The following is a 54,861-nucleotide window of genomic DNA, read 5'->3' on the forward strand; positions in this document are numbered from 1 at the left end:
CCGCCCGCGCAGGCCGACGGCCACCCAGCCATCCCGTGCCGGCGCGCGGCGCACGACAACCGGCCAGCCGGTTGCCAGCACTTCGCCCGCCCAGGCCGGAGCGTCCTCCGGCAGATGCTCGGCGCCCATGCCCCAGAGCAGGTCATGGGCGCGGAAAAGGTCAGGAGCGGGCCGGTCCCGGCGCGAGCCCCGCTGTGAGCTATCGACGATGGCCATGGCCCGCTCCTGAGTTCTCACCACTGCTCGCGCAGCAGTTCGCGCACGCGGCTGGAGGCCGCGCGGTTGGCTGCGCCGAGGCGGCCGCGCAGGTCGCGCGGGTCGCCGGCGATATCGTCCAGGGCGCGGCACAGGCTGGCTTGCACCTGGGCCACGTCCGCTTCGCCGGGCGCGTCTATGGACGGCACTTCGAGGCTGTCCCACAGCAGGCCGAGCGAGGCGTAGCTGTCGATGTCGTAGGCCATCGGCGGCACCGTGGCGGCCAGGCGTTCCAGTTCCTCGACGCTGCGCAGGGTGATGCGCGCGGCGGCGGCCTTGCCCATGGCGTGGACCATCACCCCCGCATCACGCAACGCGATCAGCCGGTTGGCCTGGTAGCCATGGGCGAGGAAGGCGCCGGACATGGCCTTGCCCACCAGCAGGCCGATCACCGGGTGGCCGGCGAGGCGCGCGCGGGCATAGGCGTCCACCGCAGCGGCCAGAGCCTGGTGGATGCCCAGGGCTTCCTCGCGGCGGCCGTAGGCCTGGCTGGGCACGTCGACGATGGCGACCAGGGCGCGCTTACGCGGCGCATCGCGGTCGGCCTCGATGGCCTCGTCCACCGCCGCTGCCAGGCGCCAGCCTTCGAGCAGGCCGACCTCGCCGTTGCGGGCGCGGGGGAAGGGATTCTGCGCATCGGCAATCACCGCCAGGTAGCGCAGCGGCTGGCCGTCCAGCTCGGCGTCGGCCACCCGCAGCGAGGCGCCGTCCTGCGCCCGCGCGGGCTGTTCGCCGGCCAGCGCCTGGAACCAGGCCAGGCCGCGGGAAGAAGGTGCTTGGCTCATTGCGCGTCTCCTTGGTTCAGGCCGGCGTAGAGGTGGCGCACGCCGGCGGCATCGATCTGCTCGCTCGTATCGAGGCTTTCCAGGCGCGCCAGGAAGTCCCGCGCGCGGCGGCTGCGCGGGTGCGCCGGCAGGCCCTTGGCGAAGTAGTCGCGCACCGCCTGATGCAGGGTCCCCAGGTCATCGGCCAGGCAGGCATCGGCCAGGCCGCTGGCGGTGCGTTGCTCGCCGCCGGTGAGGCTCCAGATGAACGGACGGTCGCGGGAGTCGTATTCCTCGATGCCGGCTTCCTGCTCGATCACCTGCGGGCCGTTGAGCCCCAGGCGCGCCTCGCGGGTGACCAGCACGTAGCTGCACAGCCCGGCGGCGATGGACATGCCGCCAAAGCAGCCGACCGGGCCTGCGACCAGCGCCACCACCGGCTGGTACTGCTGCAGGTCGACGATGGCCGCCTGGATTTCGGCGATGGCCGCCAGCCCCAGGTTGGCCTCCTGCAAGCGCACGCCGCCGGTTTCCAGCAACAGCAGCGCGCGGGTGGGGATGCCCTGGCGGTTGTCCTCGGCGGCCAGTTCCAGGGCGCCGGCGATCTTCGCGCCGCTGACCTCGCCCATGCTGCCGCCCTGGAAGGCGCCTTCGATGGCGGCCACCACCGCCGGCTGGCCATCCAGGGTGCCGCGGGCGATGACCACGCCGTCGTCGGCCTGGGGCACGATGCCCTGCCCTTCCAGCCAGGGCGACTGCACGCGGGCGAAGGGGTCGATGAGTTCGCGGAAGCTGCCGGCGTCCAGCAGTTCGCGGGCGCGCTGGCGGGCGGAGAGTTCGGTGAAGCTGCGCAGGGCCAGCAGCTGGGCGACGTCACTCATGGCCGGCCTCCTCCAGCGCCTGTTCCAGGCGCAGGCGCACCACCCCGGGGGTGGCGCCGAAGTCGTGGATGCAGATCTGCGCGGCCGGCGCCGGCACGGCGGCGAACAGCCGCTCGAAGAGTTGCTGCCAGCGCGGCGCGCTGCCGTTCACCGAGGTCACCACCTCGATCTTCAGGGCGCCGGCCGGGGCCGGTTGCAGCAGCACCTCCAGGTCGCCGGAACCGACGCAGCCCACCAGGGCACGGCCACGCACCGACGAAGTGGCGGGGTATTCGAAGGACAGGGTTTCCATGGTCAGAGGCTCCCGGCCCACCCGCCGAGCGCGGCGGGCAGGCGATCCAGAAAGAGACAGGCGGCGAGCAGGTCGGCGGCGCCGCCGGGGGATGCGTTGAGCGCCAACAGCGCACGGTCCAGCTCGCGCAGCGCGCGGCGCCCGGCCAGGCTGGCGCTGCCGCCGGCATCGAGCACCACCCGCGCGCCACCCTGCATGGCTTGCAGGCCGGCGCTGCCGGCGCGGTGCAGCACGCAGGTGTCGTCGAGCACGGCCATGATCGCCAGCAGCGCGTCGAGCCGAGCGTTCTGCTCGCCGCTGCCGGCCGCGCGACTGCGCCGCAGTTGCGGCAGGCCGTGCAGCACCACGCGGGGGAAGCCCAGCTGGGCTTCCTCGCGGGCGCCGCCGACGCCGTAGCGCTGGCGCACCCTGGCGCCATGGCTGGGCAATTGCGGCTGGGCGCGGTCGGCGAGCACGGCGATGCGCCCGGCGCGGGCGGCCACCGCTTCGGCCGCCAGCCGCGAAGTGTCGAGCGCGGCGGCGGCGCTCAGCAGGCCCAGGGCCCAGATGGCGCCGCGATGGGTATTCACCCCCGCCGTGGTGCGCAGCATGTCCGCCTCGCCTTCGCGGCCAAGGCGACCGAGGGTTTCGCGCAGCGGCAGGCCGATTTCGCCATGGGCTTGCGCGGCCTCGGCCATGGCCTGGAAGCACGGCCACAGGCTCAGCGCCGAGGCCTGCATCAGGCCCAGGTGCAGGTCGCTGTGGGCGCCGCTGCCGCGACGGTCCACCAGCGCCGGCTTGGGCGACAGCTCGGCTTCGTCGATCAGCGCGTCCACCGCCAGGTCGGCCAGACGCTCGCCCAGGCCGACGCGGGGTTCGAGTTCGTAGGCTTGGGCCATCACCAGCTCCTGAAGCGCGCCGGCGGCTCGTACAGGCCCCCGGACCAGTCGACCAGTTCGGCGATGCTCTTGGCCGCAAGCAGTTCGCGGCTGGCGTCGGCGCGGCGGATGCCCAGATCCTCGGGCAGCGCGATCAGCCCTTCGCGGCGCATGCGCTCGGTGTCCTGCGGGTCGTGGCGCAGGCCGATGGGGCTGATGCCGGCCACCGCGGCGATCATCGCCCGGCGCTCCTCCAGCGAGCGCGCCTTGTACAGGTAGGCGATGCCTTCCTCGGTGAGCACGTGGGTGACGTCGTCGCCGTAGATCATCACCGGCGCCAGCGGCATGTTCGCCTTGCGCGCCACGTCCACCGCGTCCAGCTGCTCGACGAAGGTGGGTTTGCCGCCGTCCTGGAAGGTCTCGACCATCTGCACCACCAGCTTCTTGCCGCGTTCCAGCAGGGCCTCGGGCTCGGGCCGCATGTCCAGCCAGGCCGGGGTGGAATGCCGCCGGCCGCGCGGGTCGTGGCCCATGTTCGGGGCGCCGCCGAAGCCGGCCAGGCGGCCGCGGGTGACGGTGGAGGAATGGCCGTCGCCGTCCACCTGCAGGGTGGCGCCGATGAACAGGTCCACCGCGTACTGCCCGGCCAGCTGGCAGAACATGCGGTTGGAGCGCAGCGAGCCGTCGCGGCCGGTGAAGAACACGTCCGGGCGCTGGGCGATGTAGCGCTCCATGCCCAGCTCGGTGCCGAAGCAGTGCACGCTTTCCACCCAGCCGCTCTCGATGGCCGGAATCAGCGTCGGGTGCGGGTTGAGCGTCCAGTGCCGGCAGATCCTGCCCTTCAGCCCCAGGGACTCGCCGTAGGTCGGCAGGATCAGCTCGATGGCCGCGGTGTTGAAGCCGATGCCGTGGTTCAGCGACTGCACGTTGTGCCGCTCGTAGATGCCGCGGATCGCCATCATCGCCATCAGCACGTGCACCGGCTTGATGTGGCGCGGGTCGCGGGTGAACAGCGGCTCGATGTAGAACGGCCGGTCGGCCTCGACCACGAAGTCGATCCAGCTGGCCGGGATGTCCACCCGCGGCAGGTCGCGCGGATCGTCGACGATGCGGTTGACCTGGGCGATGACGATGCCGTCGCTGAAGGCGGTGGGCTCCACCAGCGCCGGGGTGTCCTCGGTGCTGGGGCCGGTGTAGAGGTTGCCTTCGCGGTCGGCGATGAAGCCGGCCACCAGGGCGACGTTGGGAATCAGGTCCACCACCAGGCGCGAGTACAACTCGATGTAGGTGTGGATGGCGCCGATCTCCAGCAACCCGTCCTCCAGCAGCTGGCCGATGCGCAGGCTCTGCGGGCCGGAGAAGGAGAAGTCGAGCTTGCGCGCGATGCCCAGCTCGAACAGGTCCAGGTGCTCGGGGCGGCCGACGCTGGGCATGATCATGTGCAGGTCGTGGACCTTGCCCGGGTCCACCCGGGCCAGGCTGCGCGAGAGGAAGTCGGCCTGCTTCTGGTTGTTGCCCTCCAGCACCACACGGTCGCCCGGGGCGATCAGCGCCTCCAGGGCGCGCACCAGGTGCTCGCGCGGCAGCACCGCGCCGTCGGCCAGGTGGCGCACCCGTTCGAGGCGTCGCGCTTTCTCGGCGCGCCGCCGCGACCACTGGGGCGGGGGGGATGTCTGGATCATCGGAACCTCCACGAACGCTGCTGTCGTGGACGCACCTTAGGGACCCGCCGCCCGCTGCATCAATCAAGCGCGGCGCACGATCGTTAACCTGAGCGTAACGTTTGACCCAGCCTGCCAGCGGTTCCGCGCCATGGAACCGCTGTGCATTGCCGCGCCGGCCCCGTCCGGATTCTGCTGGAAAGGCGACGGCGGCCCCGCAGCCGCCCCGGTACCTGCCTACAACAACCACAACCAGGAATCCGCGCCGTGCACACCCAAGCTCACCACCGCAAACCTTCCCCGTTCCTCCTCGCCGTCCTGCTGGCCGCCCCCTTCGCGGCCCAGGCCGAGGGCTTCCCCGGCATCGGCCGCATCGCCTCGGGCTTCGGCTACTACAACATCGACAAGGGTTTCGACGACAAGGCCAGGGTCTACGGGACCCTCGACGTCTTCAGCGACTACCACGACTCCGACCACCACTCCGGCTGGCGCCTGGAAGGCGGCGGCGCCTGGACCAACAAGCTGGGCCTGTACCTGCGCAAGGCGCTGGACGAGGACACCGTGCTGGAGGCCGACGTCGAGGAAGGCTTCAACCTCAACGGCCAGGCCCTGGACCAGCACTGGAAGCAGGTCGGCGCGCTGCGCCTGGCGCTGGTGGCGCTGCGCACGCGCAACTACGGCAAGCTGGAGTTCGGCAAGACCTACAACATGAGCACGCCGACCTATGCCGACCCCTTCCTCGCCGTGTATGGCTCGCCCTACACCTTCCTCACCCTGCCGCCGCGCGGCAAGGGCGCCTACTACCTGGACGTGCGGCCCAAGCACACCCTCGCCTACACCACGCCGAGCTACCACGGCTTCAGCCTCGGCAGCGCCATGAGCTTCGGCTTCGACGACGCCGCCAGTTCCGGGCGCACGGTGCGCGGCAAGGGCGTGAGCCTGCAGTACCGCGACAGCCGGCTGATCCTGCTCGGCTCCTACAATGACTACCTGAGCGACCCGTGGGACGACGGCGGGCGCAGCCGGCAGACGCACAACGTGTTCAAGAGCGCCTCGGCCTTCTACGACTTCGGCCCCTTCTCCTCCAACCTCACCTGGCAGCGCCAGGACGTGGACTACCACGGCACTCCGAGCATGACCGCCTGGACCCTCGGCTTCATGCTGCCGGTGGGCGAGCGCGACCTGGCGCGGCTGGTGGCCACCCGGCGCAACGTCGACAGCGGCGAGCAGGACGCCACCGGGGTGATGCTCGGCTACGACCACTTCCTGCGCCCGAACCTGGCGCTGTATGGCCGCGTGGCGCTGATCGACAACCAGCGCCAGGCCGCCGTGAGCTATGCCGGCATCCCCGTGGAGCAGGCCGGCGACGACCCGTCCAGCGTGGCCATCGGCATCTACTACCACTTCTGAGCGCGCGCGGTTCCACAGGGTGGAACCAACGCGCATTGCCCCGTCACGGCGCCCGCGCTTTGCTGGTAGCCATCCGAGCCGGCGACCCCGCCGCCGGCAACCGCCAACAAGACCGGACTCCAGTCCGGCTACCCCGGGAGAGCCCCACATGCCCCGCCACGCTCACATCCTCGCCTGGCTGAACGACAGCGCCGACGAACTCAAGGCCCTGCGCCAGGACATCCACGCCCACCCCGAACTGGGCTTCGAAGAACGCCGCACCGCTGACCTGGTGGCCGACCTGCTCGGCCAGTGGGGCTACGAGGTGCACCGCGACGTCGGCCGCACCGGCGTGGTCGGCGTGCTGCGCAACGGCGACTCGCCGCGGCGCCTGGGCCTGCGCGCCGACATGGACGCGCTGCCCATCGAGGAGGCCACCGGCCTGCCCTACAGCAGTTGCCACCACGGGCGCATGCACGCCTGCGGCCACGATGGCCATACCACGATGCTGCTCGGCGCGGCGCGCTACCTGGCCGCCACGCGCAACTTCCAGGGCAGCCTGACGCTGATCTTCCAGCCCGCCGAGGAAGGCCAGGGCGGCGCCCTGGCCATGCTGGAGGACGACCTGCTGCAGCGTTTCCCCTGCGACGCGCTGTTCGGCATGCACAACATGCCGGGGCTGGAAGCCGGCCACCTGTGCTTCCGCAGCGGGCCGATGATGGCCTCCCAGGACCTGCTGGAAGTGCGCATCGAAGGCGTCGGCGGCCACGGCTCGATGCCGCACCTGAGCGTCGACCCGCTGGTGGCGGCGGCGAGCGTGGTGATGGCATTGCAGACAGTGGTGGGGCGCAACGTCGACCCGCAGCAGGCCGCGGTGGTCACCGTGGGCGCGCTGCAGGCCGGCGAGGCGGCCAACGTCATCCCGCAGCAGGCATTGCTGCGCCTGAGCCTGCGCGCGCTCGACGCCAAGGTGCGCGAGCAGGTGCTGGAGCGGGTGCAGGCGATCATCCACAGCCAGGCGCAGAGCTACGGTTGCACGGCGCAGGTCGAGCACCGCCCAGCCTACCCGGTGCTGGTCAACACGGCGGCGGAAACCGCCTTCGCCCGCGAGGTCGGCATCGAACTGGTGGGCGCCGACGAAGTGCGCGAGGCGCCCACGGTGATGGGCAGCGAGGACTTCGGCTGGATGCTCCAGCGCTGCCCCGGCAGCTACCTGTTCATCGGCAACGGCGCCGGGGCGATGGTGCACAACCCGGCCTACGACTTCAACGACGCCATCCTGGTGCGCGGCGCCGCCTACTGGGCGGCGCTGGCCGAGCGCTGGCTGCGCTCCTGAGCGCCTTACCGAGCTGCCCTCCCCCTTTCTGGAGCACCCCGTGATGCAGACCTCCTCCCGCGCCGTGTCGCGCAACCACCAGGTGGCGGCCGCCGTGATCGGCAACGCCCTCGAGTGGTACGACTTCATCGTCTATGGCTTCCTCTCCAGCCTGATCGCCCGGCTGTTCTTCCCCGCCGAGAGCGCCTACGCCTCGCTGCTGATGGCCCTGGCCACCTTCGGCGTGGGCTTCTTCATGCGCCCGGTGGGCGGCGTGCTGCTGGGCATGTACGCCGACCGCAAGGGCCGCAAGGCGGCCATGCAGCTGATCATCGCGCTGATGACCCTGGCCATCGCGCTGATCGCCTTCGCCCCCGACTACGCCGCCATCGGCGTCGGCGCGCCGGCACTGATCGTCATCGCGCGCATGCTCCAGGGCTTCGCCACCGGCGGCGAATACGCCAGCGCCACGGCCTTCCTGGTGGAATCGGCGCCGGCCAACCGCCGCGGCCTGTACGGCGCCTGGCAGCTGTTCGGCCAGTGCCTGGCGGTGTTCGCCGGCGCCGGCATGGGCGCGCTGGTCACCCACAACCTGTCGCCCGAGGCGCTGGACGCCTGGGGCTGGCGCGTGCCCTTCCTGCTCGGCCTGCTGATCGGCCCGGTGGGCCTGTGGATGCGCCGGCACATGGAAGAGACCGAGGACTTCGTCCGCGCCAGCAGCCAGGAAAAACCCGTGGGCCTGCGCCAGGTGCTGCGCGAGCACCGCCGCGCGGTGCTGGTGACCATGGGCTCGACCATCAACGGCACCGTGGCCTTCTACGTGGTGCTGGTGAACATGCCGACCTTCGCCCACACCCAACTGGGCCTGCCGCTGGACCAGGTGTTCATGGTGCAGATGCTGGCGGTGGCGCTGATGACCGTGATCATCCCCGTCGCCGGCGCCCTCTCCGACCGCTACGGCCGGCGCCCGGTGCTGTTCGCCGGCATGCTCGGCTTCACCCTGCTGATCTACCCGCTGTTCGCCTGGGTGGCCGGCGCGCCGAGCATCGGCAACCTGCTGGCGATGCAGCTGGTGCTGTGCAGCCTGATCGGCATCAGCTACGGCCCGGCGCCCACCGCCGTGGCCGAGCAGTTCCCCACCCGCGTGCGCTCCACCGGCCTGGCCCTGGCCTACAACGTGGCGGTGATGCTGTTCGGCGGCTTCGCCCCGTTCATCGTCGCCTGGCTGACAAAGGTCGGCGGCACCCCGGTGGCGCCGGCCTGGTACGTGCTGGCGGCCTCGCTGATCGGCCTGTTCGCCCTGGCCTTCCTCCGCGAAGGCGCGCCCGAGGCCCTGGCCCGGCGCCGCGCCCGCGCCACCCTTTCCGCCACTGCCCGGAGCCTGTGAATGACCGCCATGACCGCGCCCCACGCCACCCCGCTGCAGCAGGACATCGTCGCCCTCGACGCGCTGCCGCTGTCGGAGGCGATCCGCAACCGCCAGCTCAGTTGCCGCGAGGTGATGCGGGCCTACCTGGAACAGATCGAACGCTACAACCCGCGGGTCAATGCGCTGGTCTCGCTGCGCCCTGAAGACGAACTGCTGCGCGAGGCCGACGAACACGACCGCCTGCTCGCCCAGGGCCGCTGGCTCGGCTGGCTGCACGGCATGCCCCAGGCGCCGAAGGACCTGGCGGCCTGCGCCGGGCTGGTCACCAGCATGGGCTCGCCGCTGTTCGCCAGGCAGGTGACCGGGCACGACGCCTACGTGGTGGAGCGCGCGCGCAAGGCCGGGGCGATCTTCATCGGGCGCAGCAACGTGCCCGAGTTCGGCCTGGGCTCGCACACCTACAACGCCGTGTTCGGCATCACCGGCAACGCCTACGAGCCGCGCCTGACGGCCGGCGGCAGCAGCGGCGGCGCTGCGGTGGCCCTGGCCCTGCGCATGCTGCCGGTGGCCGACGGCAGCGACATGATGGGCTCGCTGCGCAACCCGGCGGCGTTCAACAACGTCTACGGCCTGCGCCCGTCCCAGGGCCGCGTGCCCTTCGGCCCGTCCAATGAACTGTTCGTCCAGCAACTGGCCAGCGAAGGGCCCATGGGCCGCAGCGTGGCCGACGTCGCCGCGCTGCTGCGCACCCAGGCCGGCCATGCGCCCGGCGCGCCGCTTTCGCTGCGCGGCAGCGACGACCTCGCCGGACCGCTGGAACGCGACTTCCGCGGCGCGCGCATCGGCTGGCTGGGCGACTTCGACGGCTACCTGCCCACCGAGCCGGGCCTGCTCGCGCTGTGCGAGGCGGGCCTGGCGGAGTTCCGCGCCCTGGGCGCCGAGGTCGAGCCGTGCCGCCCGGACTACGACCTGGCGCGCCTGTGGCGCTGCTGGCTGGTGCACCGCCAGTGGCTGGTGGCCGGCAGCCTGGCCCAGGCCTATGCCGAGCCGGCGTTGCGCCGGCAACTCAAGCCGGAGGCGATCTGGGAAGTGGAGTCGGGCCTGGGCCTGGGCGCCGCCGACGTCTACCAGGCCTCGCTGGACCGCAGCGACTGGTACCGCGCCCTGCAGAAGCTGTTCGAGCGTTACGACTACCTGCTCCTGCCCAGTGCCCAGGTGTTCCCTTTCGATGCACAACTGGCATGGCCGGATGCCATCGCCGGCCGCCCGATGGACACCTACCACCGCTGGATGGAAGTGGTGATCGGCGCCACCCTCGCCGGGCTGCCGGCGATGAACGTGCCGGTGGGCTTCAACCCCGCCGGGCTGCCCATGGGCGTGCAGATCCTCGGCCCGGCGCAGGCGGACCTGGCCGTGCTGCAACTGGCCCACGCCCATGAACAACGGACGCGCTGGGTCGCCCGGCGGCCGCCGGCGCTGCTCGATGAACGCTGAGGCGCGGGGCCCGCTCGGGCATGGCACGCATCCTGCCTCCCCATTGCCGACGGCATTGGGTACATGGGGAACGGCGATGCAGGGGAAAGAGGAAGGCAGCACGGTGCGCTCGGTGGAGCGCGCCCTGGCGATCGTCGAACTGCTCGGCGAGCACGGCTCCCTGGGGCTGGAGGAACTGCACTACCTCACCGCCCTGCCCAAGGCCACCGTCTCGCGCCTGCTGCACACCCTGCAGGAGCAGGGCTGGCTGTACCGCGGCCTGTGCGACCGGCGCTACCGCCTGAGCTCGCGGCGGCTGTTCGGCGACGCCAGCGAGCGCCAGAGCCGGCGCCTGGTGGAGGAAGCCGCGCCGCTGCTCAAGGCGCTGAGCGAGCGCACCGGGCTGGTGGCCGACCTGTCGTTCTTCGACGGCGCCGACCTGCGGGTGATGGAAAGCTCGGTGCCCGAGCGCCTGCGCAAGCGCTACCCGAGCAATCGCATGATCGTCGGGCTCAAGGCCAGCCTGTTCCACTCGGCCATGGGCCAGGCCTGCCTGGCGGCGCTGGACGAGCAGCACGTGCGCACCCTGGCCGAACGCCACGCGCTGCAAGGCGAGGAACTGCTGCAGTTGCACGAGCGCGCGCACCATCGCGGCTTCGGCGAACGCACCGAGGGCCACTGGGAATACTCGGTGCGCCTGCCCTTCCTGATCCGCGCCATCGCCCTGCCGGTGCGCGCCGGCGAACGCCTGCTGGGCAGCGTCGCGCTGCACTGGCCGCAGGACCAGGGCAGCGTCGAGCAGGTGCGCCGCCAGTACCTGGGCAGCCTCGGCGACACCATCGAGCAGCTGCAGCGCAGCCTCGCCTGAGGCGCGCTCAGGGCGCGCCGAACATCGCCGTCCAGTAGATGCCGGCGTCGCTCTTCGGGTCCACCGCGTAGGCCGCGCCCAGCTCGCGGTACTGCGGGCTCATCAGGTTGGCGCAGTGCCCGGGGCTGGCCAGCCAGGCCTGCACCACGGCGTTCGCGGTGCCCTGCCCAGCGGCGATATTCTCGCCCACGGCGCCGGCGCTGTAGCCGCCCAGCTCGGCGCGGTCGCCGGGGGTGCGGCCGTCGCGGTCCAGGTGGGAGAAGTAGTTGCCGTTGGCCATGGAGCGGCTGTGCTCCTCGGCCACGCTGCCCAGCACGGCATTCCAGCCCAGCGGCGCGGCCTTGGCGAAGGCCTGCCCGCCGCACTGGCGCGCCTGGCCCCGCGCGGCATTGACCGCCTGCAACAGCTTCTGCCCCTCGGCCTGCCAGTCGCCCAGCTTGCCCTGCAACAGCGGCCGCGCCAGCACCACGCGCCAGTCGTTGCCCTGGCGGCTGACGCCGACCTCGATGAACTGCGGGTCGAGCAGCACCTGGCAGAAACTCTCCTGCAACGCCGCCATGGCCGCCTGCTCGTCCTTCGGCCCGCTGAGGCTGAGCATGCGCGCGCTGCTCATCGGGTAGCCGGTGGCCTTGAGCGCCGACTGCCAGTCGGGAACCCCCGGCGCCAGCACCAGGCGCGCATCCTGCCCCAGCGGCGGCAGCGCCTCGCTGGCCCGGCCGGCGCAGGCCTGCGGCTGGCTGCGGTAGAGGTTGATGGCTTCGAGCAGCGGCTCGGCCGCCACGGCATGGCTGGCGCCGGCCAGCAGCGCCAGGGACGGCAGGAGGCATCGCAGAACGGACGGCAAGACGCGCATGAAAGGCTCCCTTGGTGGACTGCCGGACATGATGCGCGATCCGGCGGGATTTCGCTGCCCCCTGGTGCGGGGTCGAAGTTGACAGTGCGCGCCGGGTTATCTGCCGATTGCATAACCTGGAGCAACTCCCGGCGCCGATTCGTGAGCTAGAAACACAAATCAATTGCCGCGGGGCCGGTTTTTCCGCTTCCGCAGCCTGGCTATCCTGCCGGCCACTCACAGCTTTCGGAGCCTTTCCATGCAAAACATCCTCCTGCTCAATGGCGGCAAGCAGTTCGCCCATTCCAACGGCCAATACAACGCCACCCTGCACGAAGCGGCCCTGGCCCACCTCGACCACGCCGGCTTCGACGTGAAGCAAACCTTCATCGACGGCGGCTACGACATCGACGAAGAGGTGCAGAAATTCCTCTGGGCCGACGTGGTGATCTACCAGATGCCCGGCTGGTGGATGGGCGCGCCCTGGACCGTGAAGAAGTACGTCGACGAGGTGTTCACCGCCGGCCACGGCAGCCTCTACGCCAACGACGGCCGCACCCGCTCCGACGCCTCGCAGAAGTACGGCAGCGGCGGCCTGATCCATGGCAAGCGCTACATGCTCTCGCTGACCTGGAACGCCCCGCAGCAGGCCTTCGACGACCCCAGCGACTTCTTCGAGGGCAAGGGCGTGGATGCGGTCTACTTCCCCTTCCACAAGGCCAACCAGTTCCTCGGCATGCAGGCGCTGCCGACCTTCCTGTGTGTGGATGTGATGAAGCGGCCGAACATCGAGGCGGATGTGGAACGCTATCGCAAGCATCTGGACGAGGTGTTCGGCAGGCAGTGAGGTTCGGCGTCGCCCCGTAGGAGCGGACTCCGTCCGCGATAGCCGGAACCACCGGCGCGATTCGCGGATGAGATCCGCTCCTACGCTGCCCCACCCACGCCATTCCCCCTGTAGGAGCGCGCCCTGCGCGCGAATCGCGGGCAGGGCCCGCTCCTACAGTTCCGGGGAAGCACGGGCGTAGGAGCGGACCTTGTCCGCGATGGCGGGATGAGCGCCGGCACTGCCAGCGGAATCGCGGATAAATCCGCTACGCCACCGGCACCAAGGCCCCGTAGGATGGTGTTGAGCGAAGCGATACCCATCGCCAGGGTCCGATGGGTATCGCAGGCTCAACCCATCCTACGAAAAGCGCCCCGGTGCGCTGGGCAAGACAGTTGCTCCTACAGCTCCAGGGAAGCACGGACGTAGGCGGACTTTGTCCGCGATTGGATCCACCGGCCACGCCGGACGCCCCGGGGGGCACGGACAGCCCCCTCTCCCTCAGGGAGAGGGTTGGGGTGAGGGCGCCCCGACGGAAACCCTCCGCACCGTACCGGCAAATGCGCTAGTCTCTGCCTCCCTCCCCTCTGCCTTTCAGGAGCATCACCATGGCCCGCGCTTCCGCCCGTCACATCCTGGTTTCCAGCGAAGCCAAGTGCAATGAACTCAAGGCCGCCATCGAAGGTGGCGCCGACTTCGCCGCCCTGGCCCGCGAGCATTCCACCTGCCCGTCCGGCCGCAGCGGCGGCGACCTGGGTTCCTTCCGCCCGGGCCAGATGGTCCGCGAGTTCGACCAGGTGGTGTTCAGCGCGCCGCTGAATCAGGTCCAGGGCCCGGTGAAGACCCAGTTCGGCTACCACCTGGTGGAAGTCACCAGCCGCGAAGACTGATCCCTCCACGCCGGGCGCGCCTCAGGGCAACAGCGCCCGGCTGCCTTGCCGGGCCACGCCCGGCTTCCGCACTCCGCGGCGCGCGGCGATGGCGCGCAGCAGCAGATAGCAGCCAGCCGCCAGCAGCAGCGAATCCAGCGCCGGCACCCAGGTCAGGGTGAACGGCCAGAGCACCTGCAATGCCGCCGCCCCTACCCCGCAGGCCCAGGCGCCGAAGGCTTCCGGCCGCCAGCGGCGAGGGCTGCGCACGGCGCCCCGCAGGTTCAGGTAGTAGTTGCACAGGTAGACCCCGCCCACCGGCGGCAGGGCCACGGCCAGCAGCGCCAGGTAATGCTGCAGGGCGTCGCCCAGGCCGGCCAGCCCCAATGTCGCGCCGACCAGCCCGGTGAACAGCGCCAGGCGCCGGCGCTGCACCTGCGGCGCCACGCTGGCGCACACCAGGGTCGCCGCGTAGAGGTTGTAGGCGTTGGTCGACCAGGCCGAGAGCAGGATGATCAGCATCGCCGGCAGGCCCAGGCCGAGGGCGAGCATGATCGCCACCAGTTGCCGCTCCCCGGTGGCCAGGCTGGGCAGCCCGGCCAGCGCCAGCACCAGCGGGAAGCCCAGGCCGAAGGCGCAGAACACCGCCGCCAGCGCGCGGCCGGGCGACAGGGCGTGGCGGCAGATGTCCGGCAGCAGGATGCAGCCGATGACCACGCCGCCCACCACCAGCGACATGCCCTGCAGCACCGAGTAATCCCCGGCGCCACCGCCCGCGGGCGGCATGCCGTGGCCTTTCAGCGCCACCCAGCAGGCCCACAGCACCAGGCCCAGCTTCAGCGGCGTGGCCAGTTGCGACAGCCGGTCCAGGGCGCGGAAGCCGACCAGGTTGGTGAGCAGCATCAGCAGGCAGCCGACCAGGCTCCAGCCCTGCGCCGGCACCCCTGCCAGGAAAGCCGGCGCGGCCGCCGCCATGGCCTGGCCGAACAGGCCGGCGACCACGCCGAACCAGCCCAGCAGCGCCAGCGACAGCACCAGGTTGACGCAGCGCCCGCCCACGGCGCCGAAGGCGTCGAGGATCAGCATGTAGGTGCTCAGCCGCGAGCGCGCCCCGGCGTAGGCGGCGGGCAGCGCCAGCAGCAGGAGCACCGCGCCGCCGCCCAGGCAGGCCAGCAGCGCCTGCTGCCGGCCCAGGGCGTGGGCCAGTTCGGCGCCGGTGACGAAGCACGGCAGGGCGATCAGCGCGCCCATCAGGATCAGGCCGAGGCGCCAGGCGCCCAGGCCTTCGCCGTGTGGCAAAGCGCAGGTGGCAGGGTCGCCGTCGGGTTGCGCGCCAGGTAGGTCGTTCATGCCGGCGCCCTCCCCTGGTCATCGGCCAGGAAGGAACGCCACGGCGAGTCCAGGCCGAAGCGCGCCGGGCCCACCACCGCCAGCGCCGCCTCGCTGAGCAGGCACGGCGGCGCGGCGTAGGCCAGCAGGCGCACGCGCATGCCGTAGCGCAGGTTCTCGGCGGTCAGCGGTTCGGCGCTCTCGCTGTCCAGCAGGCACAGCAGGTCGGGCACCACCGCCAGCACGCGCTCGCCCTGGCGGGCGCGGAGGAACTCGTTCTGGATGTCGATGACCACCGCTTCGCCGCTGCCGCTGGCCGGCTCCAGCAGCACCTGGCCCCAGTGGAAGCCGTCGCGGGTCTCGTGGCGCACGTCGGCGACCTTGCCGTCGAACAGCTCGCGGGCACGGCGCCCCGGCTCCAGGCCGTCGAGGAAGCGCACCAGCCCGGCCACCGGGTCGGCGCTGCCGGCGCGCGCCTCGCGGATGTGGCGGCCGATGCGCAGGGCCTGGGTGATGCTGCCCGCTACCGCGAAGCGCTTCGCCTGGGCCCCGCTCAGCGGATAGAGCACGCCGTACAGGCTGCCGCCCAGGCTCGCGGCCAGGGCCCGGACCATGTGTTCCAGGCTCGGGTTGTCGACCGCGCTCAGGCGCGCCAGGTTGCCCAGGTCGTCGCTGAACAGGGCCGGCGAAGCGCTGCAGCCGTGGATGCCGAAGGTGGTCATGTCGATGTGCGGGAAGGCCCGGCCGATGCCGTCGGCGTCCACCAGCGGCAGGCCGCTGAGGGCCGCGGCGGCCAGCGGCAGCATGGCGTTGGCGCCACCAACCTCGGCGCAGATCAGCGCGTCTATCGGCCGCGCGTAAAACGCCTCGGCCTGCTGCAGCAGGTGCCGCAGGGCGGCCTCGCTGAGCAGGTGTTCGACCAGCACGGTGGGCGCGCCTATCCCGGCGACGCTGACCACGAAGGCCTCGTCGGCGAGCTCGGCCAGCGGCAGCAGGCGCGGCTGCAGGCCACGCTGCAGTTGGCGACGCAGGAACAGCTCGCCGACATGGGGGTCGCCCCCGCCGCCGGTGCCCAGCAGCACGGCGCCGCGCGCCAGGTCCTGGCTGGAAATGGTATCGAAGCAAGGCATGCTCGGGTCCTCTTGGGGGTTCAGTGGACGGCGGCCAGGGCCAGGTCGCCGACGGCGCGGACCTGCACGCGGGTGGCGCCGGCGCGCAGGTGCGTCATGGGCAGTTCGTTCAGTTCCACGACGCCGACGCTGGCGGGCTCGGCGCCAGCCTGAACGGCGGCGTCGATGGCCTCCTGGCGGGCCTGGCGCAGCACGCTTTCGCGGTTGCCCGGGTGCATCTGGAACAAGCGGTCGACACGCCCGCTGACCTGGGCGATGGCCGCGCCGATGGCGTTGGCCACCTCCGCGCGGGCCGGGCGCAGCACCTGCGCGGCGCCCTGCAGGTGCATGGGCAGGAGGATGCTGCCGCCACCCACCAGCACCACCGGCAAGGGCGCGCTGCTGGTGCGCATGCGTTCCAGGGCGTGCTCCAGTGTCCCGCGGATGGCGGCCATGGCCTGCTCCACCTGGGCCGGTTCGAGATCGGCGAGGCGCCGCGGGTCGCCGATGCCCTGCAGGCCGTGGGCGGCCACGGCGATGTCGGTCGCGCACAGCGCGTCGCCGCCGAACACCCTGGCCCGCTGGCGCAAGCGCAGGCCCAGGGACTCGGGGCCGAGCACCGGCCGGCCACCTTCCAGACGCACCAGGGTGCCGCCGCCGAGGGCGACGGACAGGGTGTCGGGCATGCGCAGGTTGCAACGCACCCCGCCCAGTTCCAGGGGGCCGGCGGTCTGCCGTGGGAAGCCCTGGACCAGCGCGCCGATGTCGCTGGTGGTGCCGCCGATGTCCAGCACCAGGGCGTCCTCCACACCGGTGAGAAAGGCCGCGCCGCGCAGGCTGTTGGTCGGCCCCGCGGCGCAGGTGAGGATCGGGAAGCGCGTGGCCATCGATGGGGTGATCAGTGTGCCGTCGTTCTGGCTGATGAACAGCGGCGCGTTCAGTTGCAGGCGGCGGAAGGCCCGCATCAGGTCGCCGACCACCCGCTGCGCCAGCGGCTGCAGGCTGGCGTTGACGATGGCCGCGTTCTCCCGTTCCAGCAGGCCGATGCCGCCGACATCCGAGGACAGCGTCAGATGCACCGCGTCACCCAGGACCTTCCGCAGCACCGCCGCCGCTTCCTGCTCGATGTCCGGGCGCAGCGGGGCGAAGGTGGTGGACAGCACCAGCGCCTCGGCGCCGCGCTGGCGGATCGATGCGCCGATCCGTTCGAGCTGGCGCACATCCAGCGCGCTGTAGGTGCGGCCGTTGAACAGCGCGCCGCCGTCGGCCAGGAAGACCTGCCCATCGATCGCCTCGCACAGCTCCGCCGGCCAGCCCAGCAGCGGCGGCACGCCGTCGCCGCGCGGCAGGGCCAGGCGTACCACCGCGACCCGCGCCAGGTGCCGGCGTTCGAGGAAGGCGTTGAGCAGCTGGGTGGTGCCCAGCATCACCGCGGCCACCGCCGCCGGTTCCACCGCCGCCTCGCGCAGCAGTTCGTCGACCGCCGCCGCCACGCCGTCGCCGACCGCCGCGGTGGTGGGGCGCTTCAGGGCGCAGAGCACTTCGCGGCCGCGCATCAGCACGGCGTCGGTATTGGTGCCGCCGACATCGATGCCGATGCGCAGCGCAGGGGTGTCCTTGCGGACCATGGGCTCTCTCCTCAAAGCGAACGTGACCAGACGACGTAGGCGGTATTGGCCGCCAGCGAATTGCGCGTGCTCAGCGGCGCCAGCGCCTTGAACTTCAGCGAGCCGGCGGCGCGCGGCAGGTCGTAGGCCAGCACCGGCCCCAGCGCGGTGGCGCGGTAGCGCCGGCCGTCCGGCTCGACGCGCGCGCCGTGCTGGCGGTCGTCGTCGAGCTGGCGCGCGTGGTAGCCGGCCAGGCCCAGCTGCCAGCGGCCGATGCGCTGGCCGACGGCGAAGTTGAGGTTGGCCACGGTGCCGCTTTCGTAGTCGGTGGCGCGGTTCCGGGAGGCGACGTTGACGAAGGCGTGCAGGCTCAGCTCCAGGCCCTCGCCCAGGGCGTTCGGCCCGCCGAGGTAGGTGAGCGCGGCGTTGGGCACGAAGAAGTAGACGTTGCGCCCGGAGGTGTAGAGGTCCGAGGTGTTGTAGCGGCCGCTGGGGAACACCATCGAGTACGCCAGCTTGAGCGTCGCCCCGGTGGGCCGCTGGCCGGGGGCGGCGTCGCCCAGGTAGCGGCTCCACATCAGCAGGTCCGCGTAGAGGTCGCCGAAGCCCTGGTAGTGCTGGGCCTCGCCGTTCAGCTCCATGCGCCCGCCGTTGACGCTGCCCTGCAGGCTGGAGGCCAGGGTGCCGCCGAAGACCTGCCCGGGGTAGACGTAGAGCAGGCCCAGGGCGGCCACCTGGGACGCCATGCGGCCTTCCAGCGCCGGGTCGCGCCCGCCGTCGTTGCCATGGAAGCGGTCGCCGCTGGCGTAGCCGAGCACCAGCCCGCCGTACAGACCGGAGGTGGCCGGCAGCAGCGCCGCCCCCAGGTCGGTGCCGCCCACCGGCCCGCCGTAGCTGGCCCCCTCGGCGGCGAATGCGCAGGCCAGGGGCAGCGCCGCCTGGCCGAGGAGTACCGCGGTCGTTCTTCGAAGATTCATTGCACGCCTCCTGCGCCCTGCCGGCTGAGCCGTCGCGGCTCACGGCCTGGCGAAGCCTGCGGCCTCGTGGGCCGCGGATTGTTGTTGTCATGGGCTGGCCGCGCGGCGCAGTGCCGCCGCTGCCTGCCGGGCGCAGTATGCGAAGACTCGGACGGCGCGAGCCGTCCCGGGATGAGGGAAGGTGGCGGGTAAATCGGGGGAGCGCTGCCCCCCGTCGCTACGGCGCTGGCGGGAGTGGCCTGGATGGCGTCCTGGCGTTCGGCCGCGCGGGATATGCGGACGCAGCCCACGGAGAAACCTGGGGGAAGCAGCCGATCCCCCGGCGAAGAATCGAGGCCGCGCCCCGGTTTCCGTTCCGGCAGGCCGGAACGGCGCCCTGGCTCAGGGCAGGATGGCCCGGCGCCGCGCCACGGCCAGCGCCTCCCGGCGCCGGTGCACGCCCAGCTTGGCGTAGACCGATTTCAGGTGCTGCTTGACCGTCTCCGGGGAAATCCCCAGTTCGCGGGCGATGACCTTGGTGGTGCGGCCGCCGGCCAGGCCCATCAGCGCATCCAGTTCGCGCCGGGTGAACAGGGCCTGGGCATCCAGGCGCGCGCGGAAGTGCCTTTCCCAGAGTTCGATGCAGCGCGCGATCAACTGCGCCTGGGCGTGGCCCTGGCGCCTCGACATCTCGCGCAGGTGGGTGATCACCTCGGCGCCCGCCTCGATGAAGCTCTGCACCGCGCCGCCCTGGCCGAGCAATTCCAGCGCCTCGTCGAGCACCGCCGTGGGCTGGCCGGGCAGTTCGCCGGCCAGCAGCGCGTGGGCCTTGAGCGCCAGGGCGCGGCCGACGCAGGAGCGGTTGCGCCGCTCGCGGGCCAGGCGCTCGAAGGCCTCCGCCGTCAGCAGCGCCGCCGCCATCTGCCCCTGGGCGGCCTGCAGCCAGTAGTGGGCCTGGGCGATGGCGACCAGCTCGGCCCAGAACAGCGGGCGCCCGTCCAGGATCTCCTGCCAGAGCTTCGCCAGGTTGATCTCCAGCGCCAGTTCCAGGCCGGCCTCCACCTCGCCCTGGCGCAGGCGCAGCTCCACGAGGGTCGCGGCCACCGCGCGGCGCAGCGGGTACTCCAGGGCCCGCCCGGCCCAGGCCGCCTCCAGGCTGGCCATGGCCTGGGCGCTGTCGCCGAGGAAGTAGGCCGCCCGCGCCGCGCCGATCAGGCCGCGCTCCCAGGCCTCGGCCATGGCGTTGCCCAGGCGCGAGGCGCAGTGCGCGAACGCCTGCCGCGCCTGCTCCAGCTCGCCACGCACGTAGTGGACATGGCCGAGCAGCGCATGCACCAGATGGAAGAGCACCCGCGCCTGCGGCGAGGCCAGCGGCCCGTCCTTGGCCAGCAGGAAGGTCACCGTCTGCAGCACCTCGTCGAAGCGCGCCTGGGCGCTGTCGCTCAGGGCCCGGTAGACCAGCGACCAGGGCTGGTTCTCGCGGAAGCCCTCGCTGCGGTTGACCTCGATGAACTCCTCCAGGCGCAGGCGCGCCTCGTCGATGTTGCCGTAGCGCAGCAGCAGCATGGTTTCGCTCGGCAGCACCAGGCACAGGTAGCGCGGGTCCTCGAAGAAGCGCGCGCGGGCATCGGCCACGGCCCGCACCACCACCTCGCGGGAGGCGCCGTCGCCGGCCCGCTGCACGCAGCCGATGAGCATCATCGCGCGCACGTAGAGCAGGTCGGTGCGCGTCTCCGCGTCTTCCGCCGATGAGGTCACGCCGCCGTAGGCGGCCTCCAGCCGCGACAGGTCGAGGCTGTCCTGCAGCGTCTCGCCGCTGAGCATGTGCAGGCAGATGAGCATCAGGCGCAGACGCGGCTCGCGGCGCACCAGGGTCAGCGGCAACAGTTCGAGCAGCGCCCGCGTGCGCGCCGCCCCCTCGCTGACCAGCAGGCGCACCGCGCCGGCTTCCAGGATGATCGACACGGCCTGGTAGTAGAGCCCTCCTTGCGAGGCGTGCTCGACGGCGCGGAACACCTGCTGGCGGTGGGCGTGGAAGTCGGCCGCGCGCCCCTGCAGCAGGGCGAAGCGGTCCGGCTCGCGGCTTTCCAGGCGGCCGAGGAGGAATTCGCGCAGCAGCGGATGCAGGCGCACCCGCAGCGGTTGCTCGGGCACCACGATGGGCGCCAGGCGCGCGGCCTCGCGCAGCCAGCGCTCGGCGTCATCGCGCCCGCGCAGGGCATTGGCGCTGGGCACGTCCACGCTGTCCAGGATGCTGCAGTCGAGCAGGAACCCGCTCAGCTCCACAGGCAGGCTGGCGAACACCTCCTCGGCGAGGTAATCGAAGATGCCGCCCAGCGAGGCGTACGGGTCGGTCTCCGGCGGCGCCTGGCCGTCGAGGTTGCCGTTGCAGCGCAGGCGCAGCAGTTGCAGGGCGAAGGGCCAGCCCTCGGTGTAGTTCGCCCAGTAGCGGGCGCGCGTCTCGCCCAGCTGCGCGCCGAGCAGTTGCTGCGTCTCCTCTTCGGTGAACCGCAGGTTGTCGGCCTCGACGACGCGCAGCAGCCCGGCCAGTTGCAGTTGCGTGAGCGGCAGCGCCGGTTGCCGCCGGCTGCCCAGCAGCAGGCGGCACCCCGAAGGCAGGCGCCGGGCCAGGTCCTCCAGCAGCCGCTCGACTTCGAGGTCCAGGGCCAGGTCCAACTGGTCGACGAACAGGTTGCAATTGCGCGGGCAGGCTTCGAGCAGGCCGAGCAGCGCGCCGAGGCCGGCATCCGGCGCCGGGCCCAGCCCACCCTGGTGCAGGCACTGCAGCAGGCTTTCGAGGAACAGTTCCGGCCGGCAGTCGCTCTCGCCGCAGTTCACCCAGAAGGTGTACTCGCCCCGCTCGGCCAGCAGCCGCTCGACCTGCGCCAGCAGGGTCGTCTTGCCGAAGCCCGCCGGGGCGCAGACCAGCACCAGGCGGGCGTCCCTCGGGGCGGCGCCGAGCAGCGCGTCGAACAGGCGCTGGCGGAGGAGTGAATCACTGATATCGACGATCGGGGCGAAACGGCCATCGGCCAACGTACTCATGCTTGCAGTTCCCATACGTTCTCCAGGTGGCGCCGGCGCCCCGGGCATGGCGCGGATCGCCGGCGGTGGTGCGGGCGGCCGGAAAAGGGTTGTCTCCGTTGGTCGAGTGGGTATTGCGTATCTTTCGCATCCAGGCCCGGACCAGGATGCGCTACGCACAGGTGGACCCGGCCGGCCGCCGGGGGATCGAGCCCTGTCGCGTGTCTGCACGAACCTGGCGGCCTTCCTGCCGCCTTCCGGCACGGCAGTATGGGAAGCTGCCGGCTACGGACAGCGGTAAAAACGGGGGAGTGCCTAACCGCAAATGGGGGATGGCGACGGTCATTGGCAGCACCAAGACGAAGCATTGAGAAATGCCCGCGCAAGTCAGCCATCCACGTCCGCAAGCAACGAAGGATTTGGCTTTGTATTGCGTAGGAAATCGGCCAATCTGGCGCAGCCCCATCGACATCGCCGGGACGACCCAGGTCAAGAAATCGGCGCCGCCGGCACGCTAGGCTGCGCGCCACCCAACAGGCCACCGTCCGCCAGGCCGGCTAGGCTGAGAACATGCGCCCGTCCCACCCCGGGCGCCCGCCCTTGCGAGGATTCCCCATGAGCGATGCCAGCGACAGCGCCCTGCCCGACGTCTTCAGCCTGCTGCACCAGCTGGCGCAGCACGCTGGTTCCGACATGTTCTTCAGCGTCGGCGCGGCGCCGCACATCAAGGTCGAGGGCGTCAGCCGCCCGGCCGGCGAGCGCCGCCTGCGCAGCGGCGAGGTCAAGCAGCTGGCCTACCAGTTGATGTCGCAGCAGCAGATCGCCGACTTCGAGCGCGACCTGGAGATGAACCTGGCGGCGGCGGTGCCCGGCAGCGGGCGCTTCCGCGCCAACGTCTACCTGCAGCGCGGCGAGGTGGCCATGGTGGTGCGGCTGATCAGGCAGGTCATCCCCGACGCCGCCAGCCTCGGCCTGCCGTCGATCCTGGAGAAGCTGGCGGTGCAGGACCGCGGCCTGATCCTGGTGGTGGGCGCGGCCGGCGCCGGCAAGTCCACCACCCTGGCGGCGATGCTCGACTTCCGCAACCGCCACCGCTCGGGGCACATCGTCTGCATCGAGGACCCCATCGAGTTCCTCCACAGCCACCAGCGCTCGATCATCGACCAGCGCGAAGTCGGCCTGGACACCCACAGCTTCGAGGACGCCCTGCGCAACGTGCTGCGCGAGGCGCCGGACGTGATCATGCTCGGCGAAATCCGCGACGCCGCGACCATGCAGCACGCCCTGCACTACGCCGAGACCGGCCACCTGTGCATGGCCACCCTGCACGGCACCAGCGCCCGCCACGCCATCGAGCGCATCGCCCGCTTCTTCCCCGACGAGGCCCGCCCGCAGGTGCTGGCCGACCTGTCGCAGAACCTCCTGGCGCTGGTCGGCCAGCGCCTGGTGCCGGGCACCACCCAGCGCCGCGTGGCGGCGGTGGAACTGGTGCTGGGCACGCCGCACATCCGCGGGCTGATCCAGCGCGACGAATTGCCGGAACTGCGCGGCGCCATCGAACGCGCCCTGGAGCAGGGCATGCAGAGCTTCGACCAGAGCCTGTACCAGTTGCTGGAAGCCGGCCGCATCAGCGTCGCCGACGCCCTGAAGTTCGCCGACTCGCGCACCGACCTGAGCCTGAAGATCAAGTTGGAGCGCGGCTTCGACGGCGACGAGGGCGGGAGTGCCTTCGGCATCTGAGCCCTGCCCCGCTGCATGCGCAATCGCGGATGAGATCCGCCCTACGCCAAGCCCGCCATGGGCGTAGGGCGTATAACCGTTCGCGGTTATCCGCCGCTTCACCTTTCTTGCCGGCAACTCCGTGGTTGAACCTGGCGCCGCTTCAACAGCGGCTCCGTGCTCGGCAGCGAGCGGGGGCATGGCCCAGGTCAAACGGCGGATAACGCCGGAGGCGTTATCCGCCCTACGCCAAGCCCGCCATGGGCGTAGGGCGTATAACCGTTCGCGGTTATCCGCCGCTTCACCTTTCTCGCCAGCAACTCTGTGGTTGAACCTGGCGCGGCTTCAACAGCGGCTCCGTGCTCGGCAGCGAGCGGGGGCATGGCCCAGGTCAAACGGCGGATAACGCCGTAGGCGTTATGCGCCCTACGCCAAGCCCACCATGGGCGTAGGGCGTATAACCGTTCGCGGTTATCCGCCGCTTCACCTTTCTCGCCGGCAACTCCGTGGCTGAACCTGGCGTGGCTTCGACAGCGGCTCCGTGCTCGGCAGCGAGCGGGGGCATGGCCCAGGTCAAACGGCGGATAACGCCGGAGGCGTTATGCGCCCTACGCCAAGCCCACCATGGACGTAGGGCGTATAACCGTTCGCGGTTATCCGCCGCCTCACCTTTCTTGCCAGCAACTCTGTGGTTGAACCTGGCGCGGCTTTGACGGCGGCTCCCTGTCCAGCAGCGAGTCACGTAGGATGGGTTGAGCTTGCGATACCCATCACCATGGCCCGATGGGTATCGCTTCGCTCAACCCATCCTACGAAGGGCACCTCGGCACGAGAGCGCGCGCCCGGTTCCTGAACGGCACGCCGGCCGTCTATGCTTGCCCACGCGGAGACGGCAAAATCGTCGGCTCCGCGCCCGTTCGCCATCGAGGGACCTTCATGGGCATGCGCCACCCGTTCTCCCGCCTCGCCGTCATCGGCCTGCCGCTGTGCCTGGCCGGCTGCGCCAGCCACGACGCCGAGCAGCAGCACCTGCTGTACCGCAACGACATGCTCGAGGCGAAGCTGCTGATCGCCTCCGCCGACCCGGGCAACTATGCCCGCGCCAACGACCTGCTCGAACGCGCCCGCGAGGCCGACCAGCGCGGCGAGGTGGCCTTCTACGAGGCGCTGCTGAAGATTCGCCAGCAGGCCCCGGCGGACCAGGCCCTGCCCCTGCTGGAGCGCGCCGCCAAGGCCGGCCAGCCCTACGCCATCGCCCTGCTCTACCGCGTCTACAGCCAGCCCCTGCTCGGCCAGGATGCCGACGCGCTGAAGGCCGAGGAATACCGCAAGGCCTATGCCGAGCTGGACGTGGCCAAGAGCGGCTACCCGAACTTCGAGCGCGCCGGGCAGATCGTCGACCAGCTGCTCAGCCAGCAGCCGGCGCAGTGAGCCTCAGCCCTCCTCGGGGCTGCGCGTCTCGGCCTGTTCGAAGGTGCGCTCGCCGGGGTTCTTGCCGTGGGGCAAGTGGTGTTCGATCACCGCGTTGAGCTCGGCGCCCAGCAGCAGCACCGCGGCGGAGATGTAGAAGTACAGCAACAGCACGATGATGGCGCCGACGCTGCCGTACATGGCGTTGTAGTCGGCGAAGTTCTTCACGTAGAAGCCGAAGGCCAGGGACGCCGCCACCCAGGCCACCACCGCCAGCACCGAGCCGGGGGTGATGAAGCGGAACTTCTGCTTGACGTTGGGGGTGGCGTAGTAGATCACCGCCACCGCCATCATCATCAGCAGGACCATCACCGGCCAGCGCAGCAGCGACCAGAGCACCACCACGTAATCCTGCAGGCCGATGCGCTCGGCGATCCAGCCCATCACCTGCGGCCCGAGGATCATCAGCGCGGTCACCAGCATCAGCATCACCGCCAGGCCCAGGGTGTAGAGCAGCGACAGCGGCACGCGCTTCCACACCGGGCGCGCCTCGCGCACGTCGTAGGCGGCGTTGAGCGCGTTCATCAGCGAGCGCACCGCCGCCGAGGACGACCAGAGCGCGACCACGATCCCCACCGAGAGCAGCCCGCCCTGGCGCTGCTGCAGCTGGTCGATGATCGGGTTGACCTGCTCCAGGGCCTGGCCCGGCAGCACGTAGGCGGCCTGCTCGCGCAGCCAGTCGAAGAATTCCGGCAGGTGCAGGAAGCCCAGCAGGGCGATGAGGAACAGCAGGAACGGGAACAGCGAGAACAGCCCCTGGTAGGCCAGCGCCGCCGCGTAGGTGGGCATCTCGTCGTCGAGGAATTCCTTGACGGTCAGTTTCAGCAGTTGCCAGGGGCCCAGGCGCAGGCCCCGAAAATCCATGAATCGCATGCCTGGTTTCCTTCCTCCGCAGTCCGGCCGCGGCGCGGCCCCGTGTCGACGGTTGACCCGCCGGCGCGGCTCAAGTTCGGTCCTTGCGGGCAAGCCTAGCCACTCGTCGCGGCCAGGGGAAGTTGCGCAGGCGGCGGGCAGGTGTGGGAAATGGCCTATACACTTCAGCGCAACCACAGCCGGAGGAACCCCGCATGCCCATCCCGATGCTCCGCCCCGCCCGCCGCCTCGGCGCCACCCTGCTGCTCGCCGGCGCGGCCTTCGCCAGCCTGCAACCCCAGGCCCGGGCGGAGGACGAAGCCACTTTCCTCAAGGAGTCGGCCGCCTTCTTCGAGCAGCAGAGCAAGCAGCTGCCGCTGCAGGTGGACCAGGTGACGCGCCTGGAAAACGTGCGCCTGGACACCGACAGCAAGGTGCTGCACTACCGCTACGGCATTTCCAGCATGAAGGCCGAGGGCATGCAGGCCGATGCCCTGGACAAGTTCAAGGGCGAGCAGCGCGCCCGCCTGGAGCGCGCCACCTGCCAGCAGCCGGCGCTGTTGCAGCGCATCCGCGAGCACGGCATCCGCGTCGCCCACGACTACGATGGCAGCGACGGCAAGCCGCTGACGAGCATCGAGATCGACCCGCAGAAACTCCAGTGCCAAGGATGAGTCGCGCCGACTATCACCGCGAACACGCCGCCCGGGCCGAAGCCGAGGCCCGCCGGCTACTGGCCGAGCGCCAGGCCCTGGGCGGGCGCTGGCTGGCCTGGGTGGCCGGCGAACTCTACCGCCTGGGCCCGCCGCAGTACGCGGCCATGGTCCGCCGCGAGCTGGAGCGGCTCAGCGGCCAAGCCTGAAGCGCCCGGCAGGTCTATGCTGAAGAGGCACCGGCCCGCGCCTGCGGGCCGACGGAGCGCCGACCGCAGGGATGCCAGTCCTTCCCAGTCCACGAGGTAACGGTCATGAGCAAAGGTCTGAACGCCCACAAGGAAGGCAAGAAGAAGCCCCTGAAGACGGCCCACGAGAAACGCATGGCGAAGAAGCAGAAGAAATCCGGCAATGCGCTGCTCGGCAGTCACGGGCAAACGTCCTGAGAGTGCAGCTGCGGACGGCCGCTTGGGGGCGGTTGTCCGCGAATTATTCAGGGGGTCGGTGGATGGGTTGAGCGTGTGAAACCCATGCGGTTGCGCCGATGGGTATCGCTTCGCTCAACGCCATCCTACGAAAAGCCGTGCTCGCTCATGCGGTAGGACCTTGTCCGCGATTGGATTCACCGGCCACGCCAATGCCCAGGAGGCGGCCCCTCAATCATCCGCCTTCGGATCCAACCCCGGGAACAGCACCTCGGTAAAACCGAACTTGCCGAAATCCGTGATCCGCGACGGATACAGCCGGCCAATCAGGTGGTCGCACTCATGCTGCACCACCCTGGCATGGAAGCCCTCCACCGTGCGATCGATGGGTTGCCCCTGCGGGTCCAGGCCCTGGTAGCGGATGCGCTTGTAGCGGTTCACCGCCCCACGCAGGCCGGGCACCGACAGGCAGCCCTCCCAGCCCTCCTCCATTTCCTCGCCCAAGGGCGTGATCACCGGATTGAGCAGAATGGTCGGCGGCATCGCCGGCGCATCCGGATATCGCTCGCTGCGCTCGAAGCCGAAGATCACCAGTTGCAGGTCCACGCCTATCTGCGGCGCGGCCAGGCCTACGCCGCCGGCGTGGTGCATGGTGTCGAACATGTCGTCGATCAGTCGTTGCAGTTCGGCGCTGCCGATCATCTGCGCCGGCACCGGCGGGGCGACGCGCAGCAAGCGTTCGTCGCCCATCTTGAGAATCTCGCGGATCATGCCCCTGGGCCCCTGGCTGGCGGTTGTGCGTGAGCTGGCATCCTCGCCCCTTACCCGGCGCCTGGCAAGGCCCGCTACGCCCGTCGCCCCGGGGGGCCGGGAGCGTCCAGGGAGGTAAAATTCAAAAAGTGACACCTGGCGATCCGCGTGGAACTGCCGCGAACGCCGGAGCGTTCGCCGAGGGGGGAGCCGGGGGACTGACCTGGAGGTGCTCCATGAACAGGCACTACTACATCAGCAACGACCTGGACGAGCTGGAGAACGTCGAGAGCGAGCTGAAGGCCAACGGCATCGCCGAGGAGCAGATGCACGTGCTCAGCGAGCAGGACGCGCAGCTCGACCAGCGCCACCTGCACGAAGTGCCGGACGTGATGCGCAAGGACCTGGTGCGCGGCGGCAAGTACGGGCTGGGCATCGGCGTCGCCCTGGCGGTCCTGGTGCTGGCGCTGGGCTACTTCGCCGGCTGGAGCGAAAGCGCCGCCGGCTGGATTCCGGTGCTGTTCCTGGCGGCCGTGCTGCTGGGCTTCAGCCTGTGGGAAGGCAGCTTCTTCGGCCTGCAACGGCCCAGCGGCGATGTACAGCGCTTCGCGCCTTCGCTACACGCCGGCCGGCATGTGTTCTTCGTCGACGTGCGGGCCGACCAGGAGCCGCTGCTGGACATGGTCGTCGGCCACCACCCGCGCCTGGAAGTGGCCGGTTTCGGCGCGCCCATGCCGCGCTGGGTGCTGGCCTGGGAACAGGCCTGGCACCGCTTCAAACGCATGATGTAGCGACCGTGGCGGCCGGACCTGCCGCTGGATGATCGCGCCGAGGGCGGCCGCGGGGCTGCCGGGGGCAGTTGCGGCCCGGTGGAATCAGCGCAGCTCGATGCGGTCGTCGAGGATGGTGATCAGGCCCTGCTTGAACAGCCCGCCGATGGCTTTCTTGAAATTGCCCTTGCTCACGCCGAACTCGCGGCTGATCGCCTCCGGCGGGCTCTTGTCGGACAGCGCCAGGCTGCCGCCGGCCTCGCGCAGGGCGGCGAGGATGCGCTCGCCGAGGTCGTCGCGGGCGGCCTGGCCGACCGGCTGCAGGCTCAGGCTGATCTTGCCGTCGGCGCGCACTTCCTTGATGTAGCCCTTCTCGCGCATGCCGCCGCGGACGAACTTGAACAGCTCGTTCTTGTGGATGAGCCCCCAGTGCCTGCCGTCGATGATGGCCTTGAAACCAAGGTCGGTGCGCTCCACCACCAGCAGGTCCACTTCCTGGCCCGCCTGGTAGTGCGCCGCGGTGTCGTCCAGGTAGCGGTCCAGGCGCGCGGTGGCGGTGATGCGGCGGGTGCGCTCGTCGATGTAGCAGTACACCACGCAGTAGTCGCCGACCTGCAGCGGGCGCTTCTCTTCCGAGTGCGGCAGCAGCAGGTCCTTGGGCAGGCCCCAGTCGAGGAACAGGCCGACGCGGCTGACTTCCACCACCTTCAGGCTGGCGAAGCCGCCGACCTGCACCTTGGGCTTCAGGGTGGTGGCGATGATGCGGTCTTCGCTGTCGAGGTAGATGAAGACGTTCAGCCACTCGCCCGGCTCGGTGGGCTCGTCCTTGGGGATGTAGCGCTTGGGCAGGAGGATTTCGCCGTGGGGGCCGCCGTCGAGGAACAGGCCGATCTCGGTGTGCTTGACCACCTGCAGGGAATTGAAACGGCCGATGGCTGCCATGTGCGGGACTCCGGGGAAAAGGCGCGCATTCTACACGCTCTGCGCCTGGCCGAACTGCAATTCCGCCAGGCGTGCGTACAGCGGGTTGCCGGCCACCAGCTCGGCGTGGGTGCCCAGGGCCAGCAGGCGGCCCTGGTCGATCACGGCGATGCGGTCGGCGTTCAGCACCGTGGCCAGGCGGTGGGCGATGACCAGGGTGGTGCGCCCGCTCATCAGCTGCGGCAGGGCCTGCTGGATCAGGTGCTCGCTCTCGGCGTCCAGGGCGCTGGTGGCTTCGTCGAGCAGCAGGATGGGCGCGTCCACCAGCAGCGCGCGGGCGATCGCCAGGCGCTGGCGCTGGCCGCCGGACAGCCCCACGCCACCCTCGCCCAGGTGGGTGCGGTAGCCCTCGGGCAGGCGCTGGATGAAGTCGTCGGCATGGGCCGCGCGGGCCGCGGCGCGCAGCGCTTCGTCGCTGGCGTCGGGGCGGCCGTAGCGCAGGTTGTCGTCCACCGTGCCGTAGAACAGCGCCGGGTTCTGCGACACCAGGGCGAAGCAGCGGCGCAGGTCGGCGGGGTCGAGGCGGGTGATGGGCGTGCCGTCGATGCGGATCTCGCCCTGCTGCGGGTCGAAAAAGCGCAGCAGCAGGTCGAACAGGGTGGACTTGCCGGCGCCGGAAGGGCCGACCAGGGCGAGGGTCTCGCCGGGGCACACGTCCAGGTCGATGCCGTCGATGGCCCAGTGCTCCGGGCGCGACGGGTAGGCGAAGCGCAGGCCGCGCAGCTCGATGCGCCCCTCCACGCGTTCGGGCAGGCGCAGCAGCCCCTCCTGCGGCGCGACTATCTGGTTGCGCGCGCGCAGCAGCTCGGCGATGCGCTCGGCCGCCCCGGCGGCGCGCTGCAGCTCGCCCAGCACCTCGCTGAGGGTGCCGAAGGCCATGCCGACGATCAGGCTGTAGAACACGAAGGCCGCCAGCTCGCCGGGGCTGATGCGCCCGGCGATCACGTCCATGCCGCCGACCCACAGCATCACCCCCACCGCGCCCAGCACCAGCAGGATGACCACGCTGACCAGCCAGGAACGCTGCAGGATGCGCTTGCGCGCGGTGCCGAAGGCGGCCTCCACCGTGCGGCCGAAGCGCGCGCGGTCCTGGGCCTGGTGGTTGTAGGCCTGCACCGTCTTGATCTGCCCGAGGGTCTCGCCGACGTAGCTGCCGACGTCGGCCACGCGGTCCTGGCTCTGCCGCGACAGCTCGCGCACGCGGCGGCCGAACAGGAGGATGGGCGCGATCACCAGGGGCAGCGAGGCCACCACTATGCTGGTCAGCTTGGCGTTGGTGACGAACATCAGGATCACCCCGCCGGCCAGGGTCAGGGCGTTGCGCAGGGCCATGGACAGCGAGGAGCCGATCACCGTCTGCAGCAGCGTGGTGTCGGCGGTCAGCCGCGACTGGATTTCCAGGGCGCGGTTGCTTTCGTAGAAGCCCGGGTGCAGTTCGATCAGGTGGTCGAAGACGCGCTGGCGGATGTCGGCGACGAAGCGCTCGCCGATCCACGACACCAGGTAGAAACGCACGAAGGTGCCCAGCGCCAGGCCCAGCACCAGCAGGAAGAAAATGCCGATGGAGCGGTTGAGCAGGTGCTCGGACTGGGTGACGAAGCCCTGGTCCACCAGCAGGCGGATGCCCTGTCCCAGGGACAGGGTGATGGCCGCGGTGAACAGCAGCGCCAGCAGGGCGCCGAGGGCGCGCCAGCGGTAGGGGCCGAGGAAGGCCCGGGCCAGGCGCAGGGCATTGCGCTGGCGGGACGACAGCAGGGGCATGGAAGGCTCGCGGCGACCGGGAATCGACCGAGGTTAACACCCTGCCGCGGGCCCGGCGATGGCGCTGCAATGGCCCTTCGGTCGATTTTCACCCCGAAGGACGGTCATTTCCTGTACAATGGGCGGCCATTTCGCGAATGAACAGGTAATGGCAAGCATGTCCAGCAAAACCATCTCCCGCCAGAAGTCCGCCCCGAAACCCGCTGCGGCCGTGACCAGCCGCGAGGCCCTGGAAGCCCAGGTGGCCGCCTTCCTCAAGTCCGGCGGCGAGATCCAGCAAGTCGCCAAGGGCGTGACCGGCCAGCCCAACGGCGCCGCCAGCCGCCACATCAGCCTCGGCAAGAAGTAATCCCCCCGCTCCTCCCGTAGGCGCGAGCTTGCTCGCGGACCCCGCCATCCCTGGCCCGGCGTTCGCGAGCAAGAGCCCTACCCTCCTCCTCCTTTCATACGACATCCGGCGATTTCTCCCGCCCGACTTGCATTCCGCCGCGCACGGCCAATGCTCTGAGGAACCCCACGAGGCTTTCCAAGGAGAGATGCCATGCTGCCATCGGCGGACCGGGTGCTGTCGCGCAACCTGCTGGACGTGTTGATACGCGCCGGGCTCATCCTGTTCCTGGCGGTGTTCTGCTTCCGCATTTTCCACCCCTTTCTCGACCTGATGCTCTGGGCGCTGATCCTCGCCGTCACCCTCTACCCGCTGCAGGGCATGTTGCAGCGCGCCCTGGGCCAGCGGCCGGCCCTGGCGGCGACGCTGCTGGCGCTGGTGGGCCTGGCCCTGCTGCTGGTGCCGGTGGTGCTGATCGGCTTCTCCATCGCCGACTCGGTGGCCGACCTTGCGCACCGCTTCCAGGCCGGCGGCCTGCGCATCCCGGCGCCGTCCGAGGCGGTGGCCGGCTGGCCGCTGGTGGGGCCCTACATCTACAACGCCTGGCAGCGGCTGGCCGAGGACTTCCTCGGCGCCGCCCAGCAGGCCGCGCCGCACCTGCAGGGCGTGGCCCGCACGGTGCTGGCCAAGGCCGCCGGCGTGGGCATGGAGCTGCTGCAGTTCCTCGGCGCCTTCCTGGTGGCCTGCGTGATCATGGCCTACGGCCCGCTGGGCGCGCGCACCGCCGAGGACATCGCGGTGCGCATCTCCGGCCCCGAGCGCGGCCCGGAACTGGCGCGGCTGAGCACCGCGACCATCCGCGCGGTGGCCCAGGGCGTGGTCGGCGTGGCCTTCATCCAGACCCTGCTGCTGGGCCTGGGCTTCATCGTCATGGGCATCCCCGCCGCCGGCCTGCTGTCCCTCGGCGTGCTGCTGCTGGGCATCGTCCAGTTGCCGGTGGCGGTGATCTCGCTGCCGGCCATCGTCTACGTGTTCTGGAGCGGCGACTACGGCACCGTCAGCGCAGTGGTGTTCACCGTCTGGACGGTGCTGGCCGGGCTTTCCGACAACGTGCTCAAGCCGCTGATGCTCGGCCGCGGCGTCGCCGTGCCGATGCCGGTGATCCTCCTCGGCGCCCTGGGCGGGATGCTCACCGGCGGCATCATCGGCCTGTTCATCGGCCCGGTGGTGCTGGCCCTGGGCTTCCAGCTGTTCATGACCTGGGTGCGCGAGGGCGCCCGGCCGCCGGAAGCCGAGGACGTCTCGCCCTGAACGCCCGGCCGGGGAGTACAATGGCGGCCTTTCCCGCCGCCGACTCCCTGCCATGACCGAAACCACCCGCCTGTCCAAGCGCCTCGCCGAACTGCTGCCCTGCTCCCGCCGCGAGGCCGAACTGTACATCGAGGGAGGCTGGGTCACGGTGGATGGCCAACCCGTCGACGAGCCGCATTTCCGCGTCGCCGAGCAGCGCGTCGAGCTGCTGCCCGGGGCCATCCCGGCGCCGATCCCGCCGGCCACCCTGCTGCTGTACAAGCCGGCCGGCCACTCCGCCGAGCAGGCCCTGGGCCTGCTGGTGGCGGCCAATCGCTGGGAAGCCGACAGCGCCGAGCAACGCCCGCTGAGCAAGCACTTCGCCCGCCAGCAGAGCACCACGCCGCTGGACGACCAGGCCAGCGGGCTGCTGGTGTTCACCCAGAACTACGGCGTGCTGCACCGCCTGCAGGACGACGCGGCGACCATCGAGCACGAGTACCTGGTGGAAGTCGCCGGCAGCCTCGATGACGCCGGCCTGGCGCGCCTGCGCCACGGCCTGCTGTACCAGGGCCGGCCGCTGCCGGCGCTGAAGGTCAGCTGGCAGAACGAGACGCGCCTGCGCTTCGCCGGCAAGGGCTTCCGCCCCGGGCAGATCGCCGACATGTGCCGCCAGGTCGGCCTGAAGGTCGTGGGCATCCGCCGCCTGCGCCTGGGCGGCGTGTCCATGGGCAAGATGGAACCGGGGCAGTGGCGCTACCTGCTGCCCAACGAGCGCTTCTGACAGCTTCTACAGCGGCTGGGCCAGGCCCCTGAGCACGGTCTTGAAGGTCTCTACCTGCTCGCTGCTGAAGCGCGAGAAGACCTTGGCCTGCTGTTCCTCGGCGATGCTCCACAGCGTCTCGGCCTGGTCGATGCCGGCGGCGGTCAGCGCGCAGCCGTCCTCGCCCACCTGCAGCAGGCCCTTGCGTTCGAGGTTGGCGCGGGCCTCCTCGATCTCCCGCAGCGGCATCGCCACCAGTTGCTGCAGCGCCGTGGTGTCCAGGGCGGCGTCCTTCTCCATCACCATCAACATGCGCGCCTCGCTGGTGCGCAGGCCGCTGGCCAGCTGCCGCGGCTGGTAGTCGGCCTGGTAGCAGCGCAGCGCCTGGGTCATCAGGTAGTAGAGGTTGTGGTTCAGGCGGCCCTGGAAGGCGGTGCGCGGCACCCCGGCCTGGGCCTCGCGCAGGCGCGGGTGCGGCAGCACGCTGGAGTACACGCCCTGGTGGTAGAGCAGCGGCGCGCGGCCCAGGTCGTCGAAGGCCAGCACGCGGCCGATGAGGATCCAGTGGTCGCCGCCGTCGAGCTTCTGCTGCAGTTCGCACTGGAAGCGCGCCGCGCAGTCCGGCAGCAGCGGTGCGCCGCCGGCGCCCTGCTCGCAGGCCACGCCGGCGAACTTGTCGGCGCTGGGCCGGGCGAACTGGTTGGACAGGTCGATCTGGTCGGCGGCCAGCACGTTCACCGCGTAGTGGCTGGCCTTGTCGAACACCGCCAGGCTGGTGGCGCGCTTGTCGATGCTCCAGAGCACCAGCGGCGGGTCGAGGGATACCGAGTTGAAGCTGTTGGCGGTCATGCCGACGCGCTCGCCGTCGGCGGCCGCGGTCATCACGGTGACGCCGGTGGCGAAGTTGCCCAGGGCACGGCGGAAGGCACGCGGGTCCAGGCCCGCTTCATTGTTCTGGTTCATGGCGGTTCCTCCGCGCCGGCGCGGGGCCGGCGGGATTGAAGAAAGTCGTTGCGATACTTTGTAGGAGCGAGGGGGACGCCTAGTTCTTGCTCGCGAACGGATTCCGCAGCGGGGTCGGTTCGCGAGCAAGCTCGCTCCTACGAAGAGCAGGCTGGGCGTGGTGGCTCAGACCATGCTCGGGTCCGGCTCCAGGCCCATCAGCTCGCGGCCGAGAATCTGCGCGCAGACGTCGTAGTCGGTGTAGGCGTGGGCGCCGGTCATGTGCGAGTCGCGGAACAGCCGCTGCATCTCGTTGCTCTCGAACCAGGCGGTGCCGCCGGCGGCCTCGAACAGGCGGTCCACGGCCTGGATGCACATCTTCACCGCGTAGGCCTGGTTGGTGCGCCAGAAGGCCAGGGTCTCGCGGCTGGGGTATTCGTGGCGCTCGCCGTGCTCGGCGTGGTCCTGCCAGGTCTTCTCGAGGAAGGCGCGGGCGGCGGCCACCTGGTGGGTGGACTCGGCCAGGCGCATCAGCGCCGGGGTGGCGGTGCCGACGCTGGCGCCGGTGTAGGCGCGCACGCGGTTGCGCGTCTTCTCCTTGAAGGCTTCCAGCATGCGCTCGGCGATGCCCAGGCCGATGGAGGCGAAGCCGCTGGCGAAGTACGGGCGGTACGGGGTGTAGAAGATCTTGCTGTAGGGGTACAGGCCGAAGCCGGCGGAGCGGCCTTCCATCATGTCCTTGGCCGCCTGGATGCGGTGGTTGGGCACGAAGGCGTCCTTCACCACCAGGGTCTTGGTGCCGCTGCCCTTCATGCCGGCGGCGTACCAGTCGTCGCGAATCTCGTAGTCGCTGCGCGGCAGCACGGCGAAGCAGTACACCTGCTCGCCCTCGGCGTTCTGCCGGCGGCAGCCGAGGATGGCCCATTCGGCGTGGTCGCTGCCGCTGCTCCAGCCCATCTCGCCGTTGAACAGGATGCCGCCCTCGACCTCCTGGATGCGCCCGAACGGCGCGATGCTGCTGCTGGCGGTGGCATCGGGGTTCTCGCCCCAGACCTCGTCCTGCAGTTGCTTGGAGAACATCGCCAGCTGGTGGCTGTGGGTGCACAGCAGGCTGAAGGCCCAGGCGGTGCTGGCGCAGGCGCCGGCCAGGGCGACCACGCAGTCGGCGAACTCGGGCAGGGAGATTTCCATGCCGCCGTAGCACTTGGGCTGGAAGGCGCGGTGCATGCCGATGCCCTTGAGCAGGGCGATGTTCTCGGCGGGCGCGGTGCGCGCCTGTTCGGCCTTGGCGGCGTTGGCGGCAATGGCGGGCAGGACGGATTTCAGGTCTTCGAGCAGGGGGTTTGGCTTTTTCATCTTGGCGGCCCTTGATTGTTATTGGAGGCGCGCCGCCGTCGCGAAGTGCTTGGCGACGGGCGGCAGGGCTCTCGTGGCGAGAGTGGCAGGGCCGATTATGGGAGCCGCCCGGCAACGCCTTGAATGCAACTTCCGCGGACTCGATTGCACTTTTCATGGGATTTAGCGGCCCCTGGAAGCGGCGAAATCGGCGCCGGGCCAGGCGCCGCGCGGCTTTCGTTAACATCTGAACGTTCTGACGGAATTTTTCCGTTATCATGACGCCCTTCCCTCATTCGCCCTCCGCCCGAGCGAGCCGCCGATGTCCGCTTCCCGTTCCTGGCCGAACAGCCTGCGCGCGCTGCGCCACCGCAACTTCCGCCTGTACTTCGCCGGCCATGCGGTCTCCACCCTGGGCACCTGGGTCCAGCAGGTGGCGCTGGCCTGGCTGGTCTACCGGCTGACCGGCTCGGCGGCGCTGCTGGGCATCACCAGTTGCGTGGCGCTGCTGCCGCAGCTGTTCATCGGCCCCCTGGCCGGAGCCTGGATCGACCGCCACGACAAGCGCCGCCTGCTGCTCGCCAGCCAGAGCCTGATGGCCCTGCAGGCCGCGGCCCTGGCCGGGCTGACCGCCAGCGGGCTGATCACCCCGGCGCTGATCGTCGGCATGTCGGCGCTGCTCGGCGTGCTCAGCGCCTTCGACACGCCGCTGCGGCAGTCGCTGCTCAGCCGCTTCGTCGACGACCGCGCCGACCTGCCCAACGCCCTGGCGCTGAACGCCTCGCTGTTCACCTGCTCGCGCTTCGTCGGCCCGCCGCTGGCCGGGCTGCTGCTGGGGCTGACCAGCGAAAGCCTGTGCTTTGCCCTCAACGCCCTGTCCTACCTGGCGCTGGTGGCCGGCCTGCTGCGGGTGCGCCTGGCGCCGGGGGTGCGCGCCAGCGGCAGCATGGGCAGCGTGTTCCGCGAGGGCCTGGACTACGCCCTGCGCACCCCGAGCGTGCGCCGGCTGATGCTCGGCGTGCTGCTGGTCAACCTCACCGCCTCCAGCTACGCGGCGCTGCTGCCGGTGTTCGCCCGCGACGTCTTCGCCGGCGATGCGCGCACCCTCGGCTGGCTGTGGGGCGCGGCCGGCTTCGGCTCGCTGCTGTCGAGCCTGTTCCTGGCCCAGCACCAGGACCCGGCGCGGCTGCCGCGGATCATCCTGCTCTCCGCCCTGGCCAGCGCCGGCGCGCTGCTGGCGTTCGCCCTCAGCCGCGATCTGCCGCTGTCGCTGGCGGCCATGGCGGTGCTGGGTTTCGGCGTCACGGTGAACAACGTCGGCACCAACATCGTCATCCAGAGCAGCGCGCCGGAAGCGCTGCGCGGCCGCGTGGTGTCGATCTACACCGCCACCCGCTTCGGCTTCGACGCCATCGGCGGCCTGATCGCCGGGCTGCTGGCGGCGCGCTACGGCGGCCCCTGGGCGATGGCCGCGGCCGGCGCCCTGCTGCTGGCCTACTGCGCCTGGCAGGGCCTGCGCCGCCCGGCGCGGACGGAACAGCAGCCGGCCTAGCTCAGGCCGCTTCCGCCAGGGGCTGCGGGGCGTGCCGGCGGGCCAGGAGGAAGGCCAGCAGGCAGCCGATGCCGGCGCCGCCGACCACCAGGCACATCGGCCATGGGCTGCCATCGGAAAGCGCGCCGACCAGCGCGCTGCACGCCGTGCCCAGGGCGAACTGCCCGGTCACCGCCAGCCCGGCGGCGGCCCCGGCCTCGCGCGGGAACAGCGCCAGCAGGCTGGCCACGCAGTTGGCGCCGAGCAGGCCGGTGACGCTGACGTAGAGCAGCACGCCCAGCACCAGCGCCGGCAACCCGCCCCAGCCGGTGAAGCCGCAGACCAACAGCAGCAGCCCCGACAGCGCAGCCACGGCAGCGCCGCAGGCGAGCATCCGCTGCGGCCCGAACCGCCCCACCAGGCGCGCATTGAGGCTGGTGGCCAGGATGATGCCGGCGATGTTCAGGCTGAACAGCCAGGCATAGGCCTGCGAGGACACGCCGAAATGCTCGATGTAGACGAAGGGCGAGGCGGTGATGAAGGCGAACATGCCGCCGAACGAAAGGCCCATGCACAGCATGTAGCCCAGCGCCCTGGGCTGCAGGAGGATGCGCCCGTAGGCGCGGAACACCTGCGCCACCGACTGCCCACGCTGCGCCGCCGGCAGGCTCTCGGGAATCCGCCACAGCGCCGTGAGCAGGCACAGCGCGGCAAAGGCGAAGAGCACGGCGAACACCGCGCGCCAACCGGCGGCCTGGGCCAGCAGGCTGCCCAGCAGCGGCGCCACCAGGGTGGCGAGCATGGTCACCAGGTGCATCAGCGAAAGCACCCGCGCCGACTGCTGCAGGGGGAACAGGTCGCGCACTATGGCCCGCGCCAGCACCGAGGCCGCTGCCCCGCCCAGGGCCTGGAAGAAACGCCAGGCGACCAGCGCCGAAGCCGTGCCGGCGAACAGGCAGCCGAGGGTGGCCAGCAGGTACAAGCAGATGCCGCCCAGCAGCAGGCGCCGACGGCCGAAGCGGTCCGACAGCGGCCCGTAGAACAGCATGCCCAGGCACAGGCCGGCGAGGAACAGGCTGATGGTCAGTTGCACCTCGCTGGCACCGGCAGCCAGGTCGGCGGCGATCAGCGGCAGGCTGGGGAGGTAGGTGTCGATGGACAGGGGCGCGAAGGCAACCAGCGCGGCCAGGGGCAGGATCAGGCGCTGGGGGTGGGCTGGGGTGGGCATGGGAGGGTCCGGGTGAGAGCGGAGTATAAAGTTAACAAGTTAACCAAAAGACCGGAAGCCACGGGTTTTCTGTCGGGGCAACGGAATGCCTTTCGTAGGAGCGAGCTTGCTCGCGAACGGGGTTCGTCGGTGGCTATGGGGGGCTGGGTTTGAGAGCGCCCTCTCCCTAACCCTCTCCCTGAAGGGAGAGGGGACCGTTGGGCAGACGCTGCTGCTCTGGAGTCAGCCGGCTAGCACTGGGATCGCCGGCTGACTCCAGGCCTCCTCTCGGCACGGACAAGCCCCCTCTCCCTTCAGGGAGAGGGCTGGGGAGAGGGTTACGGACTTCGATTACGCTCCGTTGCCGAACCTGACACCGCTGTTCGCGAGCAAGCTCGCTCCTACGAAAAGCCAGCAGCAGCAGCACCCACCTACCGCCAGGCTTCTTCCTTGTCACCCGCCCTACGCTGCCGGTACTCCCCCGGCGCCATCCCGGCGTTGCGGGCGAAGAAGCGGCTGAAGTAGGCCGGGTCCTTGAACCCCAGCTGGTAGCAGATCTCGTTCACCGAGCTGCCGCTGAACAGCAGCAGGCGCCGCGCCTCCTGCATCAGCCGTTCGTGGACCAGGCGCTTGGACGGCAGCCCGGCGACGCGCCGGCAGATGTCGTTCAGCCGCGCCTCGGTCACGCCGATGCGCTCGGCGTAGGCCGTCAGCGGCCAGTGCTCGGGGTAGTGCTGCTCGATCAGCTGGTTGAAGCGCTGGAACAGGCGCAGGTCCTCGCGGCGCATCGGCTGCGCCTTGAGCGAACGCGCCGACAGGCGCAGCAGGCTGACGAAGATCAGCCGCACCAGGTCGGCCAGGGCCAGCTCGCGGCCGGGGCGTTCGCCGCGGAATTCCTCGCGCAGCAACTCGAACAGGCCGTCCACCCGCGCCACCTCGCCGGCGAAGGTCTCGTCCAGTTGATCGAAGGCCACGCACACCGGGCCGATGTCCGGCCCGGCGGCCAGGCCCTGTTCCGGCGCCAGCAGCGGCCAGAGCAGTTGCTGGCGCACGGTCAGCACGTGGCCGTCGGCGTCGTTCTCGGTGACGAAGGCGTGGGGGATGGTCGGCGGGGTGAGGAAGAACAGCGGGCCCTGGCGGTGGTAGAGCTGCTCGTCGAGGTACACGCGCACCGAGCCGCTTTTGACGTAGTGCACCTGGAAGAAGCGGTCGTGGCGGTGCACCGGCATGTTGCGGCCGAAGAAGTCGGCCAGCTTGCCCAACTCCTCGTAGTGCACCTCGGAATCGCTGTAGCGCAGGTCGTAGACCTGGCCGATGTCGATGTTGGGGATGGGCGCGCGGGCCATGGGGTTACCTGCCTGTGGGACTGTAGGAGCGAGCTAGAACCAGGCGTCCCCCTCGCTCCTACACGAAGAGCCTCAGGGCTTGATCTTCTTCAGCTCGTCCAGCAGCCCCAGCAATTGCTGCAGCTTGTCCTCGCCGAACTGTTCGAGGATACGCCGGTAGTTGTTCTCCATGTCGCCGCTCATGGCCACGAAGCACTGCTGGCCCTTCTCGCTCAGGCACACCAGCACGCGGCGCTGGTCGTGCTCGGACTTCCAGCGGCGCACCAGGCCGTCGCGCTCCATGCGCGCCAGCACGCCGGTCATGCTCGGCTTGAGGATGCAGGCCTGCTGCGCCAGCTGGTAGATCTCCATCTCGCCCTGCTGGCGGAGGATGCGCACGATGCGCCATTGCTGCTCGGTCAGGTCGTGCTGGTTGAGCGAGGGGCGGAAGAAAGCCATGGCGGCCTCGCGGGCCTGCAGCAGGGTGAGGGTCAGGGACGGACGCGGCGTGGACATGTAGATGGGCTACTCGACTGAAAATAGGAAAGATTTTAACCAGCATAGCCCCTGCATAGGCAAACCCTGCGACGACCCGCGCGGCGCCCTGGCAGCGTCGGTCAAGGCCATGGCAGCGCCGGACAATCCCCACGCCGGCACGCCTGCTCCAATGCCCGTAGCGAAACCAGGCCCGATGGACGAGGCTTGACCATAGTTAACATATTAACTATAACGCTAAGATGTTAACGATACCTGGGTATCCACGGCCCGGGTGAAGCAGGAGAACGAAGCCATGCGTCGCGCTATCAGCGAAGCCGCAACGGGCACCCTGTTCGGCGTCGCGCTGAACTACCAGGGCCTGTTGCACAGCCGGCTGGAGGAATTCCAGCAGCCGCCCTACCAGAAGCCGCCGGTCAAGCCGGTGCTGTTCATCAAGACGCCGAACACCCGCAACGGCGACGGCCAGGCGGTGGTCTTCCCCGCCGGCGTCGAGCGCCTGCAGCCGGGCCCGGCCCTGGGCGTGGTGCTCGGCCGCGACGCCAGCCGCGTCAGCGAGGACGAGGCCATGGCCTATGTGGCCGGCTACGTCATCGTCAACGAGTTCAGCCTGCCGGAAGACAGCTACTACCGCCCGGCGGTCAAGGCCAAGTGCCGCGACGGCTTCTGCCCGCTGGGCAGCGAAGTGGTCGGCCGCGACGAGATCGCCGACCCGCACGCCCTGCCGCTGCGCCTGCTGGTCAACGGCGAAGTGCGCCAGCAGAACAGCACCGCCAACCTGGTGCGCAGCATTCCCAAACTGATCGCCGAGATCAGCGAGTTCATGACCCTGCACGCCGGCGACGTGCTCATCACCGGCACCCCCGAGGGCCGCGTCGACGTGCAGCCGGGCGACGAGGTGGTGGTGGAGATCGAAGGTCTCGGCCGCCTGGTCAATCACGTCGTGGCGGAGGAAGCCTGAGATGAAACACGCACGCATCCGCTACCAGGGCGAAATCCACGCAGTGACCGTGGAAGCCGACAACGCCGTGCGCCTGGCCGATGGCCGCCTGCTCGGCGAGCACGAGGTGCAGTGGCTGCCGCCGGCCGAAGGGAGCATGTTCGCCCTCGGCCTGAACTACGCCGACCACGCCGCCGAACTGGCCTTCAAGGCGCCCACCGAGCCGCTGGCGTTCATCAAGTCCAGGGGCACCTACACCGGCCACAACCAGGTCACCTGGCGCCCGGACAACGTCGCCTACATGCACTATGAGTGCGAGCTGGTGGCGGTGATCGGCAAGCCGGCGCGCAACGTCAGGCGCGAGGACGCCCTCGCCTACCTGGCCGGCTACACCGTGTGCAACGACTACGCCATCCGCGACTACCTGGAAAACTACTACCGCCCCAACCTGCGGGTGAAGAACCGCGACGCCACCACCCCGGTCGGCCCCTGGATAGTCGACGCCACCGACGTGGCCGACCCGTCGAAGCTGAAGCTGCGCACCTGGGTCAACGGCGAGCTGAAGCAGGAAGGCACCACCGCGGACATGATCTTCGACATCCCCTACCTGATCGAATACTTCTCCAGCTTCATGACCCTGCAGCCGGGCGACATGATCGCCACCGGCACGCCGGAAGGCCTGGCCGACGTGGTGCCGGGCGATGAAGTGGTGGTGGAAGTGGAAGGCGTCGGCCGCCTGGTCAACCGCATCGTCAGCGAGGCCGAGTTCTTCGCGAACCGCGCCCGTTCCTAATCGAGACAGAGATACAAGCATGATCAAGCACTGGATCAACGGCCGCGAGGTCGAGAGCAAAGAAGTCTTCCAGACCATCAACCCGGCCACCACCGAAGTGATCGCCGAGGTCGCCAGCGGCGGCGCCGAGGAAATCGCCATGGCCGTTGCCGCGGCCAGGGAAGCCTTCCCGAAATGGGCCAACACCCCGGCCAGGGAACGCGCCAAGCTGATGCGCAAGCTGGGCGAGCTGATCGATGCGAACGTGCCCAACCTCGCCGAGCTGGAAACCCTCGACACCGGCCTGCCGATCCACCAGACGCGCAACGTGCTGATCCCGCGCGCCTCGCACAACTTCGAGTTCTTCGCCGAGGTCTGCACGCGCATGGACGGCCACAGCTACCCGGTGGACGACCAGATGCTCAACTACACCCTGTACCAGCCGGTGGGGGTGTGCGGCCTGGTCTCGCCGTGGAACGTGCCGTTCATGACCGCCACCTGGAAGACCGCGCCCTGCCTAGCCCTGGGCAACACCGCGGTGCTGAAGATGAGCGAACTGTCGCCCTTGACCGCCAACGAGCTGGGCCGCCTGGCCCTGGAAGCCGGCATCCCGCCGGGCGTGCTCAACGTGGTGCAGGGCTATGGCGCCACCGCCGGCGACGCCCTGGTGCGCCACCCCGACGTGCGCGCCATCTCCTTCACCGGCGGCACCGCCACCGGCCGGAAGATCATGCAGACCGCCGGCCTGAAGAAGTACTCCATGGAGCTGGGCGGCAAGTCGCCGGTGCTGATCTTCGACGACGCCGACCTGGACCGCGCCCTGGACGCCGCGCTCTTCACCATCTTCTCGCTGAACGGTGAGCGCTGCACCGCCGGCAGCCGTATCTTCATCCAGGAGAGCGTGTACGAGCGTTTCGTCGAAGAGTTCGCCGCCCGCGCCAAGCGCCTGATCGTCGGCGACCCGCAGGATGCGAAGACCCAGGTCGGCTCGATGATCACCCAGCAGCACTACGACAAGGTCACCGGCTACATCCGCATCGGCATGGAAGAAGGCGCGCGCCTGGTCGCCGGCGGCCTGGAGCGCCCGGCCAACCTGCCGGCGCACCTGGCCCGCGGGCAGTTCGTGCAGCCCACGGTGTTCGCCGACGTGGACAACCGCATGCGCATCGCCCAGGAAGAAATCTTCGGCCCGGTGGTCTGCCTGCTGAAGTTCAAGGACGAGGCCGAGGCCCTGCGCCTGGCCAACGACACCGAATACGGCCTGGCCTCCTACATCTGGACCCAGGACATCGGCAAGGCCCACCGCCTGGCGCGCGGCATCGAGGCCGGCATGGTATTCATCAACAGCCAGAACGTGCGCGACCTGCGCCAGCCGTTCGGCGGGGTGAAGGGCTCGGGCACCGGCCGCGAGGGCGGCGAGTACAGCTTCGAGGTCTTCGCCGAGATCAAGAACGTGTGCATTTCCATGGGCAGCCACCACATCCCCCGCTGGGGCGTGTAAAAAGGCGGCCCGATGAGAGCGGCCGCCCAGGCCGCCTGCATCGCCGGCGTGCAGCCACAATCACAAGAATCCGGGCGCCCCAGCGCAGGCGCCCCGCACCAGGAGAACCACCATGGGCAAACTCGCTCTGGCTGCCAAGATCACCCACGTTCCCTCGCTGTACCTCTCCGAACTGCCCGGCCCGCGCCAGGGTTGCCGCCAGGCGGCGATCGACGGCCACAAGGAAATCGGCCGCCGCTGCCGTGAGCTGGGGGTGGACACCATCGTGGTGTTCGACACCCACTGGCTGGTCAACGCCGGCTACCACATCAACTGCGCGCCGCACTTCCAGGGGCTGTACACCAGCAACGAGCTGCCGCACTTCATCGCCAACATGGAGTACGAGTTCCCCGGCAACCCGGAGCTGGGGCGCATCCTCGCCGAGGGCTGCAACGCCATGGACGTGGACGTGCTGGCCCACGACGCCACCACCCTCGGCCCGGAGTACGGCACCCTGGTGCCGATGCGCTACATGAACGCCGACCGGCACTTCAAGGTGGTCTCGGTCTCGGCGCTGTGCACCGTGCACTACCTCAACGACAGCGCGCGCCTGGGCTGGGCCATGCGCAAGGCGGTGGAAGAGCACTACGACGGCACCGTGGCCTTCCTCGCCAGCGGCTCGCTGACCCACCGCTTCGCCCAGAACGGCCAGGCTCCGGAATTCGCCGACAAGGTCTGGAGCCCCTTCCTGGAAACCCTCGACCACGAGGTGGTGCGGATGTGGCAGCGCGGCGACTGGCAGGCCTTCTGCGGCATGCTCCCGGAGTACGCGGCCAAGGGCCACGGCGAAGGCTTCATGCACGACACCGCCATGCTCCTCGGCGCGCTGGGCTGGTCGGACTATGACGGCAAGGCCGAGGTGGTCACGCCCTACTTCGGCTCCTCCGGCACCGGGCAGATCAACGCCCTGTTCCCGGTCACCCCGCAGGACGGTTCGGCGATCCCCGCCGCCCAGGCCTCCAACCCCGCCGGCAACCCGTCCGCCAGCCGCCTCTGAGGAGCCCGCCATGCCGCACTTCATCGCCGAGTACACGCACAACATCGAAGCCGAGGCCGACCTGCCCGGCCTGTTCGAGAAGGTCCACGCCTGCCTCGGCGCGAGCGGGGTGTTCCCGCTCGGCGGCATCCGCAGCCGCGCCGTGCGCCTGGACACCTGGCGCATGGCCGACGGCGCGCACGACTACGCCTTCGTCCACATGAGCCTGAAGGTGGGCGCCGGGCGCGACCTGGCCACCCGCAGGCAGGTCGCCGACGCGCTGTTCGAGGTGATCAAGGCGCACTTCGCCGACCTCCAGGCGCGCCGGCTGCTGGCGTTGTCCTTCGAGATGAGCGAGCTGAACGCCGAGCTCAACTACAAGCAGAACAACGTCCACGCCTTCCTCAACGGCCAGGCGGGCTGAAGCCCGCCGCGCCCCCGGCCACTCGCAGAACAAAGACAAGACCATGAGCACCGCCACCCTATCCTCCGCCACCCTGCCCGCCGGCAGCGACGCCACCCACGCCCGCGTGGTCTGGCGCCTGATGCCGCTGCTGCTGATCTGCTACGTCTTCGCCCACCTGGACCGCATCAACATCGGCTTCGCCAAGCTGCAGATGAGCGCCGACCTGCACTTCAGCGACACCGTCTACGGCCTGGGCGCCGGGCTGTTCTTCGTCGCCTACGCGCTGTTCGGCGTGCCCAGCAACCTGATGCTGGAGCGCGTCGGCCCGCGCCGCTGGATCGCCTTCCTGATGGTCACCTGGGGCCTGCTGTCCACCGCCATGCTACTGGTGCAGAGCGCGGCCGGCTTCTACAGCCTGCGCCTGCTGCTGGGGGTGGCCGAGGCCGGCTTCTTCCCCGGCATCCTGGTCTACATCAACCGCTGGTTCCCGGCGCGCCGCCGCGCCGGCGTCACCGCGCTGTTCGCCATCGCCGTGCCCATGGCCGGGGTGATCGGCGGGCCGCTGTCCGGCGGCATCCTCGAGGGCTTCCACGACTTCCTCGGGCTGCGCGGCTGGCAGTGGATGTTCCTCGCCGAGGGCCTGCCAGTGGTGCTGCTCGGCCTGCTGGTCTGGCGCCGCCTGCCGGAGAGCTTCGAACGCGTGACCTGGCTCAGCGACGAGCAGAAGGCCGGCCTGCGCGAAGAGATGCAGGGCGAGGAACAGCGCAAGCAGATCACCTCCCTCGCCGGCATCTTCCGCGACCGTCAGGTCTGGCTGCTGGTGGCCATCTACTTCGCGGTGATGCTGGCGGTGAACACCCTGGCGTTCTGGATGCCCAGCCTGATCCACGGCGCCGGCATCGGCTCCGACGGCCGCGTCGGCCTGCTCAGCGCCCTGCCGTACCTCGCCGGCTGCGTGTTCATGATCGCCCTGGGGCGCTCCTCCGACCGCCGCCGCGAGCGCCGCTGGCACCTCGCCGTGCCGCTGCTGCTGGCCGCCGCCGGCCTGGCCCTGACGGGCCTCGCGCCAGGCAGCGCGTGGCTGGTGCTGGCCGGGCTGGTGCTCGCCGGCATGGGCGCCAGCGCCGCGCTGCCGATGTTCTGGCAACTGCCGCCGGCCTTCCTCGCCGACCGCGCCCAGGCCGCCGGCATCGCCCTGATCAGCTCCTTCGGCAGCATCGCCGCCTTCGCCGCGCCCTACTTCATCGGCTGGATGCGCGACACCACCCACAGCTCCAGCCTGGCCCTGTACCTGCTGGCCATCCTCATCGCCCTCGGCGCCGCCCTGGTCCTGCGCACCCCGGCCGCCGTGGTCAACCCCCGCTAAAGAGATATCGCCATGCTCGACTCCAGCCTCATCCAGGAAGCCGCCGCCCGCCTCGACGCCGCCGAGCGTTCGCGCCAGCAGGTGCGGCAGTTCTCCCTCGACTACCCGGACATCGCCATCGAGGACGCCTACGCCATCCAGCGCGCCTGGGTGGCTCAGAAGATAGCCAATGGCCGCGTGCTCAAGGGCCACAAGATCGGCCTGACCTCGCGGGCCATGCAGGTCTCGTCGAACATCACCGAGCCGGACTACGGCGCCCTGCTGGACGACATGTTCTTCGACGAAGGCAGCGACATCCCCTTCGAGCGCTTCATCGTGCCGCGGGTGGAAGTAGAGCTGGCGTTCATCCTCGGCAAGCCGCTGAAGGGGCCGAACGTCACCCTGTTCGACGTGCTGGAGGCCACCGAGTGGGTGATCCCGGCGCTGGAGATCATCGACGCGCGCATCCAGCAGGTGGACCCGCAGACCAAGGTCACCCGCAAGGTCTTCGACACCATCTCCGACAACGCCGCCAACGCCGGCGTGGTCATGGGCGGCCGCGCGGTGCGCCCGACCGAGATCGACCTGCGCCGCGTGCCGGCGATCCTCTACCGCAACGGCGTGATCGAGGAATCCGGCGTCTCCGCCGCGGTGCTCAACCACCCGGCCAAGGGCGTGGCCTGGCTGGCCAACAAGCTGGCCCCCTACGACGTCACCCTGGAACCCGGCCAGGTGATCCTCGGCGGCTCCTTCACCCGCCCGGTGGCGGCGGCGCCCGGCGATACCTTCCACGTCGATTACGATCAGCTCGGCAGTATTTCTTGCCGGTTTGGATGAGTTTGAGCTGGAAGTTGGAAGCTGGAAGCCTGAAGCTGGAAGTCAGAGCGGCTCCGGCTTCTAGCTTCTAGCTTCTAGCTTCCAGCTTCAGCCTTCCACCAAGGACCTCCCATGCCCCCCCCCTTCAATACCTTCAAACAACGCCTGCAATCCGGCGAAGCCCAGATCGGCCTCTGGCTCGGCCTGGCCGATCCCTACTGCGCCGAGCTGGCGGCCAACGCCGGCTTCGACTGGCTGCTGATCGACGGCGAGCACGCGCCCAACGACCTGCGCAGCCTGCTCGGCCAGTTGCAGGCGGTGGCGCCCTACCCGGTGCAGCCGATCATCCGTCCGGTGGTCGGCGACACGGCGCTGATCAAGCAACTGCTCGACATAGGCGCGCAGACGCTGCTGGTGCCCATGGTGGATTCCGCCGAGCAGGCCCGTGAGCTGGTGCGCGCCATGCGCTACCCGCCGTTCGGCGTGCGCGGCGTGGGCAGCGCCCTGGCCCGGGCCTCGCGCTGGAACAGCATCCCCGGCTACCTCGACGAGGCCGACGCGCAGATGTGCCTGCTGGTGCAGGTGGAGAACCTCGAAGGCCTGGCCAACCTCGACGCCATCGCCGCGGTGGACGGCGTCGACGGCGTGTTCATCGGCCCAGCCGACCTCAGCGCGGCCATGGGCCAGCGCGGCAACCCCGGGCACCCGGAAGTGCAGGCCGCCATCGAAGACGCCATCGCCCGTATCCAGCGCGCCGGCAAGGCCGCCGGCATCCTCAGCGCCGACGAGAAGCTGGCGCGGCGCTACCTGGAGCTGGGCGCGAAGTTCGTCGCCGTGGGCGTGGACACCAGCCTGCTGATGCGCTCGCTGCGCGAACTGGCCGGCAAGTTCAAGGGCGGCGCCCAGCCCCAGGCCCCGTCCGCCCCCTCGGTGTACTGAGGCCCCCGCCGCCCGCCAGGCCCGCGCGGGAAGGCGCGGCTGGCGGGCGGCGCCCAGGCAAGGATTTTCCTGGCCCTTGCAAAGCCCCGCCCCCTTTCGGTCATGATCCGCCCCGCCACCTTCCCACTCGGAGTCCCCTCGATGACCGCACTCGTCCGCCAGCAGGCACACCTCACCCTCAACCTCGCCCAGCAGGCGCTGCAGGCCGCGCTCGCGCGCGCCGAGGAACTGGGCCTGCGGCTCAGCATCGCGCTGGTCGACGCCAGCGGCCTGCCGGTGCTCACCGCGCACATGGACGGCGCCGCGCAGCCGTGCCGCGAAATCGCCCTGAAGAAAGCCGGCACCGCCGCCGCCTTCGACAAACCCACCGGCGACTGGCAGGCCTACCTGGAACAGAGCGCGCCCACCGTGCGCCAGGGCCTGCCGCTGCAGACCGGGCTGGTGCTGTTCGGCGGCGGCGAGCCGCTGCGCCTGGGCGAGGTGGTCATCGGCGCGGTCGGCGTCTCCGGCGCCTCCGAAGCGCAGGACATGCTCTGCGCCCGCGCCGCCGTCGAGCGCGTGCGCCAACTGCTGGCCGACTGAGCCGCCGCTGTCAGTCCCGGACAAGTGGCCGGGCAGCCAGGGTCAAGACAGGAATGGGCGCCGCGGCCCCTAATAGGGCCATCCGCGCGGCAGCGGCCGCGCCCTTTTCCCTCCGGTTCCAGGCTGCAGTCATGATCAACATCGAGACCCCCACCTACTACACCGCGACCAAGAAATACGACCTGTCCTTCCCCTCCCTGGAGGCGGACCTGGAGGCCGACGTCGTCGTGATCGGCGGCGGCTTCTCCGGCATCAACACCGCCCTGGAGCTGGCCGAGAAGGGCATCGCCAACATCGTCGTGCTGGAGGCGCGCTACCTCGGCTTCGGCGGCACCGGGCGCAACGGCGGGCAGATCATGGCCGGCATCGGCCACGACCTGGAGAAGATCAGGAAAGACGTCGGCGAGGACGGCCTGCGGCAGATCTTCGAGATCAGCGACCTGGGCGCCGACATCATCAAGGGCCGCATCCAGAAGTACGGCATCGACGCCGACTTCTGCCACGGCTACGGCTACATGGGCTTCAACGCCCGCCAGGCGAAGACCCTGCGGGCCTGGGAGAAGGAGTTCAAGTCGCTGAACTCCACCCACGAGATCCGCTACCTGGACGGCTCCGAAGTGCGCCAGATCATCGGCTCCGACGCCTACTCCAGCGCCCTGCTGCACATGGGCGGCGGCCACGTGCACTCGCTCAACCTGCTGCTCGGCGAGGCCAAGGCCCTGGCCAGCCACGGGGTGAAGATCTTCGAGTACAGCCCGGCGCTGGACGTGACCTACGGCGAGCGCATCAGCGTGCGCACCGCCAAGGGCTCGGTGAAGGCCGGCAAGCTGCTCTGGGCCTGCGACAGCTTCCTCAACAAGCTGGAGCCGGAGCTGCACAAGAGCACCATCAACACCTACGCCTTCCAGATGATGACCGAGCCGCTGTCGGACGAACTCATCCAGCGCATCAGCCCGATCCGCGGCGCCTACAGCGACATCCGCCCGGTCATCGACTACTACCGCGTGACCCGCGAGAACCGCCTGCTGTTCGGCGCCGCCACGCCCTTCATCGAGCACATCCCGCGCGACCTCAAGGCCTGGAACCGGGCGCTGATGCTGAAGATCTTCCCCTACCTGGAAAACGTGAAGATCGACCTGGCCTGGGGCGGCCCCATGGCCTGCAGCCCCAACCTGTTCCCGCAGATCGGCGCCCTGCCCGGCCGCCCCAACGCCTTCTTCGTGCAGGGCTACTCCGGCTTCGGCGTCACCCCCAGCCACATCATCTGCAAGGTGCTGGCCGAGGGCATGAGCGAAGGCTCGGCGCGCTACGACCTGATCAGCTCGGTGCGGCGCATCCGCGTCCACGGCAAGGACCAGTTCCGCCCGCTGCTGCTCAGCGCCGGCAAGACCTGGCACCAGGTGTCCGGCTACTGGTCCGGGCGCCGCTGAACCCGCTTTCCACTCACTTGCACAGGAGCAAGCACATGGCACTCACCCCCATCAGGCAAGGCATCACCCTCGACCAACTGGACGCCTGGGGCACCGTGGCCGACCTCGGCTCGGAAATCCTCGAAGGCGAGGTCCGCGCCTTCGGCAAGATGACCGCCGGCGCCCCCACCGACCCGGTCAGCGCCGCCTACTTCGGCACCACCGGCGGCAAGTTCCGCATGACCTATCCCTTCAACGAACAGGCCACGGTGGTCAGCGGCGAGGTACGGCTGACCGACGAGGCCACCGGGCAGAGCCAGTTGTACAAGACCGGGGACAGCTGGTTCGTGACCAAGGGCACGCAGGTGCTTTGGGAGGTGTTGGGGGAGGGGTTCGTGAAGCATTACTACGCGGTGGTTTGAGGGCTGGTTCGGAAGCCTGAAGAGCACCCTCTCCCCAACCCTCGGCTGCGCGCCCCGCCCTGAAGGGAGAGGGAGCTAGCCCGTGCCGAGAGGAGGCCTGGTTTCAGCCGGAAACATTTGGCGTTGCCGGCTGACGCCAGAACATCCAACCCTGCCCAACGGTCCCCTCTCCCTTCAGGGAGAGGGTTAGGGAGAGGGAAAACAAGCTACCCTCAGGTACCTCCCCCCACCCCCACGCAGGACCCAGCCCATGCCCACCCCCGAACAAATCGGCCAACGCTGCCTGCAAGCCTTCCACCAACTGGTCCCCGCCACCCGCGCCGCCTTCTACCGCATCGACGCCGACCTGCAGGCCTGCGACTTCCAGTTGCTCGGCATGGGCCGGCAGATGCACGCCGACTACCTCGACCACTACCACCGCCTCGACCCGCTGCGCCCCGGCGCCTGCCTGGCCACCGGCCTGCCGGTGGTGCCGCTGGCGGTGGGCATGGCGCAGCAGCCCGGCGACCAGCGCGAGCGCTACCACGGCTTCCTGCGCCGGCACGGGGTGATCGACGTGGTGGAAGTCATCGCCGCCGACCGCGGCCGCCCGCTGGCCGGGCTTTCGCTGCTACGGCGCGTTGGCGAAGCGCCCTTCTCCAGCGATGAACTCGACCGCCTGCGGGCCTTGCAGGGGCTGCTGGAGCTGGCCGCCCAGGCCCTGCCCCGCAGCCACGACGCCCTCGCCCAACTCACCCCGCGCGAACGCGAGATCGCCCTGCTGCTGCGCGACGGCGCCAGCAACAAGGACCTGGCGCGCCAGCTCGGCCTGGGCCTGGCCACGGTGAAGACGCACCTCATCCACCTGTTCCGCAAGGCCGGCGTGGCCAGCCGCACCGAGCTGCTGGCGCGGCTGTTCCTGGGTCAACCATCCGGTTGATGTTCCCCGTGCGCCCCGCCGCGCAGCATGGGGGCTCCACCAACACAGGAGTCCCCCCATGACCGCTTCTTCCGACTGGATCACCGTCGGCGCCCTCGCCGAGGGTTTCGCCCCCGAGGCCTTCATCCTGCCGCGCCTGGCCGACCTCGCCGGGCAGCGCCTGGAGCTGCACTTCGCCAACGGCTGGCGCATCGAGCACCAGTTCGACGCCGAGACCACCCGCTGGCGCGCCGCCGACGGCCACTCCGCGGGCGAGGCGGCCTACCGCGCCACCTCGGTGCGCCCCGGCATCGTGCTGGTCGACTTCATCAAGCGCGAGGACGGCCAGGCCTGGTCGGTCAGCCTGGTGCTGGACCGCCACAGCCAGTCCTTCACCGCCGTGCTCGGCCAGCTGCCCGGCGCAGCCGAGACCGGCGAAGGCCTCTACGCCCGCGCCCTGGCCGGCAAGGAACTGACCGGCGTGCAGGTGCAGATCCTCCACGGCAGCCTCGACCGCCCCTGGCAGCAAGGCGCCTGCCCGCACGCGCCGAGCAGCGAACTGGTGGGCCTGCGCAACCGCTACCGCTACAGCCCCACCGAGGTCTACGAACACATCTACCTGAACGACGGCTTCTACACCTGGCAGTGCCTGGCCGGCGTCGAGGCCGGGCTGTGCGACACCGACCGCTGCCACTACTACAAGGTCGCCGAGCAGCTGTACCTGTTCGTCTGGCGCGAGAAGATCGTCCCCACCCTCGGCCTGGTGATGATCGACCTGCAGCAGCATCGCAGCGACGGCAAGATCTTCGGCTACGCCGGCAGCGGCTTCGACGAGCTGTCCAACTTCCCGGTCGCCTCCTACTGCGACGAACTCAACCGCACGGTGTACCCGTGAGCGGCCGCGTCGTCGTCATCACCGGCGCCGGCACCGGCATAGGCGCGGCCTGCGCGCGGCGCTTCGCCGAAGCCGGCGACAAGGTGGTGCTGATCGGCCGCCGCCGCGAGGCCCTGGAACAGGTCGCCGCCCGGTGCGGCGGCCTGGTGCTGGCCGGCGACGCCGCCGACGGCGAAACCTGGCAGGGCTTCGTGCAGCGCATCGAGGCGGCCTTCGGCGGCATCGACGTGCTGGTCGCCTGCGCCGGCGGCCACGGCCTGGGCGCGGCCGGCGAGACCAGCGACCAGGCCTGGCGCGACGCCCTGCGCGGCAACCTCGACAGCGCCTTCGCCAGCGCCCGCGCCTGCCTGCCATCGCTGCTGGAACGGCGCGGCAACATGGTGCTGGTGGGCTCCATCGCTTCCCTGGTGGCCGGGCCCGGCGTGTGCGGCTACACCGTCGCCAAGCACGCGCTGCTCGGGCTGATGCGCTCCCTGGCGCGGGACTATGGCCCGCGCGGTGTGCGCGTCAACGCCCTGTGCCCCGGCTGGGTGCGCACGCCCATGGCCGACGCCGAGATGCAGCCATTGATGCAGCACCATGGCGAAAGCCTGGACGCCGCCTACGCGCGGGCCACCGCCGAGGTGCCGCTGCGCCGCCCAGCCACGGCAGACGAGATCGCCGGGCTGTGCCAGTTCCTCACCAGCGAGGCGGCGGCCATCGTCACCGGCGCCTGCCTGGTGGCCGACGGCGGTGCCAGCGTGGTGGACCTGCCCACCCTCGCCTTCGAACGCATGGAGAACCAGCCATGACGCGCTTCGACTTCAGCGGCCGGCGCGTGCTGGTCACCGGCGCGGCCCAGGGCATCGGCCGCCGCATCGCCGAGGGCTTCGCCACAGCCGGCGCCTCGCTGCTGCTGCTCGACCGCCAGGAGCAGGCCGTCGCAGCCCTGGCCAGCGAACTGCGCAACCAGGGCCGCGAGGTACGGGCGCTGGCCGTGGACCTGGCCGATCCACCGGCCATCGCCACCGCCCTCGCCGGGCTCGATGGCCTGGACGTGCTGGTGCACAACGCCGCCTACTTCCCGCTGACCGATTTCGCCGCCATCACCCCACAGCTGCTGCAACGCACCCTGGCGGTGAACCTGGGCGCGCTGTTCTGGCTGACCCAGGCCGCCCTGCCGCTATTCGCCGCGCGCGGCGGCGGCTGCGTGCTGGCCACCTCCTCGGTCACAGGCAACCGGGTGGCCTACCCGGGGCTGAACCACTACGCGGCGTCCAAGGCCGGGGTCAACGGCTTCATCCGCAACGCCGCGCTGGAACTGGCGCCACGCAACATCCGCGTCAACGGCGTGGAGCCGGGGATGATCCATACCCCGGCCATGGCCAACCTGGGCGACGCAGCACTGGAAGCGCGCATCGCCGCCGGCATCCCCCTGGGCCGCCTCGGCCAGCCGGCGGACATCGCCAACGCCATGCTCTTCCTCGCCTCCGACGCCGCCGCCTACATCACCGGCCAGACGCTGGTGGTGGACGGCGGCGCCACCCTCCCGGAAAGCAGTGCCGCGCTGGCCTGAACCACCCGCCCATCCTGCATCTGCAGGATGGTGCGCGCGCGCCGCGATGCGGATACTCAGCCCCAGGCCCTGCCCTGTCGTCCCGACACCCGGCCGCTCACTGATGACTGACAACAACAACTAAAGTCGCAGCAGGGGAACCCCATGAGCAGCACCCTCGACCTGTCCTTCGGCGCCCAGCGCTTCAGCGAATTCAACGCCCTGGTCCTGGACCTCCAGCGCCTGGCCCAGGAATGCGCGCTGCCCGGCTTCCACGCCGCCGCCATGGGCCGCCTGCAGCAGTTGCTGGACTTTGACATGGCCTGGTGGGGCCGCGCGGCCCTGGTCGACGGCCTGCCGCTGGAACATAGCAGCCACCTCTACCGGCTGCCGGACAGCTACCTGGAGGACTGGCAGGCAATCCGCCACCAGGACATCACCGTCAAGCGCGTCTACGCCACGCCCGGCCACTCGGTGCGCATCGACACCCACGCCGCCGACTGCACCCCCGGCCTGCGCTGGCTGGCCGAGCGCCACGGCTTCGGCGAATTCCTCTGCATCATCCACATCGACCCGCGCACCCAGCTCAGCCTGCACCTGAGCCTGTACCGCCGCGCCGGCGCGCGCCCCTTCGACGCCAGCGAGCGCTTCCTGGTGGACCAGATGATGCCGCACCTGGTGGCCGCCGAAGGGGCCAACCAGATCCGCGCCCTGGTGGCCCTGCGCGAGCGCCTGGACGCGCCCAACCCGCTGGCCCTGGCGGTGTGCGACCGGCATGGCCTGCTGCACTATGCCGAGCGCGGCTTCGTCGAGCTGCTGCTGCGCGAATGGCCGCGCTGGACCGGCCCGCGCCTGCCGGCAGAGGTCGACCCGGCCGCCGGCTACAGCGGCCAGCACCTGCAACTGCAGGCCACCGCCGTGCACGACCTGCTGCTGCTCAGCGCCCGCCTGTGCCCGGCCATGGCCCGCCTGAGCACCCGCGAGGCCGAGGTGGCGCAGCGCTTCGGCCTGGGCAGCACCTATAAGGAAATCGCCCGCGACCTGGGCCTGGCGCCGAACACCGTGCGCCACCACATCCGCAGCATCTACAGCAAGCTCGGCGTCAACGGCAAGG

The 54,861-nt window shown here is 70.3% G+C and carries 54 protein-coding genes (2 of these 54 running past the window's edge); 33 read left to right on the top strand and 21 right to left on the bottom strand.

Annotated features, from left to right (window positions below):
• The 6 genes in view from IG194_RS04130 to mdcA are tightly spaced (at most 17 nt apart) and all read right to left on the bottom strand, a layout consistent with a single transcriptional unit that may run on beyond the window.
• On the bottom strand, window positions 1-216 hold the 5' portion of the coding sequence (locus IG194_RS04130; protein WP_058490517.1) for a malonate decarboxylase holo-ACP synthase. Its footprint begins 453 nt before the window's first position; 216 of the gene's 669 nt are visible here — the first part of the coding sequence; the start codon lies at window positions 214-216; the stop codon falls past the left edge of the window.
• Window positions 217-233: 17 nt separating this feature from the next.
• A complete protein-coding gene (gene mdcE / locus IG194_RS04135) occupies window positions 234-1,040 on the bottom strand; it encodes a biotin-independent malonate decarboxylase subunit gamma (protein WP_058490519.1) in 807 nt (268 codons plus the stop codon).
• Entirely contained in the window at window positions 1,037-1,900 is an 864-nt protein-coding gene (locus IG194_RS04140; RefSeq protein ID WP_058490522.1) for a biotin-independent malonate decarboxylase subunit beta, read from the bottom strand. The genes mdcE and IG194_RS04140 overlap by 4 nt, the downstream gene beginning before the upstream one ends.
• Window positions 1,893-2,192 (bottom strand): malonate decarboxylase subunit delta, encoded by a 300-nt coding sequence (locus IG194_RS04145; RefSeq protein WP_058490523.1) that lies wholly within the window; start codon window positions 2,190-2,192, stop codon window positions 1,893-1,895. The genes IG194_RS04140 and IG194_RS04145 overlap by 8 nt, the downstream gene beginning before the upstream one ends.
• A gap of 2 nt (window positions 2,193-2,194) precedes the next feature.
• The gene (locus tag IG194_RS04150) at window positions 2,195-3,070 is read right to left on the bottom strand and encodes a triphosphoribosyl-dephospho-CoA synthase (protein WP_058490525.1); all 876 of its coding nucleotides are present in this window, start codon (window positions 3,068-3,070) and stop codon (window positions 2,195-2,197) included.
• Entirely contained in the window at window positions 3,070-4,731 is a 1,662-nt protein-coding gene (gene mdcA, locus IG194_RS04155) for a malonate decarboxylase subunit alpha (protein WP_043314743.1), read from the bottom strand. The genes IG194_RS04150 and mdcA overlap by 1 nt, the downstream gene beginning before the upstream one ends.
• 297 nt (window positions 4,732-5,028) lie before the next feature.
• On the opposite strand from mdcA, the gene IG194_RS04160 reads away from it, so the two are divergent.
• The 5 genes from IG194_RS04160 (at window position 5,029) to IG194_RS04180 (ending at window position 11,124) form a co-directional block, all read left to right on the top strand.
• A complete protein-coding gene (locus IG194_RS04160) occupies window positions 5,029-6,120 on the top strand; it encodes a porin (RefSeq protein ID WP_058491061.1) in 1,092 nt (363 codons plus the stop codon).
• Window positions 6,121-6,268: 148 nt separating this feature from the next.
• Window positions 6,269-7,435 carry a M20 aminoacylase family protein gene (locus IG194_RS04165; protein WP_058490527.1) on the top strand — a complete coding sequence of 389 codons (1,167 nt, stop codon included), beginning with the start codon at window positions 6,269-6,271 and terminating at the stop codon, window positions 7,433-7,435.
• Window positions 7,436-7,478: 43 nt separating this feature from the next.
• Complete coding sequence (locus IG194_RS04170; protein ID WP_058490529.1) at window positions 7,479-8,801, top strand: citrate-proton symporter; 1,323 nt, start codon at window positions 7,479-7,481, stop codon at window positions 8,799-8,801.
• 9 nt (window positions 8,802-8,810) lie between these two features.
• Window positions 8,811-10,277, top strand: coding sequence for an amidase (locus IG194_RS04175; RefSeq protein WP_058491063.1), 1,467 nt, complete (start codon window positions 8,811-8,813; stop codon window positions 10,275-10,277).
• 76 nt (window positions 10,278-10,353) lie between these two features.
• Entirely contained in the window at window positions 10,354-11,124 is a 771-nt protein-coding gene (locus IG194_RS04180; protein ID WP_058490531.1) for an IclR family transcriptional regulator, read from the top strand.
• A gap of 7 nt (window positions 11,125-11,131) precedes the next feature.
• Here the strand turns inward: IG194_RS04180 and IG194_RS04185 are convergent, their stop codons facing one another.
• Window positions 11,132-11,977, bottom strand: a complete 846-nt coding sequence (locus tag IG194_RS04185; protein WP_058490533.1) for a CAP domain-containing protein — start codon at window positions 11,975-11,977, stop codon at window positions 11,132-11,134.
• 238 nt (window positions 11,978-12,215) lie between these two features.
• On the opposite strand from IG194_RS04185, the gene IG194_RS04190 reads away from it, so the two are divergent.
• Both IG194_RS04190 and IG194_RS04195 read left to right on the top strand, forming a co-directional pair.
• Window positions 12,216-12,803, top strand: a complete 588-nt coding sequence (locus IG194_RS04190; protein ID WP_058490535.1) for an NAD(P)H-dependent oxidoreductase — start codon at window positions 12,216-12,218, stop codon at window positions 12,801-12,803.
• 587 nt (window positions 12,804-13,390) lie between these two features.
• Complete coding sequence (locus IG194_RS04195) at window positions 13,391-13,672, top strand: peptidylprolyl isomerase (protein ID WP_009621739.1); 282 nt, start codon at window positions 13,391-13,393, stop codon at window positions 13,670-13,672.
• Window positions 13,673-13,693: 21 nt separating this feature from the next.
• On the opposite strand, the gene IG194_RS04200 is transcribed toward IG194_RS04195, so the two are convergent.
• From IG194_RS04200 to IG194_RS04220, 5 genes are all read right to left on the bottom strand, one after another.
• Window positions 13,694-15,001 carry a hypothetical protein gene (locus IG194_RS04200; RefSeq protein ID WP_058490537.1) on the bottom strand — a complete coding sequence of 436 codons (1,308 nt, stop codon included), beginning with the start codon at window positions 14,999-15,001 and terminating at the stop codon, window positions 13,694-13,696.
• The gene (locus IG194_RS04205) at window positions 14,998-16,110 is read right to left on the bottom strand and encodes a DUF917 domain-containing protein (protein WP_058071352.1); all 1,113 of its coding nucleotides are present in this window, start codon (window positions 16,108-16,110) and stop codon (window positions 14,998-15,000) included. Before IG194_RS04205 ends, IG194_RS04200 begins: the two co-directional genes overlap by 4 nt.
• Before the next feature lie 20 nt (window positions 16,111-16,130).
• The gene (locus IG194_RS04210) at window positions 16,131-17,717 is read right to left on the bottom strand and encodes a hydantoinase/oxoprolinase N-terminal domain-containing protein (protein WP_058490539.1); all 1,587 of its coding nucleotides are present in this window, start codon (window positions 17,715-17,717) and stop codon (window positions 16,131-16,133) included.
• 11 nt (window positions 17,718-17,728) lie between these two features.
• Window positions 17,729-18,673 (bottom strand): transporter, encoded by a 945-nt coding sequence (locus IG194_RS04215; protein ID WP_043270753.1) that lies wholly within the window; start codon window positions 18,671-18,673, stop codon window positions 17,729-17,731.
• A 381-nt stretch (window positions 18,674-19,054) separates the two neighbouring features.
• A complete protein-coding gene (locus tag IG194_RS04220; protein ID WP_160329421.1) occupies window positions 19,055-21,697 on the bottom strand; it encodes a LuxR C-terminal-related transcriptional regulator in 2,643 nt (880 codons plus the stop codon).
• 594 nt (window positions 21,698-22,291) lie between these two features.
• Between IG194_RS04220 and IG194_RS04225 the strand changes: the two genes are divergently transcribed.
• Together IG194_RS04225 and IG194_RS04230 are read left to right on the top strand one after the other, a co-directional pair.
• Window positions 22,292-23,416, top strand: a complete 1,125-nt coding sequence (locus tag IG194_RS04225) for a PilT/PilU family type 4a pilus ATPase (protein WP_058490542.1) — start codon at window positions 22,292-22,294, stop codon at window positions 23,414-23,416.
• Window positions 23,417-24,331: 915 nt separating this feature from the next.
• Entirely contained in the window at window positions 24,332-24,826 is a 495-nt protein-coding gene (locus IG194_RS04230) for a hypothetical protein (RefSeq protein ID WP_058490543.1), read from the top strand.
• 3 nt (window positions 24,827-24,829) lie between these two features.
• Here IG194_RS04230 and IG194_RS04235 read toward each other — a convergent pair whose 3' ends face one another.
• Window positions 24,830-25,738, bottom strand: coding sequence for a YihY/virulence factor BrkB family protein (locus IG194_RS04235; RefSeq protein WP_009621718.1), 909 nt, complete (start codon window positions 25,736-25,738; stop codon window positions 24,830-24,832).
• A 194-nt stretch (window positions 25,739-25,932) separates the two neighbouring features.
• Here IG194_RS04235 and IG194_RS04240 point away from each other — a divergent pair, with 194 nt between their 5' ends.
• The 3 genes from IG194_RS04240 (at window position 25,933) to IG194_RS33015 (ending at window position 26,816) form a co-directional block, all read left to right on the top strand.
• Window positions 25,933-26,391, top strand: a complete 459-nt coding sequence (locus IG194_RS04240) for a hypothetical protein (RefSeq protein ID WP_058490544.1) — start codon at window positions 25,933-25,935, stop codon at window positions 26,389-26,391.
• Window positions 26,388-26,579, top strand: a complete 192-nt coding sequence (locus tag IG194_RS04245; protein WP_043270763.1) for a hypothetical protein — start codon at window positions 26,388-26,390, stop codon at window positions 26,577-26,579. The genes IG194_RS04240 and IG194_RS04245 overlap by 4 nt, the downstream gene beginning before the upstream one ends.
• Window positions 26,580-26,684: 105 nt before the next feature.
• The gene (locus IG194_RS33015) at window positions 26,685-26,816 is read left to right on the top strand and encodes a hypothetical protein (protein ID WP_009621712.1); all 132 of its coding nucleotides are present in this window, start codon (window positions 26,685-26,687) and stop codon (window positions 26,814-26,816) included.
• Between the two features lie 210 nt (window positions 26,817-27,026).
• Here the strand turns inward: IG194_RS33015 and def are convergent, their stop codons facing one another.
• Window positions 27,027-27,566, bottom strand: coding sequence for a peptide deformylase (gene def / locus IG194_RS04250; RefSeq protein WP_058490545.1), 540 nt, complete (start codon window positions 27,564-27,566; stop codon window positions 27,027-27,029).
• A 215-nt stretch (window positions 27,567-27,781) separates the two neighbouring features.
• On the opposite strand from def, the gene IG194_RS04255 reads away from it, so the two are divergent.
• Window positions 27,782-28,336 (top strand): NAD/FAD-utilizing enzyme apparently involved in cell division, encoded by a 555-nt coding sequence (locus IG194_RS04255; RefSeq protein WP_043270768.1) that lies wholly within the window; start codon window positions 27,782-27,784, stop codon window positions 28,334-28,336.
• An 84-nt stretch (window positions 28,337-28,420) separates the two neighbouring features.
• Here the strand turns inward: IG194_RS04255 and IG194_RS04260 are convergent, their stop codons facing one another.
• Entirely contained in the window at window positions 28,421-29,257 is an 837-nt protein-coding gene (locus IG194_RS04260; protein WP_058490546.1) for a S1 RNA-binding domain-containing protein, read from the bottom strand.
• 30 nt (window positions 29,258-29,287) lie between these two features.
• Complete coding sequence (locus tag IG194_RS04265) at window positions 29,288-31,057, bottom strand: ABC transporter transmembrane domain-containing protein (protein WP_058490547.1); 1,770 nt, start codon at window positions 31,055-31,057, stop codon at window positions 29,288-29,290.
• 157 nt (window positions 31,058-31,214) lie between these two features.
• On the opposite strand from IG194_RS04265, the gene IG194_RS04270 reads away from it, so the two are divergent.
• The 3 genes from IG194_RS04270 to IG194_RS04280 all read left to right on the top strand — a co-directional run bounded on the left by IG194_RS04270 (window position 31,215) and on the right by IG194_RS04280 (window position 33,459).
• Window positions 31,215-31,406 (top strand): hypothetical protein, encoded by a 192-nt coding sequence (locus IG194_RS04270; RefSeq protein ID WP_009621696.1) that lies wholly within the window; start codon window positions 31,215-31,217, stop codon window positions 31,404-31,406.
• Window positions 31,407-31,598: 192 nt separating this feature from the next.
• Window positions 31,599-32,696 carry an AI-2E family transporter gene (locus IG194_RS04275; RefSeq protein ID WP_043270772.1) on the top strand — a complete coding sequence of 366 codons (1,098 nt, stop codon included), beginning with the start codon at window positions 31,599-31,601 and terminating at the stop codon, window positions 32,694-32,696.
• 52 nt (window positions 32,697-32,748) lie between these two features.
• Window positions 32,749-33,459: an rRNA pseudouridine synthase gene (locus tag IG194_RS04280; protein WP_058490549.1), complete on the top strand. Its 711-nt coding sequence runs from the start codon at window positions 32,749-32,751 to the stop codon at window positions 33,457-33,459.
• Window positions 33,460-33,465: 6 nt separating this feature from the next.
• On the opposite strand, the gene IG194_RS04285 is transcribed toward IG194_RS04280, so the two are convergent.
• Window positions 33,466-34,401: a p-hydroxyphenylacetate 3-hydroxylase reductase component gene (locus tag IG194_RS04285; protein WP_058490551.1), complete on the bottom strand. Its 936-nt coding sequence runs from the start codon at window positions 34,399-34,401 to the stop codon at window positions 33,466-33,468.
• A gap of 165 nt (window positions 34,402-34,566) precedes the next feature.
• Window positions 34,567-35,736, bottom strand: coding sequence for a p-hydroxyphenylacetate 3-hydroxylase oxygenase component (locus tag IG194_RS04290; RefSeq protein WP_009621689.1), 1,170 nt, complete (start codon window positions 35,734-35,736; stop codon window positions 34,567-34,569).
• A 301-nt stretch (window positions 35,737-36,037) separates the two neighbouring features.
• Between IG194_RS04290 and IG194_RS04295 the strand changes: the two genes are divergently transcribed.
• A complete protein-coding gene (locus IG194_RS04295) occupies window positions 36,038-37,267 on the top strand; it encodes an MFS transporter (protein WP_058490553.1) in 1,230 nt (409 codons plus the stop codon).
• 1 nt (window position 37,268) lies between these two features.
• Here IG194_RS04295 and IG194_RS04300 read toward each other — a convergent pair whose 3' ends face one another.
• The 3 genes from IG194_RS04300 to hpaR form a co-directional block, all read right to left on the bottom strand.
• Window positions 37,269-38,474, bottom strand: a complete 1,206-nt coding sequence (locus IG194_RS04300; RefSeq protein WP_058490555.1) for a Bcr/CflA family multidrug efflux MFS transporter — start codon at window positions 38,472-38,474, stop codon at window positions 37,269-37,271.
• Between the two features lie 410 nt (window positions 38,475-38,884).
• Window positions 38,885-39,799: a 4-hydroxyphenylacetate catabolism regulatory protein HpaA gene (gene hpaA / locus IG194_RS04305; RefSeq protein WP_009621686.1), complete on the bottom strand. Its 915-nt coding sequence runs from the start codon at window positions 39,797-39,799 to the stop codon at window positions 38,885-38,887.
• A 72-nt stretch (window positions 39,800-39,871) separates the two neighbouring features.
• Complete coding sequence (gene hpaR / locus IG194_RS04310) at window positions 39,872-40,294, bottom strand: homoprotocatechuate degradation operon regulator HpaR (protein WP_043270783.1); 423 nt, start codon at window positions 40,292-40,294, stop codon at window positions 39,872-39,874.
• Between the two features lie 274 nt (window positions 40,295-40,568).
• Between hpaR and IG194_RS04315 the strand changes: the two genes are divergently transcribed.
• The 16 genes from IG194_RS04315 to IG194_RS04390 all read left to right on the top strand — a co-directional run.
• Window positions 40,569-41,234, top strand: coding sequence for a fumarylacetoacetate hydrolase family protein (locus IG194_RS04315; protein ID WP_058491065.1), 666 nt, complete (start codon window positions 40,569-40,571; stop codon window positions 41,232-41,234).
• A gap of 1 nt (window position 41,235) precedes the next feature.
• A complete protein-coding gene (locus IG194_RS04320; protein WP_058490557.1) occupies window positions 41,236-42,006 on the top strand; it encodes a fumarylacetoacetate hydrolase family protein in 771 nt (256 codons plus the stop codon).
• A gap of 19 nt (window positions 42,007-42,025) precedes the next feature.
• Complete coding sequence (gene hpaE / locus IG194_RS04325) at window positions 42,026-43,486, top strand: 5-carboxymethyl-2-hydroxymuconate semialdehyde dehydrogenase (protein WP_058490559.1); 1,461 nt, start codon at window positions 42,026-42,028, stop codon at window positions 43,484-43,486.
• 112 nt (window positions 43,487-43,598) lie between these two features.
• Window positions 43,599-44,522, top strand: coding sequence for a 3,4-dihydroxyphenylacetate 2,3-dioxygenase (gene hpaD / locus IG194_RS04330; protein WP_058490561.1), 924 nt, complete (start codon window positions 43,599-43,601; stop codon window positions 44,520-44,522).
• Window positions 44,523-44,532: 10 nt separating this feature from the next.
• Window positions 44,533-44,925, top strand: a complete 393-nt coding sequence (locus IG194_RS04335) for a 5-carboxymethyl-2-hydroxymuconate Delta-isomerase (RefSeq protein WP_043270789.1) — start codon at window positions 44,533-44,535, stop codon at window positions 44,923-44,925.
• A gap of 43 nt (window positions 44,926-44,968) precedes the next feature.
• A complete protein-coding gene (locus IG194_RS04340; RefSeq protein WP_058490563.1) occupies window positions 44,969-46,273 on the top strand; it encodes an MFS transporter in 1,305 nt (434 codons plus the stop codon).
• A 12-nt stretch (window positions 46,274-46,285) separates the two neighbouring features.
• Window positions 46,286-47,089 carry a 2-oxo-hept-4-ene-1,7-dioate hydratase gene (hpaH, locus tag IG194_RS04345; protein WP_009621671.1) on the top strand — a complete coding sequence of 268 codons (804 nt, stop codon included), beginning with the start codon at window positions 46,286-46,288 and terminating at the stop codon, window positions 47,087-47,089.
• A 111-nt stretch (window positions 47,090-47,200) separates the two neighbouring features.
• Window positions 47,201-48,007, top strand: a complete 807-nt coding sequence (gene hpaI / locus IG194_RS04350; protein ID WP_058073131.1) for a 4-hydroxy-2-oxoheptanedioate aldolase — start codon at window positions 47,201-47,203, stop codon at window positions 48,005-48,007.
• Window positions 48,008-48,148: 141 nt separating this feature from the next.
• Window positions 48,149-48,589, top strand: a complete 441-nt coding sequence (locus tag IG194_RS04355) for a GlcG/HbpS family heme-binding protein (RefSeq protein ID WP_064987636.1) — start codon at window positions 48,149-48,151, stop codon at window positions 48,587-48,589.
• A gap of 131 nt (window positions 48,590-48,720) precedes the next feature.
• Complete coding sequence (locus tag IG194_RS04360; protein WP_058490565.1) at window positions 48,721-50,019, top strand: NAD(P)/FAD-dependent oxidoreductase; 1,299 nt, start codon at window positions 48,721-48,723, stop codon at window positions 50,017-50,019.
• A 35-nt stretch (window positions 50,020-50,054) separates the two neighbouring features.
• Window positions 50,055-50,420 (top strand): cupin domain-containing protein, encoded by a 366-nt coding sequence (locus tag IG194_RS04365; protein ID WP_058490567.1) that lies wholly within the window; start codon window positions 50,055-50,057, stop codon window positions 50,418-50,420.
• A 250-nt stretch (window positions 50,421-50,670) separates the two neighbouring features.
• The gene (locus tag IG194_RS04370; RefSeq protein ID WP_058490569.1) at window positions 50,671-51,339 is read left to right on the top strand and encodes a helix-turn-helix transcriptional regulator; all 669 of its coding nucleotides are present in this window, start codon (window positions 50,671-50,673) and stop codon (window positions 51,337-51,339) included.
• A 58-nt stretch (window positions 51,340-51,397) separates the two neighbouring features.
• Window positions 51,398-52,213: a molybdenum cofactor biosynthesis F family protein gene (locus tag IG194_RS04375; RefSeq protein WP_058490571.1), complete on the top strand. Its 816-nt coding sequence runs from the start codon at window positions 51,398-51,400 to the stop codon at window positions 52,211-52,213.
• Entirely contained in the window at window positions 52,210-53,004 is a 795-nt protein-coding gene (locus tag IG194_RS04380) for an SDR family NAD(P)-dependent oxidoreductase (protein ID WP_058490573.1), read from the top strand. Before IG194_RS04375 ends, IG194_RS04380 begins: the two co-directional genes overlap by 4 nt.
• A complete protein-coding gene (locus IG194_RS04385; protein ID WP_058490575.1) occupies window positions 53,001-53,768 on the top strand; it encodes an SDR family oxidoreductase in 768 nt (255 codons plus the stop codon). Before IG194_RS04380 ends, IG194_RS04385 begins: the two co-directional genes overlap by 4 nt.
• Before the next feature lie 144 nt (window positions 53,769-53,912).
• A protein-coding gene (locus IG194_RS04390) for a response regulator transcription factor (protein ID WP_043314774.1) crosses the window boundary here: on the top strand, window positions 53,913-54,861 show its 5' portion. 38 nt of this gene lie beyond the right edge of the window; the window shows 949 of its 987 coding nt (coding positions 1-949); the start codon lies at window positions 53,913-53,915; the stop codon falls past the right edge of the window.

Source organism: Pseudomonas sp. ADPe, from assembly GCF_014843515.1.
GTDB lineage: Bacteria > Pseudomonadota > Gammaproteobacteria > Pseudomonadales > Pseudomonadaceae > Pseudomonas > Pseudomonas citronellolis.

What these genes read in the sequence shown, in the direction of transcription:
- mdcE (WP_058490519.1), bottom strand. Translation starts at nt 1,040, where the DNA reads ATGAGCCAAGCACCTTCTTCCCGCGGCCTGGCCTGGTTCCAGGCGCTG.
- IG194_RS04140 (WP_058490522.1), bottom strand. Translation starts at nt 1,900, where the DNA reads ATGAGTGACGTCGCCCAGCTGCTGGCCCTGCGCAGCTTCACCGAACTC.
- IG194_RS04145 (WP_058490523.1), bottom strand. Translation starts at nt 2,192, where the DNA reads ATGGAAACCCTGTCCTTCGAATACCCCGCCACTTCGTCGGTGCGTGGC.
- IG194_RS04150 (WP_058490525.1), bottom strand. Translation starts at nt 3,070, where the DNA reads ATGGCCCAAGCCTACGAACTCGAACCCCGCGTCGGCCTGGGCGAGCGT.
- mdcA (WP_043314743.1), bottom strand. Translation starts at nt 4,731, where the DNA reads ATGATCCAGACATCCCCCCCGCCCCAGTGGTCGCGGCGGCGCGCCGAG.
- IG194_RS04165 (WP_058490527.1), top strand. Translation starts at nt 6,269, where the DNA reads ATGCCCCGCCACGCTCACATCCTCGCCTGGCTGAACGACAGCGCCGAC.
- IG194_RS04170 (WP_058490529.1), top strand. Translation starts at nt 7,479, where the DNA reads ATGCAGACCTCCTCCCGCGCCGTGTCGCGCAACCACCAGGTGGCGGCC.
- IG194_RS04175 (WP_058491063.1), top strand. Translation starts at nt 8,811, where the DNA reads ATGACCGCGCCCCACGCCACCCCGCTGCAGCAGGACATCGTCGCCCTC.
- IG194_RS04180 (WP_058490531.1), top strand. Translation starts at nt 10,354, where the DNA reads ATGCAGGGGAAAGAGGAAGGCAGCACGGTGCGCTCGGTGGAGCGCGCC.
- IG194_RS04185 (WP_058490533.1), bottom strand. Translation starts at nt 11,977, where the DNA reads ATGCGCGTCTTGCCGTCCGTTCTGCGATGCCTCCTGCCGTCCCTGGCG.
- IG194_RS04190 (WP_058490535.1), top strand. Translation starts at nt 12,216, where the DNA reads ATGCAAAACATCCTCCTGCTCAATGGCGGCAAGCAGTTCGCCCATTCC.
- IG194_RS04195 (WP_009621739.1), top strand. Translation starts at nt 13,391, where the DNA reads ATGGCCCGCGCTTCCGCCCGTCACATCCTGGTTTCCAGCGAAGCCAAG.
- IG194_RS04200 (WP_058490537.1), bottom strand. Translation starts at nt 15,001, where the DNA reads ATGAACGACCTACCTGGCGCGCAACCCGACGGCGACCCTGCCACCTGC.
- IG194_RS04205 (WP_058071352.1), bottom strand. Translation starts at nt 16,110, where the DNA reads ATGCCTTGCTTCGATACCATTTCCAGCCAGGACCTGGCGCGCGGCGCC.
- IG194_RS04210 (WP_058490539.1), bottom strand. Translation starts at nt 17,717, where the DNA reads ATGGTCCGCAAGGACACCCCTGCGCTGCGCATCGGCATCGATGTCGGC.
- IG194_RS04215 (WP_043270753.1), bottom strand. Translation starts at nt 18,673, where the DNA reads ATGAATCTTCGAAGAACGACCGCGGTACTCCTCGGCCAGGCGGCGCTG.
- IG194_RS04220 (WP_160329421.1), bottom strand. Translation starts at nt 21,697, where the DNA reads ATGAGTACGTTGGCCGATGGCCGTTTCGCCCCGATCGTCGATATCAGT.
- IG194_RS04225 (WP_058490542.1), top strand. Translation starts at nt 22,292, where the DNA reads ATGAGCGATGCCAGCGACAGCGCCCTGCCCGACGTCTTCAGCCTGCTG.
- IG194_RS04230 (WP_058490543.1), top strand. Translation starts at nt 24,332, where the DNA reads ATGGGCATGCGCCACCCGTTCTCCCGCCTCGCCGTCATCGGCCTGCCG.
- IG194_RS04235 (WP_009621718.1), bottom strand. Translation starts at nt 25,738, where the DNA reads ATGCGATTCATGGATTTTCGGGGCCTGCGCCTGGGCCCCTGGCAACTG.
- IG194_RS04240 (WP_058490544.1), top strand. Translation starts at nt 25,933, where the DNA reads ATGCCCATCCCGATGCTCCGCCCCGCCCGCCGCCTCGGCGCCACCCTG.
- IG194_RS04245 (WP_043270763.1), top strand. Translation starts at nt 26,388, where the DNA reads ATGAGTCGCGCCGACTATCACCGCGAACACGCCGCCCGGGCCGAAGCC.
- IG194_RS33015 (WP_009621712.1), top strand. Translation starts at nt 26,685, where the DNA reads ATGAGCAAAGGTCTGAACGCCCACAAGGAAGGCAAGAAGAAGCCCCTG.
- def (WP_058490545.1), bottom strand. Translation starts at nt 27,566, where the DNA reads ATGATCCGCGAGATTCTCAAGATGGGCGACGAACGCTTGCTGCGCGTC.
- IG194_RS04255 (WP_043270768.1), top strand. Translation starts at nt 27,782, where the DNA reads ATGAACAGGCACTACTACATCAGCAACGACCTGGACGAGCTGGAGAAC.
- IG194_RS04260 (WP_058490546.1), bottom strand. Translation starts at nt 29,257, where the DNA reads ATGGCAGCCATCGGCCGTTTCAATTCCCTGCAGGTGGTCAAGCACACC.
- IG194_RS04265 (WP_058490547.1), bottom strand. Translation starts at nt 31,057, where the DNA reads ATGCCCCTGCTGTCGTCCCGCCAGCGCAATGCCCTGCGCCTGGCCCGG.
- IG194_RS04270 (WP_009621696.1), top strand. Translation starts at nt 31,215, where the DNA reads ATGTCCAGCAAAACCATCTCCCGCCAGAAGTCCGCCCCGAAACCCGCT.
- IG194_RS04275 (WP_043270772.1), top strand. Translation starts at nt 31,599, where the DNA reads ATGCTGCCATCGGCGGACCGGGTGCTGTCGCGCAACCTGCTGGACGTG.
- IG194_RS04280 (WP_058490549.1), top strand. Translation starts at nt 32,749, where the DNA reads ATGACCGAAACCACCCGCCTGTCCAAGCGCCTCGCCGAACTGCTGCCC.
- IG194_RS04285 (WP_058490551.1), bottom strand. Translation starts at nt 34,401, where the DNA reads ATGAACCAGAACAATGAAGCGGGCCTGGACCCGCGTGCCTTCCGCCGT.
- IG194_RS04290 (WP_009621689.1), bottom strand. Translation starts at nt 35,736, where the DNA reads ATGAAAAAGCCAAACCCCCTGCTCGAAGACCTGAAATCCGTCCTGCCC.
- IG194_RS04295 (WP_058490553.1), top strand. Translation starts at nt 36,038, where the DNA reads ATGTCCGCTTCCCGTTCCTGGCCGAACAGCCTGCGCGCGCTGCGCCAC.
- IG194_RS04300 (WP_058490555.1), bottom strand. Translation starts at nt 38,474, where the DNA reads ATGCCCACCCCAGCCCACCCCCAGCGCCTGATCCTGCCCCTGGCCGCG.
- hpaA (WP_009621686.1), bottom strand. Translation starts at nt 39,799, where the DNA reads ATGGCCCGCGCGCCCATCCCCAACATCGACATCGGCCAGGTCTACGAC.
- hpaR (WP_043270783.1), bottom strand. Translation starts at nt 40,294, where the DNA reads ATGTCCACGCCGCGTCCGTCCCTGACCCTCACCCTGCTGCAGGCCCGC.
- IG194_RS04315 (WP_058491065.1), top strand. Translation starts at nt 40,569, where the DNA reads ATGCGTCGCGCTATCAGCGAAGCCGCAACGGGCACCCTGTTCGGCGTC.
- IG194_RS04320 (WP_058490557.1), top strand. Translation starts at nt 41,236, where the DNA reads ATGAAACACGCACGCATCCGCTACCAGGGCGAAATCCACGCAGTGACC.
- hpaE (WP_058490559.1), top strand. Translation starts at nt 42,026, where the DNA reads ATGATCAAGCACTGGATCAACGGCCGCGAGGTCGAGAGCAAAGAAGTC.
- hpaD (WP_058490561.1), top strand. Translation starts at nt 43,599, where the DNA reads ATGGGCAAACTCGCTCTGGCTGCCAAGATCACCCACGTTCCCTCGCTG.
- IG194_RS04335 (WP_043270789.1), top strand. Translation starts at nt 44,533, where the DNA reads ATGCCGCACTTCATCGCCGAGTACACGCACAACATCGAAGCCGAGGCC.
- IG194_RS04340 (WP_058490563.1), top strand. Translation starts at nt 44,969, where the DNA reads ATGAGCACCGCCACCCTATCCTCCGCCACCCTGCCCGCCGGCAGCGAC.
- hpaH (WP_009621671.1), top strand. Translation starts at nt 46,286, where the DNA reads ATGCTCGACTCCAGCCTCATCCAGGAAGCCGCCGCCCGCCTCGACGCC.
- hpaI (WP_058073131.1), top strand. Translation starts at nt 47,201, where the DNA reads ATGCCCCCCCCCTTCAATACCTTCAAACAACGCCTGCAATCCGGCGAA.
- IG194_RS04355 (WP_064987636.1), top strand. Translation starts at nt 48,149, where the DNA reads ATGACCGCACTCGTCCGCCAGCAGGCACACCTCACCCTCAACCTCGCC.
- IG194_RS04360 (WP_058490565.1), top strand. Translation starts at nt 48,721, where the DNA reads ATGATCAACATCGAGACCCCCACCTACTACACCGCGACCAAGAAATAC.
- IG194_RS04365 (WP_058490567.1), top strand. Translation starts at nt 50,055, where the DNA reads ATGGCACTCACCCCCATCAGGCAAGGCATCACCCTCGACCAACTGGAC.
- IG194_RS04370 (WP_058490569.1), top strand. Translation starts at nt 50,671, where the DNA reads ATGCCCACCCCCGAACAAATCGGCCAACGCTGCCTGCAAGCCTTCCAC.
- IG194_RS04375 (WP_058490571.1), top strand. Translation starts at nt 51,398, where the DNA reads ATGACCGCTTCTTCCGACTGGATCACCGTCGGCGCCCTCGCCGAGGGT.
- IG194_RS04385 (WP_058490575.1), top strand. Translation starts at nt 53,001, where the DNA reads ATGACGCGCTTCGACTTCAGCGGCCGGCGCGTGCTGGTCACCGGCGCG.